The sequence below is a fragment of the Methylobacterium mesophilicum genome, assembly GCF_022179445.1.
Lineage (GTDB): Bacteria > Pseudomonadota > Alphaproteobacteria > Rhizobiales > Beijerinckiaceae > Methylobacterium > Methylobacterium mesophilicum.
The window spans coordinates 1-48,753 of record NZ_BPQU01000036.1 but is presented as its reverse complement, the minus strand read 5'-3'; the positions used below and the strand labels follow the sequence as shown (position 1 = coordinate 48,753).

Annotated in this window: 50 protein-coding genes and 2 pseudogenes; 26 read left to right on the top strand and 26 right to left on the bottom strand. The window is 70.3% G+C overall.

Annotated elements, in window-relative coordinates:
- Nucleotides 1-213: 213 nt before the first annotated feature.
- The 4 genes from MFF40_RS24445 to MFF40_RS24430 all read right to left on the bottom strand — a co-directional run bounded on the left by MFF40_RS24445 (nucleotide 214) and on the right by MFF40_RS24430 (nucleotide 3,482).
- The gene (locus MFF40_RS24445) at nucleotides 214-792 is read right to left on the bottom strand and encodes a GbsR/MarR family transcriptional regulator (protein ID WP_147899329.1); all 579 of its coding nucleotides are present in this window, start codon (nucleotides 790-792) and stop codon (nucleotides 214-216) included.
- Nucleotides 793-926: 134 nt separating this feature from the next.
- Nucleotides 927-1,049, bottom strand: coding sequence for a DUF2474 domain-containing protein (locus MFF40_RS24440; RefSeq protein WP_238262569.1), 123 nt, complete (start codon nucleotides 1,047-1,049; stop codon nucleotides 927-929).
- Nucleotides 1,049-2,056, bottom strand: coding sequence for a cytochrome d ubiquinol oxidase subunit II (gene cydB / locus MFF40_RS24435; protein ID WP_238262568.1), 1,008 nt, complete (start codon nucleotides 2,054-2,056; stop codon nucleotides 1,049-1,051). Before cydB ends, MFF40_RS24440 begins: the two co-directional genes overlap by 1 nt.
- Before the next feature lie 7 nt (nucleotides 2,057-2,063).
- Nucleotides 2,064-3,482 carry a cytochrome ubiquinol oxidase subunit I gene (locus MFF40_RS24430; RefSeq protein WP_238262567.1) on the bottom strand — a complete coding sequence of 473 codons (1,419 nt, stop codon included), beginning with the start codon at nucleotides 3,480-3,482 and terminating at the stop codon, nucleotides 2,064-2,066.
- A gap of 231 nt (nucleotides 3,483-3,713) precedes the next feature.
- Between MFF40_RS24430 and MFF40_RS24425 the strand changes: the two genes are divergently transcribed.
- Nucleotides 3,714-4,940, top strand: a complete 1,227-nt coding sequence (locus MFF40_RS24425; RefSeq protein ID WP_238262566.1) for a pyridoxal phosphate-dependent aminotransferase — start codon at nucleotides 3,714-3,716, stop codon at nucleotides 4,938-4,940.
- 262 nt (nucleotides 4,941-5,202) lie between these two features.
- Here MFF40_RS24425 and MFF40_RS24420 read toward each other — a convergent pair whose 3' ends face one another.
- On the bottom strand, nucleotides 5,203-6,129 hold the full coding sequence (locus MFF40_RS24420) for a dihydrodipicolinate synthase family protein (protein ID WP_147899587.1): 927 nt from the start codon (nucleotides 6,127-6,129) through the stop codon (nucleotides 5,203-5,205).
- A gap of 657 nt (nucleotides 6,130-6,786) precedes the next feature.
- On the opposite strand from MFF40_RS24420, the gene MFF40_RS24415 reads away from it, so the two are divergent.
- The 3 genes from MFF40_RS24415 to MFF40_RS24405 all read left to right on the top strand — a co-directional run bounded on the left by MFF40_RS24415 (nucleotide 6,787) and on the right by MFF40_RS24405 (nucleotide 9,367).
- Nucleotides 6,787-7,563 carry an amino acid ABC transporter substrate-binding protein gene (locus MFF40_RS24415; RefSeq protein WP_147899588.1) on the top strand — a complete coding sequence of 259 codons (777 nt, stop codon included), beginning with the start codon at nucleotides 6,787-6,789 and terminating at the stop codon, nucleotides 7,561-7,563.
- 371 nt (nucleotides 7,564-7,934) lie between these two features.
- Nucleotides 7,935-8,615, top strand: coding sequence for an amino acid ABC transporter permease (locus MFF40_RS24410; protein ID WP_147856460.1), 681 nt, complete (start codon nucleotides 7,935-7,937; stop codon nucleotides 8,613-8,615).
- Nucleotides 8,612-9,367 (top strand): amino acid ABC transporter ATP-binding protein, encoded by a 756-nt coding sequence (locus tag MFF40_RS24405; RefSeq protein ID WP_238262565.1) that lies wholly within the window; start codon nucleotides 8,612-8,614, stop codon nucleotides 9,365-9,367. Before MFF40_RS24410 ends, MFF40_RS24405 begins: the two co-directional genes overlap by 4 nt.
- 3 nt (nucleotides 9,368-9,370) lie before the next feature.
- On the opposite strand, the gene MFF40_RS24400 is transcribed toward MFF40_RS24405, so the two are convergent.
- From MFF40_RS24400 to MFF40_RS24385, 4 genes are all read right to left on the bottom strand, one after another.
- Complete coding sequence (locus MFF40_RS24400) at nucleotides 9,371-9,541, bottom strand: hypothetical protein (protein WP_238262572.1); 171 nt, start codon at nucleotides 9,539-9,541, stop codon at nucleotides 9,371-9,373.
- Entirely contained in the window at nucleotides 9,538-10,029 is a 492-nt protein-coding gene (locus tag MFF40_RS24395) for a DUF2243 domain-containing protein (protein WP_238262564.1), read from the bottom strand. The genes MFF40_RS24400 and MFF40_RS24395 overlap by 4 nt, the downstream gene beginning before the upstream one ends.
- Nucleotides 10,026-12,092: an OPT family oligopeptide transporter gene (locus tag MFF40_RS24390; protein WP_378996083.1), complete on the bottom strand. Its 2,067-nt coding sequence runs from the start codon at nucleotides 12,090-12,092 to the stop codon at nucleotides 10,026-10,028. The genes MFF40_RS24395 and MFF40_RS24390 overlap by 4 nt, the downstream gene beginning before the upstream one ends.
- A gap of 146 nt (nucleotides 12,093-12,238) precedes the next feature.
- A complete protein-coding gene (locus MFF40_RS24385) occupies nucleotides 12,239-13,204 on the bottom strand; it encodes a helix-turn-helix domain-containing protein (protein ID WP_238262562.1) in 966 nt (321 codons plus the stop codon).
- A gap of 360 nt (nucleotides 13,205-13,564) precedes the next feature.
- Between MFF40_RS24385 and MFF40_RS24380 the strand changes: the two genes are divergently transcribed.
- Nucleotides 13,565-14,542 (top strand): helix-turn-helix domain-containing protein, encoded by a 978-nt coding sequence (locus tag MFF40_RS24380; RefSeq protein ID WP_238262571.1) that lies wholly within the window; start codon nucleotides 13,565-13,567, stop codon nucleotides 14,540-14,542.
- 128 nt (nucleotides 14,543-14,670) lie between these two features.
- Nucleotides 14,671-14,904, top strand: a complete 234-nt coding sequence (locus MFF40_RS24375) for a hypothetical protein (RefSeq protein WP_238262561.1) — start codon at nucleotides 14,671-14,673, stop codon at nucleotides 14,902-14,904.
- Between the two features lie 540 nt (nucleotides 14,905-15,444).
- On the opposite strand, the gene egtD is transcribed toward MFF40_RS24375, so the two are convergent.
- Together egtD and MFF40_RS24365 are read right to left on the bottom strand one after the other, a co-directional pair.
- Nucleotides 15,445-16,404 (bottom strand): L-histidine N(alpha)-methyltransferase, encoded by a 960-nt coding sequence (gene egtD, locus MFF40_RS24370; protein WP_147855942.1) that lies wholly within the window; start codon nucleotides 16,402-16,404, stop codon nucleotides 15,445-15,447.
- Nucleotides 16,401-17,363 carry a methyltransferase gene (locus tag MFF40_RS24365; protein WP_238262560.1) on the bottom strand — a complete coding sequence of 321 codons (963 nt, stop codon included), beginning with the start codon at nucleotides 17,361-17,363 and terminating at the stop codon, nucleotides 16,401-16,403. The genes egtD and MFF40_RS24365 overlap by 4 nt, the downstream gene beginning before the upstream one ends.
- Before the next feature lie 180 nt (nucleotides 17,364-17,543).
- On the opposite strand from MFF40_RS24365, the gene MFF40_RS24360 reads away from it, so the two are divergent.
- The 3 genes from MFF40_RS24360 (at nucleotide 17,544) to MFF40_RS24350 (ending at nucleotide 19,321) form a co-directional block, all read left to right on the top strand.
- Nucleotides 17,544-17,852: a hypothetical protein gene (locus MFF40_RS24360; protein WP_147853812.1), complete on the top strand. Its 309-nt coding sequence runs from the start codon at nucleotides 17,544-17,546 to the stop codon at nucleotides 17,850-17,852.
- A 45-nt stretch (nucleotides 17,853-17,897) separates the two neighbouring features.
- Nucleotides 17,898-18,476 (top strand): YgjV family protein, encoded by a 579-nt coding sequence (locus MFF40_RS24355; protein WP_147853811.1) that lies wholly within the window; start codon nucleotides 17,898-17,900, stop codon nucleotides 18,474-18,476.
- 104 nt (nucleotides 18,477-18,580) lie between these two features.
- Entirely contained in the window at nucleotides 18,581-19,321 is a 741-nt protein-coding gene (locus MFF40_RS24350) for a DUF4336 domain-containing protein (protein ID WP_147853810.1), read from the top strand.
- A 30-nt stretch (nucleotides 19,322-19,351) separates the two neighbouring features.
- Here MFF40_RS24350 and MFF40_RS24345 read toward each other — a convergent pair whose 3' ends face one another.
- Together MFF40_RS24345 and MFF40_RS24340 are read right to left on the bottom strand one after the other, a co-directional pair.
- On the bottom strand, nucleotides 19,352-19,615 hold the full coding sequence (locus MFF40_RS24345) for a hypothetical protein (RefSeq protein WP_147853809.1): 264 nt from the start codon (nucleotides 19,613-19,615) through the stop codon (nucleotides 19,352-19,354).
- Nucleotides 19,616-19,979: 364 nt separating this feature from the next.
- Nucleotides 19,980-20,345 (bottom strand): hypothetical protein, encoded by a 366-nt coding sequence (locus tag MFF40_RS24340; protein ID WP_147853808.1) that lies wholly within the window; start codon nucleotides 20,343-20,345, stop codon nucleotides 19,980-19,982.
- 230 nt (nucleotides 20,346-20,575) lie between these two features.
- Between MFF40_RS24340 and MFF40_RS24335 the strand changes: the two genes are divergently transcribed.
- Nucleotides 20,576-20,839 carry a hypothetical protein gene (locus MFF40_RS24335; protein ID WP_147853807.1) on the top strand — a complete coding sequence of 88 codons (264 nt, stop codon included), beginning with the start codon at nucleotides 20,576-20,578 and terminating at the stop codon, nucleotides 20,837-20,839.
- Between the two features lie 74 nt (nucleotides 20,840-20,913).
- Here the strand turns inward: MFF40_RS24335 and MFF40_RS24330 are convergent, their stop codons facing one another.
- On the bottom strand, nucleotides 20,914-21,156 hold the full coding sequence (locus tag MFF40_RS24330; protein ID WP_187277653.1) for a hypothetical protein: 243 nt from the start codon (nucleotides 21,154-21,156) through the stop codon (nucleotides 20,914-20,916).
- 170 nt (nucleotides 21,157-21,326) lie between these two features.
- Here MFF40_RS24330 and MFF40_RS24325 point away from each other — a divergent pair, with 170 nt between their 5' ends.
- Nucleotides 21,327-21,560 carry a DUF2171 domain-containing protein gene (locus tag MFF40_RS24325; protein ID WP_092037671.1) on the top strand — a complete coding sequence of 78 codons (234 nt, stop codon included), beginning with the start codon at nucleotides 21,327-21,329 and terminating at the stop codon, nucleotides 21,558-21,560.
- 21 nt (nucleotides 21,561-21,581) lie between these two features.
- On the opposite strand, the gene MFF40_RS24320 is transcribed toward MFF40_RS24325, so the two are convergent.
- Nucleotides 21,582-21,911 (bottom strand): hypothetical protein, encoded by a 330-nt coding sequence (locus MFF40_RS24320; protein WP_147853806.1) that lies wholly within the window; start codon nucleotides 21,909-21,911, stop codon nucleotides 21,582-21,584.
- Nucleotides 21,912-22,130: 219 nt separating this feature from the next.
- Here MFF40_RS24320 and MFF40_RS24315 point away from each other — a divergent pair, with 219 nt between their 5' ends.
- The 5 genes from MFF40_RS24315 to MFF40_RS24295 all read left to right on the top strand — a co-directional run bounded on the left by MFF40_RS24315 (nucleotide 22,131) and on the right by MFF40_RS24295 (nucleotide 26,630).
- Nucleotides 22,131-22,514 (top strand): hypothetical protein, encoded by a 384-nt coding sequence (locus tag MFF40_RS24315; protein WP_238262559.1) that lies wholly within the window; start codon nucleotides 22,131-22,133, stop codon nucleotides 22,512-22,514.
- Between the two features lie 60 nt (nucleotides 22,515-22,574).
- Nucleotides 22,575-22,871 (top strand): hypothetical protein, encoded by a 297-nt coding sequence (locus tag MFF40_RS24310; protein ID WP_147853805.1) that lies wholly within the window; start codon nucleotides 22,575-22,577, stop codon nucleotides 22,869-22,871.
- 348 nt (nucleotides 22,872-23,219) lie between these two features.
- The gene (locus MFF40_RS24305; protein WP_147853804.1) at nucleotides 23,220-23,723 is read left to right on the top strand and encodes a Ros/MucR family transcriptional regulator; all 504 of its coding nucleotides are present in this window, start codon (nucleotides 23,220-23,222) and stop codon (nucleotides 23,721-23,723) included.
- Between the two features lie 376 nt (nucleotides 23,724-24,099).
- A complete protein-coding gene (locus MFF40_RS24300; protein WP_147897068.1) occupies nucleotides 24,100-25,413 on the top strand; it encodes an MFS transporter in 1,314 nt (437 codons plus the stop codon).
- 161 nt (nucleotides 25,414-25,574) lie between these two features.
- Nucleotides 25,575-26,630, top strand: a complete 1,056-nt coding sequence (locus tag MFF40_RS24295) for a zinc ribbon domain-containing protein (protein ID WP_147853802.1) — start codon at nucleotides 25,575-25,577, stop codon at nucleotides 26,628-26,630.
- Between the two features lie 10 nt (nucleotides 26,631-26,640).
- Here the strand turns inward: MFF40_RS24295 and MFF40_RS24290 are convergent, their stop codons facing one another.
- Complete coding sequence (locus MFF40_RS24290) at nucleotides 26,641-28,185, bottom strand: PAS domain-containing hybrid sensor histidine kinase/response regulator family protein (protein WP_438804102.1); 1,545 nt, start codon at nucleotides 28,183-28,185, stop codon at nucleotides 26,641-26,643.
- Between the two features lie 123 nt (nucleotides 28,186-28,308).
- Nucleotides 28,309-28,782 (bottom strand): annotated as a pseudogene (locus tag MFF40_RS29095) (PAS domain-containing protein); the annotation flags it as partial.
- Between the two features lie 469 nt (nucleotides 28,783-29,251).
- On the opposite strand from MFF40_RS29095, the gene MFF40_RS24285 reads away from it, so the two are divergent.
- On the top strand, nucleotides 29,252-30,727 hold the full coding sequence (locus MFF40_RS24285; protein ID WP_147853800.1) for a protein adenylyltransferase SelO: 1,476 nt from the start codon (nucleotides 29,252-29,254) through the stop codon (nucleotides 30,725-30,727).
- Between the two features lie 13 nt (nucleotides 30,728-30,740).
- Here the strand turns inward: MFF40_RS24285 and MFF40_RS24280 are convergent, their stop codons facing one another.
- Nucleotides 30,741-30,965: a hypothetical protein gene (locus tag MFF40_RS24280; protein ID WP_147853799.1), complete on the bottom strand. Its 225-nt coding sequence runs from the start codon at nucleotides 30,963-30,965 to the stop codon at nucleotides 30,741-30,743.
- Nucleotides 30,966-31,422: 457 nt separating this feature from the next.
- On the opposite strand from MFF40_RS24280, the gene MFF40_RS24275 reads away from it, so the two are divergent.
- The 3 genes from MFF40_RS24275 (at nucleotide 31,423) to MFF40_RS24265 (ending at nucleotide 33,300) form a co-directional block, all read left to right on the top strand.
- Nucleotides 31,423-31,608, top strand: a complete 186-nt coding sequence (locus MFF40_RS24275) for a hypothetical protein (protein WP_147853798.1) — start codon at nucleotides 31,423-31,425, stop codon at nucleotides 31,606-31,608.
- A gap of 157 nt (nucleotides 31,609-31,765) precedes the next feature.
- Nucleotides 31,766-32,866, top strand: a complete 1,101-nt coding sequence (locus MFF40_RS24270) for a hypothetical protein (protein WP_147897067.1) — start codon at nucleotides 31,766-31,768, stop codon at nucleotides 32,864-32,866.
- A gap of 29 nt (nucleotides 32,867-32,895) precedes the next feature.
- Nucleotides 32,896-33,300, top strand: coding sequence for a lysozyme inhibitor LprI family protein (locus tag MFF40_RS24265; RefSeq protein ID WP_147853796.1), 405 nt, complete (start codon nucleotides 32,896-32,898; stop codon nucleotides 33,298-33,300).
- Between the two features lie 18 nt (nucleotides 33,301-33,318).
- Here MFF40_RS24265 and MFF40_RS24260 read toward each other — a convergent pair whose 3' ends face one another.
- Nucleotides 33,319-33,639, bottom strand: a complete 321-nt coding sequence (locus MFF40_RS24260) for a hypothetical protein (RefSeq protein ID WP_147897066.1) — start codon at nucleotides 33,637-33,639, stop codon at nucleotides 33,319-33,321.
- Between the two features lie 582 nt (nucleotides 33,640-34,221).
- On the opposite strand from MFF40_RS24260, the gene MFF40_RS24255 reads away from it, so the two are divergent.
- From MFF40_RS24255 to MFF40_RS24245, 3 genes and pseudogenes are all read left to right on the top strand, one after another.
- On the top strand, nucleotides 34,222-35,244 hold the full coding sequence (locus MFF40_RS24255; protein ID WP_147897065.1) for a glycosyltransferase family 2 protein: 1,023 nt from the start codon (nucleotides 34,222-34,224) through the stop codon (nucleotides 35,242-35,244).
- 371 nt (nucleotides 35,245-35,615) lie between these two features.
- Nucleotides 35,616-36,920 (top strand): annotated as a pseudogene (locus MFF40_RS24250) (NAD(P)/FAD-dependent oxidoreductase); the annotation flags it as partial.
- 10 nt (nucleotides 36,921-36,930) lie between these two features.
- Entirely contained in the window at nucleotides 36,931-37,932 is a 1,002-nt protein-coding gene (locus tag MFF40_RS24245) for a 4-hydroxyproline epimerase (protein WP_147897063.1), read from the top strand.
- A 39-nt stretch (nucleotides 37,933-37,971) separates the two neighbouring features.
- Here MFF40_RS24245 and MFF40_RS24240 read toward each other — a convergent pair whose 3' ends face one another.
- The 7 genes from MFF40_RS24240 to MFF40_RS24210 all read right to left on the bottom strand — a co-directional run bounded on the left by MFF40_RS24240 (nucleotide 37,972) and on the right by MFF40_RS24210 (nucleotide 45,210).
- Nucleotides 37,972-38,472 carry a cytochrome P460 family protein gene (locus MFF40_RS24240; protein WP_147897062.1) on the bottom strand — a complete coding sequence of 167 codons (501 nt, stop codon included), beginning with the start codon at nucleotides 38,470-38,472 and terminating at the stop codon, nucleotides 37,972-37,974.
- Between the two features lie 45 nt (nucleotides 38,473-38,517).
- Nucleotides 38,518-39,567 (bottom strand): alpha/beta fold hydrolase, encoded by a 1,050-nt coding sequence (locus MFF40_RS24235; protein WP_147897061.1) that lies wholly within the window; start codon nucleotides 39,565-39,567, stop codon nucleotides 38,518-38,520.
- 224 nt (nucleotides 39,568-39,791) lie between these two features.
- Nucleotides 39,792-40,844 (bottom strand): SLAC1 anion channel family protein, encoded by a 1,053-nt coding sequence (locus MFF40_RS24230; RefSeq protein WP_238262558.1) that lies wholly within the window; start codon nucleotides 40,842-40,844, stop codon nucleotides 39,792-39,794.
- 72 nt (nucleotides 40,845-40,916) lie between these two features.
- Nucleotides 40,917-43,190, bottom strand: coding sequence for a xanthine dehydrogenase family protein molybdopterin-binding subunit (locus MFF40_RS24225; RefSeq protein WP_238262557.1), 2,274 nt, complete (start codon nucleotides 43,188-43,190; stop codon nucleotides 40,917-40,919).
- A 10-nt stretch (nucleotides 43,191-43,200) separates the two neighbouring features.
- Complete coding sequence (locus MFF40_RS24220; protein ID WP_147857322.1) at nucleotides 43,201-43,647, bottom strand: (2Fe-2S)-binding protein; 447 nt, start codon at nucleotides 43,645-43,647, stop codon at nucleotides 43,201-43,203.
- Nucleotides 43,648-43,748: 101 nt separating this feature from the next.
- Nucleotides 43,749-44,705 carry a GlxA family transcriptional regulator gene (locus tag MFF40_RS24215; RefSeq protein ID WP_147897060.1) on the bottom strand — a complete coding sequence of 319 codons (957 nt, stop codon included), beginning with the start codon at nucleotides 44,703-44,705 and terminating at the stop codon, nucleotides 43,749-43,751.
- Nucleotides 44,706-44,937: 232 nt separating this feature from the next.
- On the bottom strand, nucleotides 44,938-45,210 hold the full coding sequence (locus MFF40_RS24210; RefSeq protein ID WP_147857324.1) for an usg protein: 273 nt from the start codon (nucleotides 45,208-45,210) through the stop codon (nucleotides 44,938-44,940).
- A gap of 395 nt (nucleotides 45,211-45,605) precedes the next feature.
- Here MFF40_RS24210 and serA point away from each other — a divergent pair, with 395 nt between their 5' ends.
- The 3 genes from serA to MFF40_RS24195 all read left to right on the top strand — a co-directional run bounded on the left by serA (nucleotide 45,606) and on the right by MFF40_RS24195 (nucleotide 48,671).
- Nucleotides 45,606-46,829, top strand: a complete 1,224-nt coding sequence (gene serA, locus MFF40_RS24205) for a phosphoglycerate dehydrogenase (protein WP_147897075.1) — start codon at nucleotides 45,606-45,608, stop codon at nucleotides 46,827-46,829.
- A 229-nt stretch (nucleotides 46,830-47,058) separates the two neighbouring features.
- Complete coding sequence (locus MFF40_RS24200; RefSeq protein ID WP_147897059.1) at nucleotides 47,059-48,114, top strand: catalase family peroxidase; 1,056 nt, start codon at nucleotides 47,059-47,061, stop codon at nucleotides 48,112-48,114.
- Entirely contained in the window at nucleotides 48,111-48,671 is a 561-nt protein-coding gene (locus MFF40_RS24195; protein WP_147897058.1) for a cytochrome b, read from the top strand. Before MFF40_RS24200 ends, MFF40_RS24195 begins: the two co-directional genes overlap by 4 nt.
- The last annotated feature ends 82 nt before the right edge of the window (nucleotides 48,672-48,753 follow it).

Genomic DNA, 48,753 nt, shown 5'->3' with positions numbered 1-48,753 from the left:
CAGGACCACGCCGCAAAGGGCGCCTTCACGGTCAGGTTCTGAACAGCCCGGGGCGCGGCGGGGATCACGCGTGAGCACGGCAGCTCGATATGCGGCGGTACAGCCCAGTCTTGAGGGATCGCGAGGCCGCTCCCGTATCGACTGTCGTGCCCTCGCGGCGGCGGACCGTTCGCCGCGCGCGGGAATCCTCCGTCGCGGCTCGGCACGCTCCCCTCACTCCACACGGCCGCCCCGCCCGCCGAGGCGGCCGGGCAAGCCGGTCAGGCGGTCCTTCATGGCCAGCACCTTCTGCACCTTGGCGCCGAGGGTGAGGAGTTGCACCAGGCGCTCGGTGTCGAGGCGGCGGACGTCGGCGTACCAGCCGGCGAAGAGCTCGAAGAGGTCGTGCATCTCCCGGAGCCGGCCTTGCGCGTGGCGCTCGACCTCGGATTCGGCCTCCTGCATCAGAAGCTCGCGCAGCAGGGTCAGGGTGGGGTCGATCTCGCGCTTCTTGCGCTCCTCCACCAGGGTGCGGACGATCTGCCAGATGTCCTCCGGGGTGGCGAAATAGTCCCGCCGGTCGCCGGGCACGTGCTGCAGCCGCACCAGGTTCCAGGCCTGCAGCTCCTTGAGCCCCATGCTGACGTTGGAGCGGGAGACGCCCAGCCGCTCGACCATCTCGTCGGCGTTGAGCGGGCGCTCGGCCACGAACAGCAGGGCGTAGATCTGCCCCACGGTCCGGTTGATGCCCCAGCGAGACCCCATCTCGCCGAAATGCAGCACGAAGGTCTGGACCAGGGGAGGCAGGTGCACGGCGGCGATCCGTCGGACGGTGAGCCCCCAAAGCGGGCGGGGGTTCGAGGCGGGGGTTCGGAGCGCGCGCCGCCGACGTGGAGACCGGTTCGACGGAGGCGAGCGCGTTCGATCGAGGCGTGAGCGCCGGCTTATCAGCTCTTGAGCCAGAACCGCAGGAGCGTCGCCACGGCGCCGAGGCCGAGGATGCTCCCGGCCCAGAGGCCCACGAACCAGGCGAGGCGCTTCCACAGGGGCGGCGGGGGCGCGGGCGTCATCAGTGATACCCGTGCGCGTCGACCTTGCCGCGGAACACCCAGTAGGAATACGCGGTGTAGATCAGGATGATCGGGATCAGGACCGAGGCCCCGACCAGCATGAACATCTGGCTCGAGGCGGGGGCGGCGGCCTGCCAGATCGTGATCCGGCCCGGCACCACGTCGGGGAAGATGCTGATGCCCAGCCCCAGGAACGACAGGGCGAACAGGCCGAGCGCGATCAGGAACGGGGCCCGCTCGCCGCCGCCCCGCAGGGTCCGCCACAGGGCGACGGCGGCCAGCGCCACGAGCAGCGGCACCTGCGCGGTGACGAGCACGTTCGGCATCGCCAGCCAGCGCGCGAAGTAGCGCCCCTGCAGGAACGGCGTCGCGGCGCTGACCAGCGCGATCGCCGCCACGGTGGCGATGGTCAGGCGCAGGGCCAGGCGGCGGGCCTGGAGCTGGAGCAGCCCCTCCGTGCGCATCACCAGCCAGGTCGCCCCGAGGAGCGCGTACGCGATCACGAGGCTCGCGCCGACCAGCAGGCTGAACGGCGTCAGCCAGTCCCACCAGCCGCCGGCATAGGCCCGGCCCTCGACCGCGATGCCCTGCAGCAGCGCGCCGAGCGCGATCCCCTGGGCGAACGCCGCCACCAGCGAGCCGCCCGTGAAGGCGACGTCCCAGGCCGCCCGGTGGCCGGGATCGCGCCAGCGGAACTCGAAGGCGACGCCCCGGAAGATCAGCCCGAGCAGCATCGCGATGATCGGCGCGTAGAGCGCCGGCAGGATCACCGCGTAGGCCAACGGGAAGGCTGCGAACAGCCCGCCGCCGCCCAACACCAGCCAGGTCTCGTTGCCGTCCCAGACCGGGGCGACCGAGTTCATCGCGGTGTCGCGCTCCGGCCCCGGCCGCAGGGCCGGGAACAGGATGCCGATGCCGAGATCGAAGCCGTCCATGACGATGTAGGCGAAGACCGCGAAGGCGATCACGAACGCCCAGATCACGGTGAGATCGACGCTGTAGACCATGGCTGCCTCACTCGGCCGGCTGGAGGTGGCGGTCGGGATCGACCGACGGGGCGGGGGTGATGCCGGCGGTGCGGATCGGCGCGCCGGGCTCGATCCCGGACTCGCCGGCATGGGGCGCCTGGGCCATCAGGCGCAGGATGTACAGAACCCCCATGGCGAAGACGGAAAAATAGATCACCACGAAGACGGTGAGCGAGGCGGCCACCGCCGGGCCGTGGAGCGGCGAGGCGGATTGCGCGGTCCGCAGCAGGCCGTAGACCGTGTAGGGCTGGCGCCCGACCTCGGTGGTGATCCAGCCGGCCAGCACCGCCACGAAGCCGGCCGGGCCCATGGCGAGGGCGAAGCGGTGCAGCGGGCGCCACCGGTAGAGCGCCCCGCGCCAGCGCGCGAGCAGGCTCAGGGCCCCGAGCAGCAGCATCAGCATGCCGAGCCCGACCATGATGCGGAACGACCAGAACACGATCGGCACCGGCGGCCAGTCCGTCCGAGGCAGGCTGTCGAGGCCGGCGAGCGGCGCGTCCAGGCTGTGCTTGAGCACCAGCGAGGACAGCTTCGGGATCTCCACCGCGTAGCGGACCGTGCCCGCCTCCTGGTCGGGCAGGCCGAACAGCACCAGCGGCGCCCCGTCCGGATGGCTCTGGAAGTGGCCCTCCATGGCCATGACCTTGGCGGGCTGGTGCTCCAGGGTGTTGAGCCCGTGGGCGTCGCCGGCGAGGATCTGGGCCGGCGCCACCAGGGCGGCCATCCACATCGCCATCGAGAACATCGTCCGGGCCGCCGGGTTCGCCCGGTCGCGCAGCAGGTGCCAGGCGCCCACCGCGCCGACCACGAGCGCGGTCGTCAGGTAGGCCGCCAGCACCATGTGGACGAGCCGGTACGGGAAGGACGGGTTGAACACGATCGCCCACCAGTCCAGCGGCACGAACTGGCCCTCGGCGTTGGTGCCGTACCCCGCCGGCGTCTGCATCCACGAGTTCACCGACAGGATCCAGAACGCCGAGAAGAAGGTCCCGAACGCCACCATCAGGGTCGCGGCGAAGTGGAGCCGCGGCCCGACCTTGCGCATGCCGAACAGCATCACCCCGAGGAAGCCCGCCTCCAGGAAGAAGGCCGACAGCACCTCGTAGGCCATCATCGGGCCCAGCACCGGGCCGGTCTTGTCGGAGAAGACCGACCAGTTGGTGCCGAACTGGTAGGACATCACCAGGCCGGAGACGACGCCCATGGCGAACGCGATGGCGAAGATCTTCAGCCAGTACTTGAACAGGTCCATGAAGACCTGCCGGCCGGTGGCGAGCCACAGGCCCTCCAGCACGGCCAGGAAGCTCGCCAGCCCGATCGAGAAGGCCGGGAACACGATGTGGAACGCCACCGTGAAGCCGAACTGGATGCGGGCGAGGATCAGGGGATCGAGGGTGTCGAGCACGACGGGTCTCCCGGCTCGGGATCTGCGACTCGGCTTATAGCATTTTCAGAAATTTCTGAAATGTCGATAATGACAGGACAGCCATCGCGGCGACGCCGGCCCTGGACGCGCGCGGCCGGACGCGGCAGGCTCGGGGCGATTCCCCAAAACGGCCGGGCGCTTGCAAGTTGGGTACCCACCCGCGCGCCGCGCCCTGCGCCGCTCCCCGGACACCACGAGACCCGTCGCCCCATGCTCGAACCCGTTGCCGCCGCCGCCCTCGACACGCCCGTCGACCTGTCCGCCGCGCTCTCGGAGCGCATCCGCGGCATCGGCACGAGCCAGATCGGCCTGGTGGCGGATCGCGGCCGGGACGACCCGGACGTGGTCAAGCTCTGGATCGGCGAGGGCGACCTGCCGACGCCGCCCTTCATCGTCGAGGCGGCGCACCGGGCGATGCAGGCCGGGCACACCCGCTACACCACGTCGCTGGGCCTTCCGGCCCTGCGGGCGGCGCTCGGCGCCTACCACGCCCGGCACTGGGGCGTGAACGTCCCGGCCGACCGCTTCGCCGTCACGGCCGGCGGCATGAACGCGATCATGCAGGCCGCGCAGGCGCTGCTGGAGCCGGGCGACGAGATCATCATCCCGTCCCCCGCCTGGCCGAACCTCGCCGAGGCGGTCCGCATCACCGGCGGCGTGCCGGTGACGGTGCCCTACCGGATCCAGCCGGACGGGCGCTTCACGCTGCCGCTCGCCGACATCGTGGCGGCGCTGACGCCGCGCACCCGGGTGATCATGGTCAACTCGCCCTCGAACCCGACGGGCTGGACCATGCCGCTCTCGGAGATGACGGCCCTGCGCGACCTCGCCCGCGCGCGCGGCCTGTGGATCCTGTCGGACGAGGTCTACGCGCACTTCACCTACGGCAACCAGATCGCGCCGTCCTTCCTGCAGATCTGCACGGAGGACGACCGCCTGATCGTCACCAACACCTTCTCGAAGAACTGGGCGATGACCGGCTGGCGCGCCGGCTGGGTGATCTTCCCCCGGGGCCTGGCGCCGACCTTCGCCAAGCTCGGCCAGTACAGCACCACCTCGATCCCGACCTTCATCCAGCACGCCTGCGTCGCGGCGCTCGAGGAGGGCGACGGCTTCATCCGCACCATGGTCGACCGCTGCGCCGAGGCTCGGACGATCCTGGTGGAAGGCCTCGCGCGCCTGCCCGGCGTGACGGTGGCGCCGCCGGAGGGCGCCTTCTACCTCATGCCCCGGATCGCCGGCGACGAGCCGAGCCTCGACCTGGCGTTCCGCCTGCTGCGCGACGCCAAGGTCGGCGTCGCCCCGGGCACCGCCTTCGGCCCCGCGGGCGAGGGCCTGGTCCGCATCTGCTTCGCCATCAGCCCGGACCTGGCGCGGGAGGCGGTGCGGCGGTTGTCGGGGGTGTTGGGGCGGGGTTCGGCCGGTCGGGCGAACTGATCCGGAGGGCGGCGTTTCAGCTCCGGCGTAAGCGTGGGGATCCCCTCGCCTCGCTCGTCGGATGAAGCGCGGGTCCCCTCTCCCGTGCGGGAGAGGGACAGGGTGAGGGATGCGCCGTATCCGGACAGACCTGGCCCCTCACCCCAACCCTCTCCCGCACGGGAGAGGGAGTCCGTCGCGTCTTACTGACGCCGATGTGCGCCTCACAGCGAGGGAGGACCGAGCGTCCGTCGGACCGCCGCCCGCCCCCAGCAAATAACCCTCACCGCCCCCAGCGCAGCACCAGCGCATCGTTGCGCCGGGCCAATTCGATCAGCGCCGCGCGGGTATCCGGGTGGAGCGGCTGGAGCGGCAGGCGGGCGGTCTCGTGGGCGATGATGCCGCCCTCGGCCATCAGCGCCTTGCAGGCCAGGAGCCCGCATTGCCGGTTCTCGTGGTTGATCAGCGGCAGCCAGCGCGCGTAGGCGTCGAGCGCCTCGCTCCGGCGGCCGGCCGCGTAGGCGTCGGTGATCTGGCGGATGCCGTCCGGATAGGCGCCGCCGGTCATCGCCCCGGTGGCGCCGGCATCGAGGTCGGCCATCAGGGTGATCGCCTCCTCGCCGTCCCAGGGGCCGACCACCGCGTCGCCGCCCTGCGCGATCAGCTCGCGTAGCTTGCCGGCGGCTCCGGGGGTCTCGATCTTGAAGTAGGAGACGTGCTCGATCTCCCGGGCCATGCGGGCCAGGAACGCGGCCGAGAGCGGCGTGCCGGCCACCGGGGCGTCCTGGATCATGATCGGGATCGAGATCGCGTCCGAGACGCCGCGGAAGAAGTCGTAGACGCCGATGTCCGGCACCCGGATCGTGGCGCCGTGATAGGGCGGCATGACCATCACCATGGCGGCGCCGGCTTCTTGCGCCCGGCGGGAGCGCTCGGCGCAGACCTGGGTGGCGAAGTGCGTGGTCGTCACGATCACCGGCACCCGGCCGGCGACGTGGTCGAGCACCGCGTCCATCACGGTCTCGCGCTCGGCGTCGGTGAGGACGAACTGCTCGGAGAAGTTGGCCAGGATGCAGAGGCCGTGGCTGCCGGCGTCGATCATGAAGTCGATCGCCCGGCGCTGCCCGTCGAGATCGAGGGCGCCCGCGGCGTCGAACACCGTGGGGGCGACCGGGAAGACGCCCCGGTAGGGCTGGGCAGGCGAGCTCATGCGCGATCCTCCGCCGGGGCGCCCCCCGACTCACAACGATAGACCATTCCGCGCCGCCACCGGGACGAGAGGCCAGCCCCGGATCGGCACCACGCCGGCACTGTGCCGAAGGATCATCCGAGATCAACACCCGTCCCGGCGCCGGCTCGACAAAAGCCGCGCTGTGTTTGCGATCCGCCCGGGCCGGCCGCGCAAGCCTTGGGCGGCAGGGACAACCCGGTCCGGCCGCCGGAAATCTTATTCCCTATCCACAACAGAGGCGTTTGATCATCACCCGGTCATGCCGGAACCGCACAGCGGGGTCCGGGAACCGGAAACATCAGTCGATCAAGGTCTTGCGCCGTCGAGGCCCGGTGTTCCCGACGATCCGGCCGTCCGGGGCGGGGCGCGCCTCCGAAGACGCAAACACCTGGACCGGTGCGGCCAGCCGGAAGACTCTGCTTTCGGGCGACGGCGCCGCCCCGACACGGCGTAGGCGCCGTGCGCCCCGCTTGGTATAGGACACGCGGCCCGGCCCGGTCGGCGACGACGCGGCGACGAGCCACCCCGGACCTCCGATCCGCGCGTCGCGACAGAGTCGTCCTGGACGATCTTGCCGGACGGGCGAGCGGGATCGGGGTCCGTGATTTCAACGCTTTCGCCCTGGAGTTCGTCGTGATGCGTCTTGTCCCCGCCTCCGTCGCGGCCGTCTTCGCCGCGGCCGCCCTGCTCCTCGGCGTCTCCGCGCGGGCCGACGACCTCGACGCGATCCGGGCCGCCAAGACCCTGCGGATCGGCACCGAGGGGACCTACGCGCCGTTCTCCTTCCACGACGCCTCCGGGGCGCTGGTCGGCTTCGACGTGGAGATCGGCCGCAAGGTGGCGGAAAAACTCGGCGTCGCGCCGCAATTCCTCGAAGGCAAGTGGGACGGCCTGATCGCCGGGCTCGACGCCAAGCGCTACGACGTGGTGATCAACCAGGTCGGCATCACCAAGGAGCGCCAGGCGAAGTTCGACTTCTCCGAGCCCTATATCCGCTCCCGGGCGGTGCTGATCACCCGGGCCGACACCGGCACGATCAAGGGGTTCGCCGACCTCAAGGGCAAGAAGTCCGCCCAGAGCCTGAGCAGCAACTTCGCGCGGCTCGCCACCGAATCCGGGGCCGAGCTGGTCGGCACCGACGGGTTCGACCAGTCGATCCAGCTTGTCATCACCGGCCGCGCCGACGCGACCCTCAACGACAACCTGTCCTTCCTCGACTTCCACAAGCAGAAGCCGAACGCCCCCGTGAAGATCGTGGCCCAGAAGGACGACGCCGACGCGTCCGGCATCCTCCTGCGCAAGAACAACCCCGACCTGAAGGCCGCCCTCGACAAGGCGCTGACCGAGATCAAGGCCGACGGCAGCTACGCGGCGATCGCGCAGAAATATTTCGGGGCGGACGTTTCGCAGTAGATGCGCGCCCTCCTCTTCTGAGGGCGACGACGTGCCCATATCGGTCCGCGCAGATCGCGACATTCCCCCTCTCCCGAGCGGGAGAGGGTCGGGGTGAGGGACCAGGGTCTTCCGGAGAGGTCGCATCCCTCACCCTGTCCCTCTCCCGCACGGGAGAGGGGACCCACCCCACATCCGGATTCCCTTAACTTCTGCTGGTCGCAGCGGGGCGCGCGCGTGTCACGCCTGGACAGGGCGTCATTCCGAGGCGTGGATGGTCCGCAACGCGGTGCGTGAAGCAGCCCGACCCCGATAGAGCCGGCAAAATCCCGCGCGATCCGCGGCGCAAACCCGTATAGACCGTCGCCCGATCCCGTAGGAAACACCGTCCCGTGCCGCACTGGCTCGACCTCATGCTCCAGTCGCTCGGGCCGCTGCTCGAAGCCTGTCTCCGCTTCACCGTGCCGCTGACCCTCATCGCCTTCGGGCTCGGGCTGAGCCTCGGCCTGGCGGTGGCGCTCGCGCGCCTGTTCGGCCCGCGCCCGGTGGCGGCGCTCGCCTGGACCTATGTCTGGATCTTCCGGGGCACGCCGCTCCTCGTGCAGCTGTTCGTGATCTTCTACGGCCTGCCCAGCGCCGGCATCCTGATCGACGCGTTTCCGGCCGCGGTGATCGGCTTCACGCTCAACGTCGGCGCCTACGCGTCCGAGATCGTGCGCGCCGCCATCGCGTCGATCCCGAAGGGCCAGTGGGAGGCCGCCTACGCCACCGGCATGACCCCCGCCCAGGCCCTGCGCCGCACGATCCTGCCCCAGGCGGGGCGGGTGGCGGTGCCGTCCCTGTCCAACAGCTTCATCGCGCTCGTGAAGGACACCTCGCTCGCCGCCGCGATCACCGTGCCGGAGATGTTCCAGGCGGCCCAGCGCATCGTGGCGGTAACCTACGAGCCGCTGATCCTCTACGCCGAGGCGGCCTTGATCTACCTCGTGCTGTGCTCGGGCCTGTCCTGGCTGCAGGGCGGGCTGGAGCGGCGCCTCGGGCGCTACGGCGGCTACCTGGAGGCGCGCGCGTGATCGCCCTCCAGGCCATCGAGAAGCGGTTCGGCGACACCCCGATCCTGCGCGGCATCGACCTGACGGTGCCGGAGGGGAAGGTCACCGCGCTGATCGGCCCGTCGGGCTCGGGCAAGTCGACCCTGCTGCGCTGCGTGAACCTGCTCGAGATCCCGCAGGCCGGCACGCTGGTGCTCGGCGACCGGCGCCTCACCTTCCGGGCCGGCACGGCGCCGGCCCGGCGGGACCTGCTGGCGGTCCGGCGCCAGACCGGCATGGTGTTCCAGAACTTCCAGCTGTTTCCCCACCGCACGGTGATCGAGAACATTACCGAGGGGCTGATCACGGTCGGCAAATGGCCCCGGGCCGCGGCCCGGGTCCGGGCGCTGGAATTGCTGGCGCGGGTCGGCCTCGCCCACAAGGCCGAGGCGTGGCCGGCGAGCCTGTCGGGCGGCCAGCAGCAGCGGGTGGCGATCGCCCGGGCGCTCGCCCCCTCCCCGCGCCTGCTGCTGTGCGACGAGCCGACCTCCGCGCTCGATCCCGAACTCGCCGCCGAGGTGGTGGACGTGCTGGCCGGGCTGGCCCGCGAGGGCATGACCATGCTGATGGCGACCCACGACCTGCGCCTCGCCCGGCGGGTCGCCGACGCGGTGGCGTTCCTCGACGGCGGCACGCTGGTCGAGCAGGGACCGCCGGCCGAGCTGTTCGCCCGGCCCGCCGACCCGCGCACCCGCCGCTTCGTCCAGACCCTGCTCGGCGAGGCCGGCGCCTGAGGCTCAGCCGGACAGGCAGCGCAGGCTCAAGAGGTCGTCGAGGGTGAGCGCGGTGCCGAAGACCAGGGGCCGCCAGGCCGGCATCGTCGCCAGGACCAGGGCGGCCCCGAGGACGGCCCAGGGAACCAGGGTCGGCAGGGCCAGGGTCGTCAGAGCACTTCGCCGAAACCTCACGCCGCCCCCTCCCGGCGCCCCGCCCGCACCAGCAGCCCGCCGGCGACCAGCATGGCGACGCCCCAGAGCAGGAACCCGACATCCCAGAAGATCCACTGGTCCCGGGGCATCGTCTCGTTGACGTGGTGGACGCCGAGGATCTGGTGGTCGATCACGCCCTCGACCGTGTTGAACAGGCCCCAGCCGACAAGGAGCGATCCGGCCAGCAGCTTGTTCGACCAGGACAGGTGCCCGCGATGCGCGGCGCGCCACAGGATGAACAGCCCGAGCACCACGAACACGTAGGTGGCGCTGTGGAAGATCCCGTCCCAGCGGGTGTTGAGCTCGAGGTTGGGGATCGAATCGATCGGGTACCAGCTGCTCACCATGTGGTGCCATTGCAGGATCTGGTGCAGCACGATCCCGTCGAAGAACCCGCCGAGCCCCAGCCCGAACAGGATCCCGGCGCCGAGCGGGAAGGCGCGGGTTTCGGGTGCGGCCGCCGTCATGACGCGACCGACGAGCGGGAGGCGGTCCCGGGCGTGTCTTCATCCACCGCGGACACCAGCCGGAAATAGAGTCCCAGCCCCGCCAGAAACACCGCCAGCCCGAGCCAGGTCGCCGTGGACGCAAAACCCGGCCCGGCGATGGCGAGCGCTCCGCTGTGCCCGGCCATGAGGTCGGCGCCGGCCAGCAGCACGCCGACGACGCTCTCCCCGACCAAAAACCCCGAGGCCAGGAGCACGCCCCGGCGGCGGGCGGCGGCGAGCACCCCGTCCCGCCGGTCGCCCCGGACCCGGCGGCGCAGGCGGCGCTCGGCGAGCCAGCCCAGGATGCCGCCGACGGCGATCGTCACCTCGACGGAGAGCGGCAGGTACATGCCGATCCCCACGGTGAGCGCCGGGAAGGTGAGGCCGCGGCGCTTCAGCCACGCCTCGGCCGCCACCAGCACGATGCCGAGCCCGGCGCCGATCAGCACCATGGTCCAGGGCAGCGCGCCGTGCGTGATCCCCTTGGCGATCTGGGTCATCAGGGCGGCCTGGGGCGCCGCCAGGGCGCTCGCCGGGTCGAGCCCCTCGCGGGACGGCGCGCCGACGAAGCCGTAGGCCTGGTAGAGCAGCGACAGGAGCGGCGCGATCACCAGGGCGCCGACCCCGACGCCGATGATCAGCGCGACCTGCTGGTGCCAGGGGGTGGCGCCCACCACCTGCCCGGTCTTGAGGTCCTGCAGGTTGTCGTTGGCGATCGACGCGGTGGTGACGATGACGGCGGTGAGCAGCAGCGCCATGCCGGTGACGAACCGGTCGCCCTCGGGGCCGGCGGCGTGGCCCAGCAGCACCGGCAGCAGCAGCGCGGTCGCCATGGTGGTGAGGATCCCGATCCCGGAGATCGGGCTCGACGAGGAGCCGAGCAGGCCCGCGAGGTAGCCGCAGGCGGCGGCCATCAGGAAGCCGAACAGCACCATGAACAGCGTCGCCGCCACCGCGAAGACGATCAGCGTGCCGCCGAGCCTGGCCGGGCGGGCGAAGTCGGCAAACAGCAGCGCCAGCGGCACGCACAGGGCCAGCGCCCCGCCCGCGACCCAGGTGATCGGCAGGTCGCGCTCCGCGCGCGGGTGGTCCGCGCCGAGGCCGCCGCCGGCCGACGACAGGGCCGTGCGGATGCTGGCCGCGATCGGGCGGGCGAGCGAGGCCACCGTCCACAGGCCGCCCACCGCGATGATCCCGGCCCCCATCAGGCGCACCTGCTCGGACCAGACCGCCTCGGCGGCCTGCCCGGCGGTCTTGCCCGGATCGGGCGCGAGCGCGGTGAGGATCGGGACCGCGATGCCCCAGGCGATCAGCACGCCGGTCAGCAGCGCCAGGCACGCCCCGATGCCCACGAGGTAGCCGACGCCGACCAGCGCCAGGGAGAACCCGGTCCCGGTGCGGAAGGCGGCGCCCCCGAGGCTGATCGCGCCGGAGAGCCCCTCGCCCAGGAGCTTCAGCCCCGTGGTGGCGAGCCCGACGATTCCGGCCGCCCCGGCGGCGGCGAGCAGGTCGCGCAGGCCGTGGCCGCCCTCCTCCTCGTGGCCGGTCTTGAGGACCTCGGCGGCGGCGATGCCCTCCGGGTAGGGCAGGTCGCTGCCCGAGACCAGCGCCCGCCGCAACGGGATCGAGAACGCCACGCCGAGCAGGCCGCCCAGGGCGCAGACCGCCGTGGTCTGCCAGAACGGGAAGCCGTGCCAGTGCCCGATCAGCACCAGGCCCGGCAGGACCAGGATGACGTTGCACAGGGTGCCGGCCGCCGAGGCCTGGGTCTGGACGATGTTGTTCTCGAGGATGCCGGCGCCGCCCATCAGCCGGAACGCGCCCATCGACAGCATCGCGGCCGGGATCGAGGACGAGAACGTCATCCCGGTCTTCAACCCCATGTAGAGGTTAGCCGCCATGAAGACGACCGTGATGACGGTCCCGAGCGCGATGCCGCGCAGGGTCAGCTCCGCCGGATGCGCCTGCGGGGTCGAGGTTCTCGGCGCGGTCGGGCCTTTCGGCGCGGTCTCGGGCGCCATTCTAGGACTGGTGGCGTCCATCCTGCCCCCATGCTGTCGTCCCGCAAACCACCGCAGTCCCGAAAGCTATCCCGCCTGCGGCGTTGCGACGGGTCGGGGGCGGCAGCTGAGCCCGTCGCGCAGGCGCGAGGCCGCGCCACGGCCCGGGCCGGCGGGAGCACGTCAGATCACCGGCCCGGGGGCGGCTTCGCGGAAACGGCCCGGTACGCGCTGGGGCTCAGGCCGTAGCGCGCCTTGAAGCGGCGGGCGAAGTGGGCCTGGTTGGTGAAGCCGCTGCCATACGCGAGGTTGCCGATGGCGATGTGGGCGCAGCCCGGATCCGCAAGGCGGTCGGCCGCGGCGTCCAGCCGGCGCTGCCAGATCCAATCGGAGATGTGCTGGCCGCGCTCCTGGAACAGCTCCTGCAGCCGGCGCAGGGAAACCCCGACGGCGGCCGCGAGCCGGGGCGGATCGAGGGTCGTGTCGCCCAGGTTGGCCTCGACATGGGCCTTGGCGCGCTGGACCACGACGCTGCCGTGGAGCGGTCGCGGCACCGCCCTGGCCAGGCGCTCGGCGAGGCTCGCCACGATCAGGTCGATGCCGACGCCGGCCATGCGTTCGGCCGTGACGGCGTCGAGGTCCGCGTGGACCCGGACGAGATCGCTGAAGAACGCCTTCACCAGCACGCCGGTGCCGTCGTCGCCCCCGAACGTCAGGGCGGTGAAGTGCCGGGTCGGCCCCAGCATGTGCGTCAGGGGCGCGACCGGGATCTCGAGCACGAGGGACTGGTCGCCGGCCCCCGAGACGTGCACGTTCGGGCGGTCGGCCAGCAGCACGATCTCGCCGGCTCCCTGGATGGCCTCCCGGCCGTCCTGGACGTTGATCGAGCGGCCTTCGAGCTGGATCAGCGCGAAGACCGCCCCGGTCCGCTCCCGCCGACGCAGGGTCTGCGGCGTGATCTCCGACCGCACGTTGCTTTCGCGAATGCGGGTGATCCGCAAGCTACCGACATCGGCCGCCTGTATCAGTCCTTCGAAAGGTCGATCACAGGTTTGACTCAGCTCAATCGGCCCCATGCGGTCGAAGATGACTTCACGCCACAGCTTGAACCGCGCGCCCTCTTTGATTTCACGTGTTGAAAGGACTGTCTGCACGCACCCTCGGCCGAAATGCTCGAAACCTGAGATTTTCAGCCGTCATCGCAGGATCGCTCGATTTATAAACTATCGTATGTTTGTTTTTCTTCTTCCGATGGCCGTCCGTAACCGTCTTGCAAATCGGTCACAAGCGCTGGCACCCCGACGAGCAATCGGGTCACGGTTCCGTGTTCCGTCCCCACGCGTCGACGGCTTGCGCCCGCGACCATACCTGAACGATCGCAAGGCGCCCCGCCGCGACCCCCAGGACGAATACTTACATCCCTAGGTTAATTTCGCGTCGTGTTTGAAAACCCTGGTTGTGTACGGTACCGGACTTTTCGGTCGCGACACCGAAGAAGGGCCGCCGTGGATTCCATGCAGACACTGTTCTCGACGGAAGGATTGCATCCGCGCGACAGTTTCCGGCTCTGGCAAGACGCCTTGATCGGTTTCGGTGCGAAGGTCGATCATACCCGCCTCGACGATGGCCCCTTCGCGGCCAAGCTCGAGGTCGCCCGGGTCGGGTCCCTCGACCTGACGCGGGTGACCCAGGGTGCCGTCCGCAACGAGACGACCAGCGACCTGATGCGGCGTCAGGATCGCGACGCCGGGGTCGCCGTGATCTTCAACCTCGCGGGCACCTCGAGCACCCTTCAGGATGGCCGGGATGCCGTGGTGGGCGCCGGCGACCTGGTCCTCCTCGATCAACGGCCGGCCGTCCACACGTCGAGTGCGGGGAGCCGATCCCTGCTCCTGGAAGTCCCCCGGGAGCGCCTGGCCAGCGCCCTCGGATCGACGCAGCTCTACACGGCCCTGACGGTCGGGGCGGAGCTGGCGTCCACGTCGCTGGCGTTGACCTTCGTCCAGGAACTGATCCGCGTGGGGCCCCAGCTCACGCCCGATGCGGCGTCCCGCATGGGATCGGTCGCCGTGGACCTCGTGGTGGCGAGCATCGCGGAGCGCCTGGCGCGCGAGGTCCCGCGGCCGCTGCACGGCACCGTCGTGGTCCAGCGCGCCAAGGCCTATGTCGAAGCCCATCTCGGCGACACGACCCTCGACCCGCCGCAGCTCGCGGCCGCGGTCGGCGTCTCGCTGCGCCGGCTGCAGGAGCTGTTCCACGAGCGCGGCCAGCACATCTCGGACTGGATCTGGCAGCGCCGGCTGGAGGCCGCGACCAGACGGCTGGCCGATCCGGGCTGCGCGCATCTCCCGATCGGCACCCTGGCGTTCGGCTGCGGCTTCGCCAGCCAGGCCCATTTCTCCCGCCGCTTCAAGGAGCGCCACGGCATGGCGCCCAGCGCCTATCGCCACGGGGCCCTCCTGGGTGCCCCGGCGGGTTCCAACGAGGCGTGAAGCCCCCCGGATCGATGGCGGCCGGTCACGCGTTTGTATGAGGGCGTTGATTCGACGCGCTCGCTGACGCCGAACCGGTATCCACTTCGGCGGCGCGGTCAAACGGCTTACAGCCCGGGAGGATCGTCGTGGGACTCACTGCTTTCGTTTTCTTCGTCGTGCCCTGGATGCTGGTGGGGGCCTGGCTGTTCCGCTCGGCCAACGCCGTGCGGATGGGCGTGCCGGCCTCGCCCTGGCGCCCGCTGACGGATTTCCCGCCGCCGCCGCGCGACCAGCGCAGCATGGTCGAGACCGACACCGTGCCGAAGGGCGCGGCCACCGACACCGCCGACGACAAGCACCGGCCGTTCCAGACCGCGTGAGCGTGTGCGCCTGAGGGCGAGGGTCTTTTACGCGGCGGGCCTCCGGTCCGGGGCCGCTCCGATCCGCCCCGTGGCTGGGCTCGACGGGGCTTCGCCCGAGGGGCCGACGGATTCCCATGTCGCAACCCGATCGTCCGCGGCTGGACGACACGCCGGCTCGGCACAGACACGGGCCCTCTCCTCATTGGCGGGATGGACGCGACGGCCGGACCCAGGTGCGGCTCCCTCCCCCCCCGCGCGCTACCGGATTCACGGATCGGGCTGGGCAACGCGGTCGCAGGATCCGGCGCCGGTCCCCTCTCCCGTGCGGGAGAGGGAGAGGGTGAGGGGTGCGACCTGTCCGGAGAGACCTGCCCCCTCGCCCCAACCCTCTCCCGCACGGGAGAGGGGGCGCGTCGCGGCTTTCGCAAGCCGACGTGTGAATCCGGTAGCCCGCAGAGGGGGGCGAGACGCGCCCGGCCCCGGCCGTTGCGCGCCTCCGACAGCGCCGTGTGAGCACCATACCCCACGCCGGACGACGCGCCCGGCCTCGACGGGCGTTCACCCGCCGGCATGCTCCAGCAGGTGCAGGTTGAAGCGCCCGTCCTCCGCCTGCCACAGGCCGCGCGGCTGCCAGCCGCTCCGGCGGGCCAGCGCCTGGAACGCCGCCGACGTGTACTTGTGGGAGGTGTCGGTGCGGATGCGCTCGCCCGCGGCGAAGGCGATCGCCCGCCCGCCGAGGTGATAGGTCGCCGGACGGAGCGCCTCGAGATGCGCCTCGACCCGCAGCGGATCGGGGCACAGCGTGATCCCGTGCCGGAAGTTGTGCAGGTCGAAGTCGGCCCCGAGCTCGCGGTTGAGCCGGACCAGGATGTTCCGGTGGAACGCCGCCATCAGCCCGTCCGCGCCGGCATAGGCCCGCTGGAGGCGCTCGGGCTCGACCGTGGCGTCGGCGCCGACCAGGAACAGGCTGGGCCCCAGGGTCGTGCGCGCCCGCTCCAGGAACAGGCCGGCCTCCGGGGGCGCGAAGTTGCCGATGCTGGTGCCCGGGTAGAAGCCCAGGATGCCGCCCGGCCCCGCCGCCACGGGGAGCGGCACCGGCTTGGCGTAGTCGGCGCAGACCGGCACCATGGCGATGTCGGGGTAATCCGCGGCCAGGCGCCGGATCGCGCCCTCCAGGTACTCGCCGGAGATGTCGATCGCCACGTAGGCGGCCGGCCGGGTCAGGGCGTCGAGCAGGGTGCGGATCTTGCGGCTGGCGCCGCTGCCGAACTCCACCACGGTCACGCCCGGCGCGACCGTGCCCGCCAGCTCGGCCGCGACCCGGGGCAGCAACGCCATCTCCTGGCGGGTCGGGTAGTAATCGGGGCTGTGGCAGATCCGATCGAACAGGTCCGAGCCGGTCTCGTCCCAGAGATACTTGCCCGGCAGGGTCTTCGCATCGGCCGTGAGGCCGGCCAGGACATCGTTCAGGAACTCGTCGTTCAGGACCTCATCGCGCCCGCCGTCGGCCTCGCTCATGGCCGGGTCCCTGGCCGGTTCACCGTGAGCACCACCAAAGCGAGGCGCTCGACGGCGGCGTATTCCGGTTTGGCCAGCTCCTCGCCGTACGCGTCCGGATCGAACTCGCGGTAGGTCCAGTCCAGGCCGGCGCGGCCGCAGGCCTCGGCCACCGCGTCCCGGAACGGGTCCGCCCCCGCGACGATCGCCGCCCCGGTGAACAGCACCAGGCTGCCCCCGGGCGCCAACCGCGCGATCGCCTGCTCGACCACCGCCAGCGGCAGGCCGGCCCCGAGCGGACCGCCGCCGTGCCGGTAGGCCCGGGCCGCCGGATCGATCATGAAGGGCGGGTTCGAGACGATCAGGTCGAACGTCCCCTCGACGTCGCGCAGCATGTCGCCGTGCCGGACGTCGACGCCGTCGGTCCCGGCCAGCCGGGCGTTGACCCGGGCCGCCCGCAGCGCGGCGGGGTTGATGTCCACCAGCACCACCTCGGCCCCGGGCGACCGCTTGGCGATGCAGATCCCGGCAGCCCCGGAACCGCAGCCGAGATCGACCGCCCGGCGCACCGGACTCGGCCGCGCCTCCAGATGGGCCACCACCGCCGCGACGAAGCGCATCGTGTCCGGCCCGAAGAACACCGCATCGGTGGCGGTCGGCGGATAGGAAGAATGCGCGAGCAATTCGCCGTCGAGGCTGGAGAACCGGACGGTCGGGCGCAACAGCGCGCCGTCCTCGACCACGGCCCCGGCGTCCCGAAGCCGGCTCAAGACCTCTCCGGGCAGAATCTCGGCCCGGAACGGCCGGCTCCAGCCGATCACGTCGCGCAGGTTGCGCGCTTCGGCGTTGCACGACCGTGCGTTGACGATTGCATGGGTGGCGGGGGTCACCGTCGTAAAGGTGTAGCCGCTGTCGCGCAGGGTGCGGCCCAGGGCCAGCAGGGCGTCCTGGTTTTCGGGAAACGCCGCGGATCGCGTCATCGGCCGGACCCCGCCTGTCGACGACGCGAAGTCTGGCGGGACTCGGGCGGGCGGTGGCCCCAGACTTCGTCGGCCCTTCGCATCGTCCGGCGGTGCGCGCGGGCCGGGACCGCGAAGGGACCGGCCCCGCCGGGCGCGCGGTGCCGGGCCGGGACGGCGATCGGGCGACGGATATCCGGGATGGAAAGCTGCATCGGCACGTCGGGTCGGGTCGCCGCAGGACGGCAGGGGCGGACGCCCCGCGGCCTGGATCGGCACCGGTCGCATCCGGATGAATACCCCGGCAACCGGCGTCATCCGGCGTTGTTCCCGGATTTATCCCAGGACATCTCGGCAATAACCTATGTTATTCTTTGGTTATTGAGTCACCAATACTTGATGTCTCTGGTCGATCATGGCGAGCGGCCCCTGCGGCTGTTTCGCCACCCTCGCAGGGTCGTGATCATCGGGCGATTTCTCGTTAACCATCTGATTACCATGCGAATCTAGCGCATTCGGCGGAAACGGCGCATCCGCGCCGGCTGAGCGCGACCGATGATTGCCGCCGACACCGTATTCGCCTGGTATGACCTTGCCGGGACCCATCTCGACATCTTCGGATCCCTGGGCCTGACCCTGGGATTCCTTGCCGGCCTGATGCCGCGCCGTCCATGGATGCTTGCCGGATCGGCGGCCTGCGCCGCCTGCTTCGGCGCCCACTACCTGACGCTCGGCGCGCTCACCGGCGCCGCGATGTGCGCCATCGCGGTGGTGCAGAGCCTGGTCTCCCTGACCTGCCTCGGCGCACCGAGCCGGACCGGCTGGGTCCACCCCCTGTTCGCCGCCACCACCCTGCTGGCGGCCTGGCTGACGATCACCACCTGGAACGGGACGCCCTCCGCCTGCGCGGCGGTCGGCACCCTGCTGGCGACGGCCGCGCGCCTGCAAGCCGCGCCCCAGACGATGCGCCTGCTGTTCCTGGGCGCGTCCCTGTGCTGGGCCGGCCACAACCTCCTCGTCGGCTCCGTGTTCGGGCTGACCTGCGATCTCCTGACCCTCCTGGGCCTCGGCATCGCCCTGTGGCGCGCCCTCCCGGCCCGGCCCATCGCGGCGCCCACCTATCTCCAGGCCTGACCTGAGATATCGGGCTGCGGCGATCCATCCGGGAAACCCGATGCGCCGCGGCGGTTGCCTCCCTTTCCGGCCGCACAGCCGGAGGCAGCCGAGAGAACCGGGCCTTGCCTGAAGCAACCTATCCACCCCTCGACGTGCTCAAGCCGGTCGCCGAGGGCGTCTGGATCGTCGACAGCGGGCCCTTGCGGGTCCTGGGACTCCCGCTGCCGGTGCGGATGACGGTGGTCCGGCTCGGCGACGGCAGCCTGTGGCTGCACTCGCCGACCCGCTACGACGCGGCGCTGCATCGGGCGATCGAGGCAGTGGGGCCGATCCGCCACCTCGTCGCACCGAACATCGCGCACTGGACCTTCCTGAAGGACTGGCAGAACCAGTGTCCGGAGGCGCTGACCTGGGCGGCGCCCAACTTGCGCCAGCGCGGACAGGTCCGCCGCTCCGGCCTGCGGATCGACCGCGTGCTGGGGGACGCGGCGCCGCCCGAATGGCAGGCGGACCTGCGCCAGCAGGTGGTGCCGGGCGGCCTCGGCTTCCGCGAGGTCGCCTTTTTCCACGGGCGCAGCCGGACGCTGGTGCTCACCGACCTCGTTCTGAACCTGGAACCGGCGAAGATGCCGGCGGTCCTGCGCCCGCTGCTGCGGCTGGCCGGCATGACCGCACCGGAGGGGAAGCCGCCGCCCTATCTGCGCCTCGTGATCAAGTTGCGCCGGCGCGACGCGGCCCGGGCCGCGGCGGATCTCGTGGCCCTCAAGCCCGAAGCGGTCGTCTTCGCGCACGGGCTCTGGTTCGCTCAGGACGGCACCGCACGCCTGCGCCGCTCGCTGCTCTGGCTCGGTGATTTCGGCTGACCGCGGAGCGGTCGGCCTGCCGTCTCGGCCTCAGGGCTCCGCGGGCGTATCGGTATCCCCGGAGCTGTCCAGCGACTTGGCCAACTCCATCAGCACCTCCTCCACCATGGGCGGCCAGGGCACCCTCTCCTCATCGAGCAGCCGCGCCGCGCCGACCAGGGCGTTAACCTGCTCCTCGAAGATCGGCCGCTGAACCAGCTGGGCGTATCGCACCCGGGCAGCCAGGGCGGTCGCGAGGCGCTGGACCTCTGCGATCCGTGCATTCGACGCGCCGGCACCATCCCGGTTGCCCATCCCTCACCTCTTTCGGATCCTCGTAGGGCCCAGATAGGCCCCAGGATGGGGGTCTCGGCAATCCCGGCGATAGCTGCATCGGCGATCCGAACGACCATGAGCCGGGTCTTCACAAAGCTCACGCCCTGCCCCGGGCCGAGGTAGCTCGGCATGCCGGGACACCGTGTCCTCCGGCCCATGCGAAGATCGCCAGGGCGACCGCGGCAACCAGGATATCGCCATTGCGATCGATAGCCCATACGGGCGGCGACGCGACACGATGGTTGCGAGGAACCGGGTCAGGCTTTCCGGTAAAAGGCCGTGACCAGCGGGAACCCTGTCGCCGCTCCGCCTCGATCAAGCCGCGCCGATCCGCGTGGAAGCCTCAGGCCGAGCGGCTCGCATCCTCGATGCGGCGTGGTGCGGCGCTGGCGAGGACCTTCCGCTTGCCGGACCTGTGGCGCACGAAATCGTCGAGGGGCTTGCACGCCGGCAGGCCGGATGCCGGAGTCGCCACCGCGTCGAGGCATGGGGCAGCCGCTTCCGCGTCGGTCGGATCCGCCGGCAGGTCGATCCGCTGGCCGACCAGATAGGCTTCCAGGTCGATGAGGCGGTGACGCAACCGCCAGATATCGTTCTCTACGCCGTTCAACTGGACGAGGAGGTCGGAGACGGTCCCCTCACGGGCCGCGATGGCGGAGAGGACAGTCGCCCGCTCGTTCAGCAACACAGCCTTGACGGTCGGGTTCATGGTGAGCCCCTGGATCGTGACCGTGGCAGTGACGGGTAATCTTGTGAGGTCGGCAACCCTCAATAGGACTTACCCGATACGCCGGATGGCGAAGTCCTGAGGGGGGCCACGCACGACCTCGAGGCAGACGCTCCGAACGGTTGAAGTCGGGCGCCTGAGACGCGAAATGGCGGAACTTTCGCCCGACAAGTGCGTCAGTTCCACGCAGAAGAAAGCGCAGGGAGGTTGTCATGCGCGCGCCTTTGAAGATCGCGACCGTCGTCGTTCTTGCCCTCGGCATTCAGCCAGGCTGGGCACAATCCATCAGCCAGACGGGGACGGGTGGCGGCCCGGCCACCGCCGCCAAGGCCCCGCACACGGCGGCCACCGGGCAGACGGTTCCCAACCCAAGTGCGCTCGGTCCCAGCGAGACGGGCAGCATCGAGCGGAGGGGCCCGGGCGAACAGCGCAACGATGCGATCACCCGCGGCATCTGCATCGGCTGCACGCGCTGACAGCCTTCGGTCACGTGCTCTCGAAACGCATCGTCGCGTAGATCGGCCGCGGGCAGGTGGCCGATCTGGCGCGGCTAGCTTTCTGCGCGCAGGCTCTTGATGATGCGGCTGGCGATCTTGCGCACGGCCTCGTCGTCGCGCGCCTCACCTTCTGTGCGATCCCACAGGTGCGACAGGCTCGCGTCCAGCTCGTCCAGCAGTTCCGGGTGGCGCTGTGCGAGGAAGCGGATCGTGCCGAACAGAAGGTGCTCGGTGGCCATCTCGTGTCGCCGGGCGTCGGCAACTTGGTCCAGTGATGCGGCTGTCGGATCGGTCATGGCGGTCCAACGGTCCAGGCGAAGGCCGGTTCGGTCACGTCTGCACGGTGCGACCCTGCGGCACGCATCCCGAACGCGGCCTCCGCGAAAGCCCGGCCTGAGCCTGAATAGCGCAGTCAGGAACCGCTCTGAGCAGGGCATCGTTTCACGGCTTTACAGGGAGGACGACGATGGTCGACGCTGCGCAGATCCAGGAACACGCCGAGGTCGTCGGCTCGGACGGGGCCCATGTCGGCACCGTCGACCACATCGACAAAGGCGAGATCAAACTGACCAAGCGCGATGCGGCAGCGGGTGGCCTCCACCACTACATCCCGCTCGACTTCGTTCGGGCCGTCGAGGGCGGCAAGGTCCATCTCGATCGGCCGGCCGATGAGGTGAAGCGCGAGTGGTCGACCTCCTGACCGGCACGCATCGGCCCGGGCTCAACGCCGAAGACCGCCGATCCAGGCGGTGAGTGGTTCCACGAAGGCCGCCCAGGTCCGGGCCCAGACGGTCCCGGCCCGGCCATCCTGCGCAGGCCCTGCTGCCATGAGCGACGCCACGAACGCGTCCTCCTGCACCTTGCATTCGTCGAGGGCGTTGCGCTCGTCCCCGGCCCGGCTCTGACCGGGCGGCTGATGGGCGTAGGATTCCCGCAGGCAGCGATGCCACGCCCGTTCGAGCACACGCGGATCGGGCGCCCCCGCCATGGCGGCCGACCCCGCGTCGATCAGGACAAGCATCGCGAGGAGGCTGAGCACGGGCGGGCGCATGACGCCTCTATGCCTGATTCGATGGCTTGGCGCCTAGAACGAACAAGCAACACCACGCCATCAGATGCCACCCACTCGGATGAGGCGCCAAGCCTCCGACGCCGCGCGTACCGTCCGCTGGACTTGCAGTATCGGCTTTCCCGGTCGTGGCCGCCGAACTGCAACAGTTTCCGGCCCTGAGGCCCTGTAAGCCGGAGGCTCGGCAAAGGGTTACGGAATATGCGGCGCATGGTGGAGAAGCGGATCCTGGGCCTCGTGCGGGTCGCGGCCTGGATCCTGGTGGCGGCGATCGTTGCCATCACGCTAGTGCCGATCGGCCTCCGTCCGGTGGTGACGGCCAATCCCAGCTTCGAGCGGGCGGCCGCCTACGCGTTGGCCGGCCTTCTTCTGACCCTGGGCTACCCGCGGCGCTGGCCGTGGATCCTGCTCGGAGCCGTGCTGCTGGCCGGCGGGCTGGAAGCCGGGCAGGCCCTCACGGGTACGCGTCACGGCCGGTTTGACGACTTCCTCGTGAAGGCGGCAGCGGCGCTGGTGGGCGGCATTGTGGGCCTCGGGTTGGCATCCTGGGTGGACCGGCGCCTCCAGGCCCGCACCAGCGGGTGACAGGGAAACCGCCGAGTTTCGGGGGCGTTGTCGTTCCGGACTCTCATGCGAGGTGCTGCCATGTTCGGCGCAGGCAAGCTCACGGGGCGGTTCTGGTTTCGGAAAACGTGGACGGGCAAGCTGGTCCTGCTCGTCGAGGAAGAGAGGCCGCGCTGGCTCAGCCGCAAGAAGCTGACCAAGCAACGCTGGCGAGACGCACGGCTGCTTGATCTGGCCGAGGCGCCGATGCGTACGCTGATGACCCTGGAGCGGACCTACCGTGCCGAATACGGATCCGCCGCGACGTTCCCGGCCGCCGCGCCGTCGATCAAGCGCGGATCGAAACCAGCGCCGATTAGGCACGCGGCCAACGCCTGAGCGCTGCCGCGCAGAAGGGCGCGGGCCGAGCATGAAGGGCAGGGCTCGGCCCGCCTGTCGTTCGGCTTCGTACCCCTCGAAGCCGGAGCGACGCTTCGAAAGACCATAGGGTCGTTAAGACTTCCCGAACGGGCCGCCACGCGGCGGGCGCCCGTCGGCTCGATGCGCTAGCTGTTGGGCTGGGTCAGCGGAATGCCATCCCGCAGTTACAGCGTTGCAAATCTATGTTGGTATTCCGTCGATACAACAGTCGATAACCCGTGGCGTCATTTGTTTTGCGCGATTTAGCGCTTGACTACCGACAGATACAGCGATGTTCATCGCGCATTGCCCTCGCGAGAGCTGCCCATGGAAGACGACACCGCGTTACCGCAAGACGATCAGACCGATGTCATTGCTCTGACCGCCGACATCGTGTCGGCATACGTATCCAACAACTCCGTTCCGATGCCCGAACTGGCGACCCTTCTGTCGCGTGTCCATGAAGCCCTCACGGGGCTTGGTCAGGCCGGCGCGCCCGTCGAGCCGGACACCAGGAAGATCACGCCCGGCCAGATCCGGAAGTCGATCACCCCCGACGCGCTGATCAGTTTCATCGACGGCAAGCCATACAAGACCCTGAAGCGGCACCTGAGCGGCCATGGCCTTACCATCGAGGCTTATCGGGAGCGTTTCGGGCTGCCGCGCGACTACCCGGCCACCGCCGCCAACTACTCGGCCATGCGCGCCGAATTCGCCCGAACCGCGGGTCTCGGCCACAAGCGCCGCAAGCCGACCGAGCACGCCTCCGAGACCGCGCAGATGGTCGAGGCTCCGGCGGCAAAGCCCACCCGCGCACGCAAGCCGGCCTGAGGATGCACCCGATCCGGGGGGGGTCCCGGCGTCGGCCGCGATCCGGTAAACCGGCGACAAATCGGAGGTCTTCATCGGGCGACGACTTCCGATCATCGGGCTTTCGCGTTAGATCGGCTGACCAAGATCGGCGATCGAACCGACGGGCCGCGAGGAAACCCGAGATGATCCGCACGCGCTGCGTTGCGGCGGCCTGATGCCGTCCATCATCTGCTCCGGCCCGGACGACCGGGGCGCGCCGTTCGACTGGACACGCGCGGCCGCCCGCCTCTTCGATGTCGAAAACTCCGACGCCGGAGCGCCGAGCCGGTGCGCCCGGAGCCTGCGTCTGCACCCGTGAGCGGTTCGAAGACAGCCGCCGCCGAGGAGGATCATCATGGCCGAGTCTGAACTCGAACAGTCGGCGATGCGGCGCATCGGGTGGCGGCTGGTGCCGTTCCTGATCCTCGCCTACTTCGTGTCCTTCCTGGACCGCGTGAACGTCGGCTTCGCAGCCATCCAGATGAACCACGATGTCGGGTTGACCGCCACGCTGTTCGGCTGGGGCGCCGGCATTTTCTTCCTTGGCTACTTCCTGATGGAGGTACCCAGCAACCTGATGCTCGAGCGGTTCGGGGCGCGGCTCTGGATCGCCCGGATCATGGCGACCTGGGGCGTCATCTCAATGGCCATGGCGCTGGTTCAGGGGCCCTGGTCGTTCATTGCCCTGCGCTTCCTGCTGGGCGTGGCCGAGGCCGGGTTCTTCCCGGGCGTGATCCTGTACCTCACATACTGGTTCCCCTCGGCCTACCGGGCACGGATCGTCGGCATCTTCATGATCTCGATCCCGATCTCGTCGTTCCTGGGTTCGCCGATCTCCGGGGCGCTGCTCGGCCTGAACGGCTGGGGTCTGCGCGGCTGGCAGTGGCTGTTCATCCTGGAAGGCCTGCCCGCAATCCTGATGGCCGGGGCCGTGCTGTGGTTCCTGCCCGACGGGCCGCGCCACGCGAAATGGCTCCCGCCGGCCGAGCGGGACTGGCTGGAGGGACGCCTGAAGGAAGAATCCGCCCGGAACGCCGCGCGCAGCGGCGGTGCCGCCTCGCCGTCGCTCGGAACGATGCTGCGCGATCGGCGGCTGATTCTGTTCGCCGCCATCTATTTCGGCTCGACCGCCAGCAGCTACGGCCTGACCTTCTGGACCCCGCAGATCGTCAAGAGCTACGGCCTCGGCAATTTCGAGACCGGCCTGCTAAACAGCGTGCCCTACGGCGTCGCCTCAGTGGCGATGATCCTGTGGGGGCGGCACAGTGACCAAGTTGGCGAGCGGCGCTGGCACCTCGCCATCCCGTTCCTGGTCCTGGCCGCAGGGTTGGCGGGCGGGACCGTCCTGACTGGAATCCTTCCGCTGGTCGGGGCGCTGACCGTCGCGGCAGTCGGCGTCTACATGCTGAAGGGGCCGTTCTGGGCCCTGGCGACCGAGGAGCTGCCGCCGGCTGCGGCGGCTGCCAGCATCGCGGCGATCAACGCTGTGGGCAACCTCGGCGGATTCCTAGGCCCCTACCTGATCGGCGCGATCAAGGATGCAACCGGCAGCTTCACCCTGAGCCTGACGCCGCTGATCCTGTTCGCCCTGATATCGGCCGGCCTGTCGCTCGTTCCGGGCCGGGCACGCGCGGAGCTCGGCGCGTCGCGAACAGCGCCGGCCCGCTGACCGCCGGCTCCGTCACCCGACCGGGTTGGGCGGAGGCCGACCTATGCTAGAGCTTGCCGACACCGGAGCGATGCCAGGCCGAAAGGTGGTCGGGCATCGCTCCCGGTCGTCTGTCCGACGCGTGCTCGGCGGGCGGTAACGGGATCTGTGGAGTCGACGGCGTGCGTGCTGGTTCCCGATTGTCCGAGCGCTGGTTCAACTTCGCCCTCTGGCTCGTCGCGCTGCTGTTCGCCTGGTTTCTGATCGGGCTGGGCTCCCTGATCGTCGGTGACCTGCCGCAGGTGGAGCAGCACTACACCCTCGAGCAGTTCCTCGAATCCGACCAGGCCCGGGCATCGACCGACGCGCTGAAGCAGATCCGCCGGGAGATGGACGACAGCCGGCGCCGGACGGAGCGGGACCAACTCGCCCTCGATGCAGCTCAGGCAGCCTCGGAAGGCGCCCGCGAGACCTTCGCCAACTGGCTGAAGACCCGCGACGCGACGCAGCGCGTCGACCAGGATCCCGGACTCGTCGCGCGCACCCGGCAGCTCGACGCGCTCAAGGACGCCGAGCGGACGATCGAGGAGCGGCTGGCCGGGCTTGCCGAGACCCAACGCACGCTGTCCGAGCGGGAGCAGGACCAGAGCCGGGTGGACGGCGAACTGCGCGCGGCGGCCCAGCAGAAGCTCGAGGCGGCCGAGCGAGGCCAGGAACTCCGGGTGTTCGGCTACCGGCTCGCCCTGACCCTGCCGCTGCTGGTGCTCGCCGGATGGCTGCTGCTGAAACGGCGGAAAACGCGCAACTGGCCGTTCGTCTGGGGCTTCGCGTTCGCCGCCGCCTTCGCGTTCTTCGTCGAGTTGGTCCCGTACATGCCGAGCTATGGCGGCTACGTGCAGTACGGTGTCGGCGTGGCCGTGACGCTGGTCGGCGGACGGGCGGCGATCAACGCCCTTCATGCCTACCGCGCGCGTCAGGCGCTGGTCGAGGCACGGCCCAACGAAGAGCGCCGCACCGAGATCGCCACCGATCAGGCGCTGGCCCGGCTTGCCAAGAAAGTTTGCCCGGGCTGCGAGCGGCCGGTCGCGCTCGGCGATCCGAATACGAATTTCTGCCCCCATTGCGGGCTCGGCCTATTCGAGGATTGCCCGGCCTGCACACAGCGCAAGAGCACCTTCGAGCGGTTCTGCCACGCCTGCGGCACCGCGGGGACCGGCGCGGTTCTGCCGGCGGCGTAAGGCGCAGCCGTCACTCCGCCGAAGCCGGCGCCGGCCGTCCGAGCACCTGGCTCAGAACGCGCCCGAGCTGGTCGGCGGAATAAGGCTTGTGCAACAGCTCGAAGCCGTGGGTCCCCTCCTGGGCCAGGACGTGGCTGTAGCCAGAGGTCAGCAGAACCGGCAGCTCGGGTAGGCGGCGCGCCAACTCCTGGGCGAGCGCCAAGCCGCCCATCCCCGGCATGACCACGTCCGAGAACACCACCTCGAACCCGCCGCCGTCCCGGCCGAGCCGCTCCAGCGCCGCCTCGGCGTTGGCCGCCCAGACGGTCTCGTAGCCCAAATCCTGCAGGATCTGGGTGGCGAACTGGCCGACCTCGACATTGTCCTCGACCACCAGGACACGCTGCCCGGTGCCGAGCGGCGAGATCGTCGCCGGGACGCCCTCCGCCTCGTCGATCCGGCGATCGACCTCGACCTGCGGGAGATACAGGGTGAAGGTCGCCCCCTGCCCCGGCGCGCTGGTGACGTCGACGTTGCCGCCGGACTGCTTGGCGAAGCCGAACACCTGGCTGAGCCCGAGGCCGGTGCCCTTGCCGACCTCCTTGGTGGTGAAGAACGGCTCGAACAGACGGCCCAGGTCGGCCTCCGAGATACCCGCGCCGGTATCGGTCAGCGACACCGCCACGAAGGCGGTGTCGGCCCCGGCATGCCCGTGGATCGCCGGCATGGTGCGCCCGCCTGCGAGCCGCAGGGTCAACGTACCCTCCCCGTTCATGGCGTCCCGGGCGTTGACCGCCATGTTCACCAGCGCGGTCTCGAACTGGCTGACGTCGGCCCGGATATGGCAGGGCTCGTCCGGGACCTCGGCGATCACCCGGACCCGGGCGCCGATCACGGTGTCGAGCATGTCGGCGATCCCGCGGACCTTCTGTCCGACATGGAACACCTCGGGCTTCAGCGCCTGCCGGCGCGCGAAGGCGAGGAGCTGGCCGGTGAGCTTGGCGGCGCGGTCCACCGTGTCGGAGACGGCATCGAGGTAGCGGGCCTTGCGCGCCTCCGGCAGGTCGGGCCGGCGCAGGAAGTCCACGGACGAGCGGATGATCGTCAGCAGGTTGTTGAAATCGTGCGCGACGCCGCCGGTGAGCTGGCCGACCGCCTCCATCTTCTGCGACTGGCGCAGGGCGTCCTCGGTCCGCATCAGCTCGCTGGTCCGCTCGGCGACGCGCTGCTCCAGCGTGTCGGTGAGGGTGCGCAGCATCATGATGGCGCGGTCGCGCTCGGCCTCGACGGCCCGGCGGTCCTCGACGTTGATCAGCACCCCCGGAAAGCTGAGCGGCGTCCCGTCCGGCGCGCGGTCGACCCGGCCGTTCGCCTCGATCCAGTAGTACTTCCCGTCGGTGCGCCGCACCCGGTACTGGTGCGCGTAAGCGCCCCCGCGGGCGATAACCTCGTTGATCGCCGCGATCAGCCCCTGCCGGTCTTCGGGATGGACCGTGGCGATCACCTGCTCCAGGCTTAGCCCGACCCGGCCGAGGGCCGGATCGAGGCCGAAGCTGCGGGCGAAGGCCTCGTCCACGGTGAACGCATCGGCGGGCAGATCCCACACCCAGGTGCCGATGATCGCGCCGGCCGACAGGGCGAGCTGGATGCGGTCGGCATAGAGCTGAGCCAGCGCCTGGCTCGCCGTCAACCGCTGTTCCGCGAGCACGCGCTCGGTGGTCTCGACCACGACCGCGATCACCCCGGCCGGCTGCCCGGCCTCGTCGAGCACCGGCGAGTAGTCGAGATTCATCCAGACCTGCTCGGGCCGGCCGTAGCGATGCAGGGTGAGTTCCTGATCCTTGTAGGACAGCGTGCCGCCGGCGAGCCCCACCCGCATCACGTTGTCGTTGAAGTCGGCGACCTCGGGCCAACCCTCGCGTACCTTCGATCCGAGGAGTTGCGGGTGCCGCCCGCCCGCGAAGACCGAGTAGGCATCGTTGTAGATCATGATGCCGTCCGCGCCCCAAAGCAGCACGATCGGCACCGGCGACAGCAGCACGGTGCTGACCGCGGAGCGCAGGCTCTGGGACCAGCGGGCGATCGGGCCCAGCGGCGTAGTCGCCCAATCGTAGGCCCGGACGATCGCGCCCAGTTCGCCGCCTCCAGGCAGAAATGCGGCCGTGGCGCTCATGGCTTGCCCGAACCGAGCGGTCCTGCAGCAATCCCGCGCGCCGCCGGACCGAGCTCGCGATCGGTCGCGCAGGCCCGGTTGGCGGCCTGATGCACGTGCATCGCGGCCCGCGGTTCGGGCTTCGACGAGGTTGATACGGGTCCGCACACAGCCATGGCAGCCGCATCGCCCGTGGGGGGAAGGCTTACAAGCATCCGGTCGGCCGTCACCGCATGTTTTCGTCCAGAGGAGCCGCCCTGAGACCCGCCCGCCACACCCCGCTCGACGGCTCACGACGGGGCCGGGAAAGATCGGCGTCCGGAGCGAACGCGCATCCCGGCGGTTCGGTCGCAAACCGGCCGCATCTGCGGCGCCGCGACTGCGACGCGCGGAACCTGGCACGCGCGAACGGTCTTGGACCGACGGCGGCCCATGAGAACCGGCCTCGGCCGCGCTTGCTGGCCGCCGGGCGCATTCATAGATGGCGTCGATGACCCCGATCCCCTTCGACAACAGCTACGCCCGCCTACCGGAGCGCTTCTATGCGTCCCGCGCGCCGACGCCGGTAGCAGCACCGCGCCTGATCCGGCTGAACCGAGCGTTGGCCCAGGACCTCGGTCTCGACCCGGACTGGCTCGCGGGCCCTGAAGGCGTAGCGGCTCTGGCCGGGAACCGTGTCCCGGAGGGGGCGACACCGCTCGCGGCGGCCTATGCCGGTCATCAGTTCGGGCAGTTCGTGCCGCAGCTCGGCGACGGCCGGGCGATCCTGCTCGGCGAGGTGATCGACCGGGCGGGACAGCGCCGCGATATCCAGTTGAAGGGATCCGGCCCGACGCCGTTCTCCCGCCGGGGCGACGGCCGCGCGGCTTTGGGCCCCGTGCTGCGCGAGTACCTCGTCAGCGAAGCCATGGCGGCGCTCGGCATCCCGACCACCCGGGCGCTCGCCGCCGTCGCGACCGGCGAGGCGGTGGCGCGCGATACGGTCCTACCCGGCGCGATCCTGACCCGGGTGGCGGCGAGCCATATCCGGGTCGGCACGTTCCAGTTCTTCGCCACCCGGGGCGACGTCGAGGGCCTGCGGGCCCTCGCCGACCACGTGATCGCCCGGCACTATCCAGAGGCGACCGGGTCGGAGAAACCTTACCGGGCGCTGCTCGAAGGCGTGGTCGCCCGCCAGGCCGCGCTGGTGGCGCGCTGGCTCCTGGTCGGCTTCGTCCACGGGGTGATGAACACGGACAACATGTCGGTGGCGGGCGAGACCATCGATTACGGCCCCTGCGCCTTCCTGGACGCCTACGATCCCCGGACGGTGTTCAGCTCCATCGACCGGAACGGCCGCTATGCCTATGGCGAGCAGCCGCGCATCGCACTGTGGAACCTGACGCGCCTGGCCGAGACGCTGCTGCCGCTGCTGGCTCCGCACGAGACCGAGGCGGTCGCGGAGGCCGAGGCGGCGCTGGCCGGCTACGCCCCGTGCTTCGAGGCGGCCTATCACGGCGGCCTCAACGCCAAGCTGGGGTTGACCGGCATCCGGGACGGCGATCCGGCGCTGGCGGGCGACCTCATGAAACGGATGGCCGAGAATCAGGCGGACTTCACCCGCACATTCCGGTCCCTGTGCGCCGCTGCGGAACGGCCGGAGGCCGAGACCGCGCTGCGTGACCTGTTCGTCGATCCGACGGCGTACGATGCATGGGCGTCGCGCTGGCGCGCCCGGCTCGCCCAGGAGGACCGCGACCCCGCGGCAGCCGCGACGGCGATGCGGCAGGTCAACCCCGCCTTCATCCCACGCAACCACCGGGTCGAGGAGATGATCGAGGCCGCAGTGGAGCGTGACGATTTCGCACCCTTCGAAGCGTTCCTGGCAGTGCTCTCGCGCCCCTACGACGATCAGCCCGCGTCTGCCCCTTATGCCGAGCCACCCGAGGGCGGCGGCGTCGGATACCGCACGTTCTGCGGCACCTGAGCCGACGCGGCGCTCAGCGCTGCGGCCAGGCGTAGATCTCATGCAGGCTGCCGCCATGCCTGAACCAGTGCACGCCCGTCGCCGGATTGAAGCCGTGATCCTCATGAGACGCGGCGATCCCCGAGACGAGCGCCTGGGCCAGGTGTCGATCCGAAATCTCGTAGGCGAGCAGACGCGGATGATCCGCGCCGACCTGCGCCCGATCGCGAAGAAAGATGGAATATGATTTCATCTTCATCACACCTCAGACAATCTGTTGGACGAAAGCAGATGTCGAAGGCGGGGCGTTTGTTCAACACCACCGACCAGCAAGGTTAATGGTTTTTAACACAAATTCGAGCATTTTATCTGTCGAATGCTACCCTGCTTGCGCTGCCAAGCCATCCCCAGAGCGCATCGGCGGGCGGCGTTATCGGTCTGGATTCGCTTCCTAGAATTGGTTACCTGCCTGCGCAGGGCGGTACGTGCCGCCCTGGGGCGTGGAAACCCCTTGCTCGACGGTTTGGTGCCGGCCGCGACGGCACCCGAATCCTTGGCCGCGTGGGTCGGGGAGCCTGCGGCGCATGTCCAGGTGTTCCGGCACTAAAGGTCGTAGGGACCGTTCGAGCACGGTTTTCCAACTCCCCGACTATGGGTGGTTCAGGAGGCTTGTCTGCGGGGACGTACCGCGGACACGAGCCTATCGGGGGTGGCCCATGGGCTCCGATGGTCCCGAACTGCGCGCGCGCCAGCTTGCGGCTCTGCGGGCTGCCTACGAGGCCTGTGCCAGACAGGCCGACGATCGTGCCGGCACCAGCGCCGCGCTCCACGCCCGCGCGCTGCTGGGCCGGATCCTGGTCCTCCTGGGCGGGTTGGAGGAGCGGGCGGAGCCCCGACGATAGCGCCACTCTCGCTCGCGCCGCCATCAGACAGGACCAGCGCGGCAAGATTCACCGTGCCGGCCGATTCCGTCTCCTCTCCACATCGGCGGGAAAGGCTCCAGCGTGCCCGCGCCTCAACCCGCTGCTAGGCTCAGCCCTCCCATCGCCGGGTCCCACAATGCGTCACCCCACCACGCAACAGGTCGGATCGCGCTGGCTTGCCCGGGCGGCGCTGCTCGGAGCCGGGCTGATCGCGCTCGCTCCGGCCGCGAGGGCGGGTGCGCGCCCGAATTACGAGAGCGACCGGCGCGGTATCTTCCTGGGCTTCCTCAACGCTCCCGGGCCCGGCGATGCGATAGCCCGCTCACCCCGTCTCGGCCTGTCATTCGGAGGCGAGGCCAGCCCGGTGCTCGTCGACACCGGCTCCACCGGCATCGTCGTGTCGGCCGGGCGCATCCCGAATGTCGATGCCCTGCCAAGCCGGCCCGGTCGCCTGACCTACACGAGTTCCGGCCGGATCATGATCGGTCGCTGGGTGACCATCCCGGTGACCCTGTCGGGCCGCGACGGCGCCAGGGTCTCGACGCGGCCGATGCCCGTGCTGGCGGTTGACCGGATCGACTGCACCGAGAAGGCCCGCTCCTGCACCCGGGAGGAGGCCCCCGGGCACGTGGCCATGCTGGGGATCGGCTTCGGGCGGGAAGACGACAGCCAGACCCAGAGCACGCCGGACACCAATCCGCTGCTTAACGCAGAGCCGCCGGGTCCCGGCCCGGTGCATCGCGGCTACGTCGTGACCAGAACGGGAGTGCATGTCGGGCTGACGCGCGCCAACACCCGGGGGCGCTTCCGCTTCGTGAAGCTCGATCCGCATCCGCGGGTCTCGGGCGACTGGCTTGGCGTACCGGTCTGTATCGTGGTGAACGGTCGGGAGCCGGGCGCCTGCGGTCGCGCGCTGATCGACACCGGCGTGACCGGCATGTTCCTGACGCTCCCGCCCGAGCAAGTCACTGAGAGACTCCGCACCGATGGCGCCGGCCGCGACGCGCTCGTCCCCGGGACGCGGCTTAGCTTTAGCTTCGGCGACGCGGCCGGCTACGCGATCACGAGCGGCGATACCGCCTCGCCCCTGGCGCCGGAGCGCATCGTCCTCAACACCACGCGTCCGCTGCCCTTCGTCAATACCGGTCTGCGCCTGCTCAACGGCTTCGACGTCCTGTACGACGCCGACGGCGGCTTCTACGCCTTCCGCGCCCGGCGGACGGATGGCGAACCTTGATGCCCGTCGCCTCGGCCCTGGAACCTGCCATGCTGCGAACCGCCCTCATCGGATTCCTGATCGCCCTGCCTGCCGTCGGCTCCGCCGCGGAGGCGGATTGCACGCAGGCGCCCGATCAGACGGCGGCGAATCTCTGTGCAGCCCAGAACTTCGCGCAGGCCGACGCGGAGCTGAACCGGCGCTACGCCGCCCTGCGCGACAAGCTCGACAGCAACGGCCGGCACAACCTGGTGGCGGCGCAGCGGGCCTGGATCGCCTTCCGCGACCTCGAGTGCAACCTGCGCACCGGCTACGACGCCTCGGCGCCCGATGCCAACGGAACGATCGCGCCCCTGCTCGACGGCACCTGCAAGACCGAGCTGACCCGCCAGCGCATCCGGGACCTGACCGCGCAGATCAAGTGCCCGGGCGGCGACCTCGCCTGCGCACCCTGAACGGGATACTGACCCGCCTCAGATCACCTCGTAGGCGAACAGGAACGCGACGCCGGTGATGCCCATGAGGCCGAGCAGGAAGAAGTTGTCCGCCACCTGCTCGGCGAAACGGCTGATGCGCGGCCGGGCCTCGAGCCGCGTCGACAGGTAGGACAGGATCGCGCTCAGCAGGAACAGGACGGCGACGATGCCGCTGTAGACGTCGACCTGGCTGGGGCCCGAATAGTGCTCCAGCAGCTTCACCAGACCAATCAGCGTAGTGCTGATACCAATCATCGTGCTGGCGGTCGGGAGGATGTGACGGGATTTCTCCCCGTCCTTCACACCGGGCAGGCTCACCGATCATCCCCCTCGCGCCGCGTCCAATCCTGGCCGGTATGCGCGGGACCGATTGATAACCGGTATGCGCATCGGTGTAGTCCCGGCGAAGGCTCCGGGCGTCCGACAGCCCGATCGTCGGTCAGACCTCGCGTTAACACGGGCCGCGGCCGCGCGATCCCGCGCAGTCAATGCGAAGCGTACGACCCGCGGCCGCGGAACGTTCGCTTAACGCGAAGAACAGCGGACGCGGCAGGCGGGTCCGCGCCCCGGCCGCCTGACGCCCCCGATCCAGGTCGATGGGTCCGGATTCGGTGACCCAGGCGGGGCGCGGATCATGCCGGGCGAGGGCCCGACATCCGATCGTCTGCACTGCGCCGTCGCCCCCTCCCCGGTGGCCGACGTGCGGCGGAGTGATGATCGCGTCGGGAGGAGGAATTCCTGCGATCCGGGCGGTCGAACTCCGAGCGATGATTTTAATCCAGGCTTTATTTACGGATCAGGGGATTTACCGAAAGCCTAAATACGTGGATAATCACAACATCAAAATCTATTCAAGATGCATACAAGATAAATTGCGCGATCTCTACATGGGCAAAGCAGATGGAAGACAAAGAACTAAAGCTTGCGATCATAATAAATTGCTTTAATTACGAGGATTACGTTCGAAATTCGATCGCGAGTGTACTCTCCCAGGATACGACCCACTGCGATGTCATCGTCGTCGATGACGGATCGACTGATCGTTCGTGGGAGGTGATCGAGCAGTTCAATGTTCGCGCGTTCAGGAAAAAGAACGGCGGACAAGTCAGCGCCTGCCGATACGGCGTGTCGAAAACGGATGCCCCGTTCATCCTGTTCTTGGATGCCGACGACGAACTGGTTCCGGGCTCGATACAGACGATCATCCGGCATCTCGATGCGGACATCGCGAAACTACAGTTCCCTCTGCTTCGCATCGACAGCAACGGCACGCCGCTCGGTACGTCTTTTCCGAATCTGGCGAACGGCCGGGGGCGCGCCACGTTCGTCAAGGCCATCGAGAGGGCGGGGACCTACATCTCGCCACCGACCTCGGGCAACGTGTTTCGCAGGGACCTGTGCGCGCTCCTGGAGGACGCCCATTACGATTCGGCCGTCGACGGCGTGATGCTGCTGGCCGCACCGTTCTACGGTGACGTCGTGAGCCTGTCCGAACCGCTCGGCCGCTACAGATTGCACAGCAAGAACAAGTCCGGCACCAATCGGACGCCGACGGTGGGCCTGATCAGAAAGCACCAGAAACGGTTCGTCGATCGGCTGGAACATCTCAGAGTCGCCCTGACCGACAGGGATGGATCCTGCAAGATCGGCTCGCCGACCCGCATGTATATGCATGCTCGGTACAATAATTACTGTGATATACTGGAGATGCGCCGCATCAGCTGGGCGGGCGTCGTCGTCACGGTCGGATCGTTCCCGACCTGGTACAGCCCGCTCAAGCGCGTGTCCGTCGTGCTGTTCCTGCTGGCCTGCAGAGTCCTGCCGCTCCGGACGGTCCGATCGCTCCTGGAGACGCGTCTGACCGGGAGTTGGAGGCCTGTCGTGTCGAACATCCGCACGTTGGGCATGGCCCGGTCGAGCTGACGGGCCGCAACCGGCCTTTGCCCGCATCCGGCAGCGATCAAGGACCATCGGACCCGGCAGGGAGGGGCGGCACACGCGTCCCGGACTCGGGACGACCGGTGCCCGTGCCGGCGAGCACCGGAACGGGCGCGCAAGACGAAGCGACCGCGGCGACGGCAACAGCGAGATTTCCGAGGCATAAGGCTCGCCCGCGATAGTCCGTTCGGGCTATTTTTGCCCACCGGCCCGGAACGTGCTTGGATGCAGGCGCTGGAACGACGCGTCTCGACGGGGGCATCGGTTCCGGATGTCTGCGTGCGGCCCGATACCGGGCCCGCTCATCTTCGGAGGCCTGACCACCGGCATGAAAAACGCCACCTCTTGCTGTTCCAGGAGCGTCACGTCCGGGAGCGCGACGCGTCCGCACCGGGCGGCGGCGCGGTAGGATGACGGACGCGGAGCCGCCGGACGTGATCGTCGTCGGAGCGGGCGTCATCGGGCTGTCCGCCGCCCTGGCCCTGCGCGCGCGCGGCCTGTCGGTCACGGTGCTCGACCGGGAGGGCCCGGCGGCCGGGGCGAGCGCCGGCAATGCCGGCGCCTTCGCGTTCACCGACATCCTGCCGCTGGCCTCGCCCGGCATCCTCCGGAGGGCGCCGCGCTGGCTGCTCGATCCGCTCGGGCCGCTCTCGGTGCCGCCGGCCTACGCGCCCCGGATCCTGCCCTGGATGCTGCGCTTCTGGCGGGCCTGCGCGCCGGAGCGCGTCCGCCGGGCGACAGCCGCGCAGACCGCGCTCATGGATTTTTCGCGGGACACGCTGGAGCCGTTCCTCGAGGCCACCGGCACGGTGGCGATGCTGCGCAAGGACGGCAACCTCCAGGTCTACGAGGGGCAGGCGGAGTTCGAGGCCGCGCTGCCGGGCTGGCAGGTGCGGGCCGATCACGGCATCGCCTTCACGCATCTCGACGCCGCCGGCATGGCGGCGCTGCAGCCCGGCCTGGCGCCCCGGTTCACGCACGGGACCTTCACCCCCGGCTGGTACTCGATCGCCGACCCGAAAACCTACGTGCTCGCCCTGGCCGGGCGCCTGCGGGACGAAGGCGGCGCGATCGCGCGGGCCGAGGTCACGGCGCTGCGCCCCACGGCCGACGGCGTCGCCGTCGTGACATCCGCCGGCACCCGCAGGGCCGGACAGGTCGTGGTCGCGGCCGGGGCCTTCTCGCACCGCATCGCCCGCACCCTGGGCGAGCGGATCCCGCTGGAGACGGAGCGGGGCTACAACACGACGCTGCCCGCGGGCGCCCTCGACCTGCGCACGCAGGTCACCTTCGGGGGCCACGGCTTCGTGGTGACGCGGCTGTCGTCCGGCATCCGGGTCGGCGGCGCGGTGGAACTCGGCGGCCTCGACCGGCCGCCGGATTTCCGGCGCTCGGAGGCGATGCTGCGCAAGGCCAAGACCTTCCTGCCGGGCCTGAACACCGAGGGCGGGCGGCCCTGGATGGGCTTGCGCCCGTCGCTGCCCGATTCCCTGCCGGCGATCGGCCATGCCGCGGCCACGCGACGGGTCGTCTACGCCTTCGGGCACGGCCATCTCGGGCTGACCCAGTCGGCGGGCACCGCCCGCCTCGTCGCCGACCTCGTCACCGGCGCGGCGCCGGCGATCGACCTCGCGCCGTTCTCGCCCCAGCGCTTCCGATAGGGCTTCGCCTATGGCCAACCACACCTTCTCGTGCCTCGACGGCCATACCTGCGGCAACCCGGTCCGCCTCGTCTCGGGCGGGGGCCCGATCCTCGAAGGCGGCACCATGCTGGAGAAGCGCGCTCATTTCCTGCGCACCTACGACTGGATCCGCACCGGGCTGATGTTCGAGCCGCGGGGCCACGACATGATGTCGGGGGCGATCCTGTATCCGCCGACGCGGCCCGATTGCGACGTGGCGGTGCTGTTCATCGAGACCAGCGGCTGCCTGCCGATGTGCGGCCACGGCACCATCGGCACGGTCACCATGGCGATCGAGAACGGCCTGGTCACCCCGCGCGCGCCGGGGCGGCTCTCGATCGACGCGCCGGCCGGCAAGGTGGACATCACCTACCGGCAGGAGGGCCGCTTCGTGGAGGAGGTACGGTTGCGCAACGTGCCGGGCTATCTCCACGCCGAAGGGCTGACCGCGCATCTCGATGGGGTCGGCGAGATCGTGGTGGACGTCGCCTACGGGGGCAACTTCTACGCCATCGTCGAGCCCCAAAAAAACTTCCGGGACATGGCCGATCACACCGCCGGGGACCTCATCGCCCGGTCGCCGAAGCTGCGCGCGGCGCTCAACGCCAAGTACGCGTTCGTCCATCCGGAGCATCCGGAGATCCGGGGCCTGTCCCACATCCTGTGGACCGGCGCGCCGCGCCACCCCGAGGCCCAGGCCCGCAACGCCGTGTTCTACGGCGACAAGGCGATCGACCGCTCGCCCTGCGGCACCGGCACCTCGGCCCGCATGGCGCAGCTCGCCGCCAAGGGCCGGCTGAAGGTCGGCGACGATTTCGTGCACGAATCGATCATCGGCTCGCTGTTCCGCGGCCGGGTCGAGGCCGCGACCACGGTGGCCGGCAAACCCGCGATCGTGCCCTCGGTGGCCGGCTGGGCGCGCCAGACCGGGATCAACACGATCTTCATCGACGACCGCGATCCGTTCGCGCACGGCTTCGTGGTGGCGTAGCCGCCGGCGAGGCAGGGCAGCGCCATACGCGCAGCCCCCTCAGGGCGCGAGCCGGGTGAACACGAAGTCGTGGTTCCGGACGTTGGCCTGATGGCAGGCGAAGCAGGTCTCGTGCTGGGCCGCGTCCGTGGGCGTGCCGTCGATGAAGCGGCCGAACCCCCAGCCGCCGGTTTCCGGGTAGCGCTTCGAATCCTTGACCATGACCTGGATCGTGGTCGCCGCCCCGGGGACGAAGGCGGGCTCGAATTCCCGGGAGGGGGTGCGTTTCCAGGCGCGCTTCACCAGGACCGTCCCGTCCGGGAAGGGCAGCGTACCCGCCCGGTAGGCCTGCAGCGCCGGGGCGTTGCCCACCACCGCTCGCAGCTCGTCGAGGGCGCCGGTCTCCTGCGCGACCCCGATGAGCGGCCAGTCGCGAAAACCGTCCGGAACGGTCACGCCGTAAAGCGGCGACGCTTCGGGCGCGGTCCCGGCACGGAGGGCGGCGGCGCCCAGCAGGGCGGCCGCCAGCAGGCTGGACGCAGCAACGGTGATGGCACGCATCGCAGGCTCCTATGCCGTCTCAGGCCGATCCGGACGCGGGGGACCTCAGGCCGAGGCCGCATCGATGACGGCCTGCGCGAAGGCGTGCGGCGCCTCCTGGGGCAGGTTGTGGCCGATCCCGCCGGTGATCGGCCGGTGCGCGTAGCGGCCGGTGAATTTCCCGGCATAGGTCGCGGGCTCCGGATGCGGGGCGCCGTTGGCGTCGCCTTCGAGCGTGATCGTCGGCACGGCGATCTCCGGCGCCCGCGCCAGCCTTTCCTCGAGGGCCTCGTAGCGCGGCTCGCCCTCGGCGAGCCCGAGCCGCCAGCGGTAATTGTGGATGACGATGGCGACATGGTCGGGGTTGTCGAAGGACCGGGCGCTGCGGGCGAAGGTCGCGTCGTCGAACGCCCAGCGCGGCGAGGCGCTCTGCCAGATCAGCCGGGCGAAGGCGTCGCGATACGCTTCGTAGCCGGCCCGGCCCCGGCTGGTGGCGAAGTAGAACTGGTACCACCAGGACAGCTCGGCCTTCGGCGGCAGCGGCGCCTTGCCGGCCTCCTGGCTGCCGATCAGGTAGCCGCTCACCGAGACGAGGGCGTCGCACCTGTCCGGCCAGAGCGCCGCGACGATGCAGGCCGTCCGGGCGCCCCAGTCGAAGCCGCCGAGCACGGCGCGGGGGATGCCGAGGGCGTCCATGAGGGCGATGACGTCCACCGCCAGAGCCGCCTGCTCGCCGTTGCGGATCGCGTCCTTCGCGAGGAAGCGGGTCGTCCCGTAGCCGCGCAGATGCGGCACGATCACCCGATGGCCGGCCGCGGTGAGGATCGGGACGACCTCCGCGAAGGCGTGGATGTCGTAGGGCCAGCCGTGCAGCAGGATGACCGCCGGACCGTCGGCGGGGCCGGCCTCGACATAGCCGACATCGAGCATTCCGGCCTCGACCTGCTTCAGCGTGCCGGGCATGGTTCCGGCCGCGGAGGCTCCCGTCTCGGCCCGCGCGACGCCGATGCGGCCCAGCTCGGCGACCGCCACGGTCGCGGCCGTGGCGCCGAGGAGCCGGCGGCGGCTCCGGTCGATGGTCTCGGGAGGGGGTTCGGGGCGCGTGTCGGCGGGCATGGAGGCCTCCGCTTTGACGGATCTTCGAGTGCGCGAAGACTGCATCACGGGCCGGCATCGCGCTCGAACACAGATTCGAGATAGCTCTCGGAAGCGCTTGTGTCTTACAGGGCGGTGCCTGTGGCCGTCCATCGTCCCGAACGGTGGCCGAAGACTTTCGGGACGCCGGTGTTACTCACGGCGTCGGCGACACGATCTCCGCTCGCATCCCCGCCACGATCGCATCACTGGGACAGGGTGCGCAGCTCGCCGCGGGCGAGGCCGACCAGGGTCCGGCCGAGCAGCCACAGGATCACCAGCATCGCCAGGGCCAGGAGCGCCAGGGCGGTGCCGTCGGCGAGCGCGCCCGGCATCGCGGTCGCGACGCGCAGGGACGCCACCGCGGCGGCGGCGAGGGGAAAGCTCACCGCCCACCAGGCGACCCGGAACGGGCAGGCCTGGACGAGGCGGGCGAGCTTGGGCAGCAGCACCGCCAGCAGGAACAGCGCGACGGCGTAGAGCGCCTGCGCGAACAGGTCGATCGTCCCGGTGGTCGCCACGTAGGTCGAGAACCCGACCGCGAACGGGGCGATCAGGATCAGCAGCGCCGGCTGCAGCGCCACCGGAAGCGGCGCCTCGAACAGCAGGCGCGACAGGATCAGGGTGAACAGCGGCACCGCGAAGAACAGGCCGACCGCCAGCCCGAACATCATGACCGCGTGCATCGGCGGCAGGCCCAGCCCCGGCAGGGCGAGCGGCACGTCGAGGAGGCCCACCACCGGGACGATCCAGGCCGGCGTCGCGTGCGCCGCCTGCTGGCGCTCGCTCAGCCACCGGGTCACGATCAGCCACGCGAACAGGGTCATGCCGACGGCGCCCAGCACCCACAGGACCTGCGCGACGAGGAGGTTCGCCCGCGCCAGCGGGATCGGCAGCAGGAGAAGGCTGATCAGGGGCGTCCCGAACAGGTTGCCGGCGATCGGATGGACAAACTCGGCGCGCACCGCCTGCGGGGCGATGGCGGCCTTCACGGCGTAGCCCGCCGCGATCGCCACGAAGGCGGCGAGCGCCGCGTAGCCCAGGACGTCGGCGATCCAGGCCGGCGCGGCGTAGCGGGCCTGGGCCAGGCTCCAGGCGACGCTGAGGCCGGTCAGGCCCATCACCGCGGCGAACAGGCCGACCGGCAGCGCCTCGACCTGCCGCCAGCCCGCCGGGGTGGCTTTCGGCGTGTCGGGGGCCTTGCGCGCGGTCAGCGCGGCCTCGGACGGATCCGCGACCCGGTCCACCACATCCAGCATCGGTTGCCTCCAAGATGGACCCGATACGCCCGTTCCCCGTCGTCCGCCTGCCGGACGCGTCCCCGACAGGCGTCAGGCCGCGGAGAGCTTGGTGTTGGCGATCGGGAGGGCGCGGATGCGCTGCCCGGTGAGGGCCGCGACCGCGTTCAGCACGGCGGGCGGCACCCCCGGAAGCCCCGGCTCGCCGACGCCGCCCATCGGCGCGCCGCTCTCGACGATGCGCACGTGGACCGCCGGCATGTGCTCCCGGCGCAGGATCGGGTAGGTGTCGTAATTCTGCGCCTGGCGCACGCCGTCGCGGTAGACGACCTGCTCGAACAGCACCGACGAGAGGCCCAGCGCCGCGGCGGACTCGACCTGCGCCCGCACGATCGCCGGGTTGACGACGCTGCCCGGGTCGAACGCGATCCACAGGGTGTGGACCCGGGCCTCGCCGCCCGTGACCGACACCTCGGCGATCGTGGCCGTCTCCGACCCGAACGGCGAGGCCATGGCGAGGCCGCGGGCGCGCGTGCCGCCCTCGGCCGCGTAGGGCCCGCGCCGCCAGCCGCCGGACATCTCGGCCACCGCGGCGAGCAGCGCCAGGTGGCGCGGGCTGTCCTTCAGGAGCGCCTGGCGCAGCGCGAACGGGTCCTGCCCGCCGCCCTGCGCGATCTCGTCGAGGAAGCTCTCGTAGAACGCGTCGTTCATCGAGTGGCCGACGGAGCGCCAGAACGCGATGGTCACCGGGTGGGCGAGCTTGGTGAAGGTCATCCGCCGGTTCGGGATGGCGTAGGGCTTCTCGACGATCCCCTCCACGGCGGAGGAATCGATCGGGTTCTTGAACAGCGCCCCGAAATAGCGCCCGATCGGCCCCTCGCCGACGGTGCGGACCTCGATGGCGCTCGGCCGGCCCTCTGCGTCCAGGGCGGCCCGGAAGCGGCTGTAGCTGAGCGGGCGCAGGGCGTCGGAGCGGAACTCCTCCTCGCGCGACCACAGCACCTTCACAGGACGCTTGGTCGCCTGCGCGAGGCGGATCGCCTGCGGGAACGGGTTGGCGGGTCCGTAGGCGAAGTGGCGGCCGAAGAAGCCGCCGAGCATCGGCGAGTGGATCCGCACCTGCGCCGGCTGCAGGCCCGCGACCTGGGCGGAGATCGCCTGGAACAGTTCTGGCATCTGGTTGGGCAGCCAGAGGTCGAGCGTCCCGTCCTCGGCAAAGCGCGCCAGCGCCGAGGGCGGCTCGAGCTGGGCGTGGGCCAGATAGGGCGCCTCGTACTCCGCCTCGACGACCTTGGCGGCCTTGGCGAAGGCGTCGGCGGTGTCGCCCACCGCCTCGGCGGCGAGGCCCGGATCGGCCGAGGCCTTGAGCGCCGCCACCATCCCGTCGGACGAGAAGTCGGCGGCCACCGTGTCGAGGCCGCTCGGCTTGGGCGCCGACCAGCGCACGGTGAGCGCCTCGACCGCCTTGCGGGCCCGCCACCAGCTGTCGGCCGCGACCGCGACGGCGCCCGGCAGGCGATGCACCGAATGGACGCCCGGCATGGCGCGGATGTCCGCCTCGTTGGTGAGCGCCTCCGGCTCGGTGCCGAGATGCGGCGCGTGCTGCACGGCGGCGTACAGCATGCCGTCGAGTTTCTGGTCGATCGCGTAGACCGCCTGCCCGGTCGCCTTGTCGTGCACGTCGAGCCGCGGGACCGGCTGGCGGATGTACCGGAAGGTCGCCGGGTCGCGCAGCTGGACGGCCTCGTTCGGCTTCAGCAGCAGGGCGTCGGCCGCCAGGTCGCCGTAGGGCAGCGAGCGGTCGGTCGCCGCGTGCAGCACGACCCCGTCGCGGGTGGTGAGTTCTGATTCCTGGACCTTGAGCCGGGCCGCGGCGGCGCGGATCAGCATGTCGCGGGCGGTCGCGCCGAGCCGGCGCATCACCGCGTAGCTCGACCGGGTCGAGAAGCTGCCGCCGGTCATGCGCAGGCCGTTCACCACGGCGTAGTCGGGACCGGGCGGCGCGCATTCCACGACGAACCGCGCGGGCGGCACGTCGAGCTCCTCGCCGACGATCTGCGCCATGCCGGTGGCGATGCCCTGGCCACCCTCGACGAAGGGGCTGAGCAGCTTGACGGTGCCGTCCGGGTGGATCTCCAGGAAGGCCGCGACCCGCGTGCCGGGCTTGGGCGCGATCGCGCCCGCTCCCTCCGCGGGCCCCTGCGCCTGGGCGTGGGCGCTGCGGCCGGGCAGCGCCACGCTGAGCACCAGCGCACTGCCGGCGGCCGTGAGGAAGCCGCGCCGCGATGCGGCGCGCGGCAGCTTTTCGACCACGGTCACGGCGTCCGCCGGGGCCGGAGCGAGGAACCGTTCCAGAAACTGTTCCATGCCGCCCTCCTCAGGCCGCGGCCTGCCGCACGGCGGCGGCGATGGCGTTGTAGGTTCCGCAGCGGCACAGGTTGGTCATCGCGTCGGCGATGTCGGCATCGGTGGGGCGCGGCGTCTGCTTGAGCAGGGCGGTCGCGGCCATGACCTGACCCGACTGGCAATAGCCGCATTGCGGCACCTGCAGCGACACCCAGGCCGCCACGACCTTCCGGCCGACCGCGTCCTGCTCCACCGCCTCGATCGTGGCGACGGGCTGCGTGCCGACGCTCTCGATCGGGATCTGGCAGGAGCGCGTAGCCTGCCCGTCGAGCAGCACCGTGCAGGCCCCGCATTGGCCGATGCCGCACCCGTACTTGGTGCCGGTCAGGCCGAGCGTATCACGCAGGACGAACAGTAATGGCGTATCGGGCTCGGCATCGACTGCATGTTGGCGACCATTGATCGACAGGTTCACCATGATCGTGTCCGTCCGAATATCAGCAGGGCCTGCACCATGCTTAAGCGTGGCCCTGCCCGCCGCCTACGCCATAAAGGCCTCGTTTTCGGACATGGTCCGCGTCACATCACGGCAAGCGGCCCGGCGGCCTGGCGGATCCGCCGGGGAACCTCGCCGTAGACCCGGAGGAACGACCGGCGCATCCGCTCGCGGTTGGCGAACCCGACCGCCTGGGCGATCGCCTCCAGCGGCAGCCGGCTCTCCTCCAGCATCAGCTTGGCCGCCTCGACCCGGATCGTCTCGACCGCCTTGGCCGGCGAGGTTCCGGTCTCGGCGCGGAACAGGCGCGTCAGCTGGCGCGGGCTCAGGCAGGCCACCGCCGCCAGGTCCTCGGCGGTCAGGGACTTGGGGAGGTTGCGGCGGGCGTAGGCCAGGACGCTCTGGATCCGATCGGTCGGCGGATCGACATCGAGCAGGGCCGAGCGCTGCGCCTGGCCGCCGGACCGGCGCCGCTCCATCACCAGCCCCCGGGCGACCGAGGTGGCGAGGTCCCGGCCGTGGTCGCGCTCGACCATGCCGACCGCGAGGTCGATGGCCGCCGACATGCCGGCCGAGGTCCAGATGTTGTCGTCGGCGATGTAGATCTTGTCGACGTCGAGCTTGCAGGCGGGGTAGCGCGCGCGGAAATGGGCCGCGAAGTACCAATGCGTGGTCGCGCGCCGCCCGTCGAGGATACCCGCATCGGCCAGGATGAAGGCCCCCAGGCACAGGCCGGCGAGCCGGCGGGTCGATTGCGCGGCGGCGCGGATATAGGCGGCGAGCCCCGGCGCGGTCGTCGGGATGCCGACGCCGGCCGCGACCAGGATCGTGTCGAAGGCGTCCGGCTCGGCCAGCGGCTCGGTGGCGACGTCGGCGCCCAGGCCGGCCCGGAGCCGACCGCCCAACTCGGAATGCAGGCGGACGTCGTAGAGCTTCTCGCCCGCATACCAGTTCGCCATCTCGAACGGCGAGGTCACGGCCAATCCCATGAAGTCGAAATCGGGGCAGAGGACGAGGCCGATGCGACGCGCCGCTGCCATGATGAACCGTCCCGTTCCGCCCCGGTATCGGATTTTGTATTAGCATTCCTTTCGGCATAGGGCGAACGGTAGAAGCACATCCCGACGGGCGCGACGCGGTTTCCGCACCGGATACGGATCAACCGCCGCGCCGACGGAGCGCATGACCGAGACCCGCGCCGCGGATCCTTCGCGCGGGCCGCGAGATCTCGAAGCCCGCCGGGCCCATCGGAAACACCGATCGGTCGATCCCTCAGTGAAGCAGGACGTCCCCGGAGATCGTACGGAGTTCGGCGGGCGTCACGAGCTGGCAGTGCATGACCTTCACCGAATGCACCGGGCCATCCAGCTTCTCCTGCCAGAAGGCCAGGAACTTCTTCAATTCGGGCAGTTGAGGAAACAGATCGAGCTGCTGCCAGATGAATGTCTGGAGAAGATGCGGATAATCGGGAAGGTGGTAAAAGATTTCCGCCGTCGTCAGGCTGTATCCGTCGATCCAAGAGGGTCGCTTTATCGAGGTCGCCATCACCCAACTCACGCAAGCCGGTTGACCGAGACGCCAGGCTAACCCAGGCGGTTTGCCACCTCAAGGAATCGATTGGCGATGACCCCGCGGTTTGACGGAAGCTGGTGCCACCCCGCGCCCGCGTGAACACGAAGCTTGCGGGGCGAGGGCCGGCGGATGGCGCCGGGCGCGTCGTGCCACAGGACGGCCGTCGGCAGACTCGGCCCTGCGCGCCGAGCTGCCGCCGAAGCCGGAGGCGGCGACCGGCCTCGCCGGACACATTCCTCCCATCGTATTGGGCAACAACACGAAAATTCTTTCGTCTTGTCCTGTTCGCCGATCGAAGACGATTGACGACGAACCGCACCACGCCGATCGTGAAGATCTGCATCATCCCGTCCGCAGAGGTGCCGGTTTTGCCTACGGAACGCATCGTCCTGAGCGAGAACATCGCCGCCACGGCCCACGCGATCTTCGCGCAGGCGGGATTCGGCGCGGTCCAACCGCTGTCCCACGCCTTCGGCCTCGCCGAGGCGGCGCGCCTCGCCGACACCAACGTGCTCGGGATCCGCTCGCGGACCACGGTCACGGCGGAGCTGCTCGACGCGCTGCCCGACCTGACCGTGATCGGCTGCTTCAGCGTCGGGACCAACCAGGTCGATCTCGAGAGCGCCCGGGCGCGCGGCGTGCCCGTCTTCAACGCGCCGTTCTCGAACACCCGCAGCGTCGCCGAACTCACGATCGGCGAGATCGTGATGCTGCTCCGGCGCATCCTGCCGCGCTCGGCCTCCGCGCATGCGGGCGGATGGGACAAATCCGCGACGGGCGCCTTCGAGGTCCGCGGCAAGATTCTGGGGATCGTCGGCTACGGCAATATCGGCTCGCAGCTGTCCAATCTCGCCGAGGCGATGGGCATGCGCGTCGTATTCCACGACCTGACCGACAAGCTGCGCCACGGCAACACCGAGCCGGTGGACAGCCTGGAGACCCTGCTCGCCGTGAGCGACGTGGTCAGCCTGCACGTCCCCGAGACCCCGGCGACGCACGGGCTCATGAATGCGGCGCGGATCCGCGCCATGAAGCCCGGCGCCTACCTGATCAACAACAGCCGCGGGACGGTGGTGGACCTGGAGGCCCTGGCCGGGGCGCTGCGGGAGGGCCGTCTCGGCGGCGCGGCGATCGACGTCTTCCCGGTCGAGCCGACCTCCAACGCGGAGCGCTTCGTCTCGCCGCTCCAGGGCCTCGCGAACGTGATCCTGACCCCGCATATCGGCGGATCGACGGAAGAGGCGCAGGACCGCATCGGCGCGGAGGTCGCCCGCAAGCTGGTGGAGTACGCCCAGACCGGCTCGACGCTGAGCGCCGTCAACTTCCCGCAGGTGCAATTGCCGCCGCGCCTGTCCGGCGCACGCTTCCTCCACGTGCACCGGAACGTGCCCGGCGTCCTGGGCAAGATCAATACGGTCTTCTCGGGCCGCGCGCTCAACATCGACGCGCAGTATCTGCAGACCGACGGCGATTTCGGCTACGTGGTCGTGGATGCGTCGGTGGAGCGGACGGAGGCGGATGCGGTGCTCCAGGCGCTGCGGAGCATCGACGGCACCGTGCGCGCCCGGCGCCTGATTCCCCGGGCCGCGTGAGCAGCGCCGGCGTGGAGCAGTACGTCCCGGGCCGAAACCCGTCATTCCACGAACGCAGCCCGTATTCGCCGCCGCCCTGAAGCTTTGCTTTCCTGAATTCAAAATCTCTGGCAGCTTGTGAGGCCTCGAACGCGGGCGGAGCCGGTCTCCGCCGGCGTCCGGGATCGTTCGTCGCCGCGCCGGGGCCGTCCGCGGCCGGCGCCGCGCGATGGCCAAGGGAGACCCTCGCATGCCGCTTCCACCATCGGGGCCGCGCTCGACCCTGACCTCGCTCGCCGTCATCGCGGCCGTCTGCGTCGGCGCGACCGGGGCGCTCGCCTACACGGCGGGCTGGCTCTCCCCCGACCGCCTGACGCCCACGAAGCTCGTCGACGCGCTCGCGCCGCCGACCGGCCCGGTTCCCGGGTATCGCCGCAACCACGCCAAGGGCATCTGCTTCACCGGTACGTTCGAGGCCAACGGCCAGGGCAGCGCGCTCTCGCGGGCACGCGTCTTCGCGACCGGGCACCATCCGGCCCTGGGGCGGTTCAACCTCGGCACCCCCAATCCGGGCGCGCCGGATGCCACCGTCCGGGTGCGGGGCCTGGGGCTGCAGATCACGGCGGACGACGGCGCGGTGTGGCGCACCGCCATGATCAACGCGCCGGTCTTCCCGGTTTCCACCCCGGAGGCGTTCTACGCCCTGCTGCGGGTCCCGGCGAGCAAGGAGCCGAACGCGATGGCGGCCTTCGTCGCCGCGCATCCGGGGTTCGCCCCGTTCGGCGCCTGGGCCAAGAGCCCCGACTGGACTGCGAGCTATGCGCAGGAGCCCTACAACAGCCTCAACGCCTTCCGGGTCACCGACGCGTCCGGCGCCGAGCGGGCGGTGCGCTGGTCGTTCCGTCCCGAGGCGCAGGCGGAGCGGATCACGCCCGAGGACCTGGCCAAGCGCGGCCCCGCCTACCTGGAGCAGGAGATCACGGACCGGGTCGCGGCCGGGCCGCAACGCTGGACGCTTGTCCTCACGGTCGCCGAGCCCGGCGACCCGACCGCCGATCCGAGCCGGGCCTGGCCGGAGGGACGGCGCAGCGTGGAGGCGGGCACCCTGGTGGTTCAGCGCATCGAGCCCGAGGCGGACGGCCCCTGCCGCGACATCAACTTCGATCCGACGATCCTGCCGGACGGCATCCGGGTCTCCGACGACCCGTTCCCGGCGGCGCGCTCGGCGGCCTACGCGCGATCCTACGACCTCCGCACCGCGGAGGAGAAGGACTATCCCGGGCGCACGGCGGAGGCGCGGCGATGACGACAGACGGCAAGCGCTTCACGGGCGGCCAGCGGCTGCTGCACTGGTCGATGGCCGCGTGCATCGTCGCGATGTTCTTCATCGGGGTCGGCATGGTCTCGACGATCATGCCCACATACGTGCCGCTGCTCGCGACCCATAAGACGCTGGGCGTGGCGATCTTCGTCCTCGCCCTGATCCGGCTGGCGGTGCGGGCGCGAAGCGGGAGCCCGCCCCTGCCGGCCGACCTGCCGGCGCCGATGAAGCTCGCCGCGCACCTGTCCCATTACGGGCTCTACGCGCTCATGTTCGCCATGCCGCTTCTGGGTTGGGCGATGCTGTCGGCCGGGGCCTACCCGGTCGTGCTCTACGGCGGCCTACGCCTGCCCGCGATCCTACCGCAGAACGCCGCGCTCCATACGCTGCTGTGGAACGCGCATTTCTACCTCGCCTTCGCGTTCTTCGCCCTGGTGCTGACCCATGTGGCGGCGGCGCTGTTCCACGCGCTGGTGCGCCGGGACGGCGTGTTCGAGGCGATGGCCCCGGTCGGATCGCGGAGCGGCGCGGCGCCCCGATGAGCCGGCGCCCAGCGCTCGGGCACCGCTCTAGGGTGTGAACCGCACCAAGCTCTTGCGAGCTCTGTGATTTTGTGATTCAGGG

Excerpts from the sequence above, each read along its gene's own strand:
- MFF40_RS24440 (WP_238262569.1), bottom strand. The coding sequence starts at position 1,049 with ATGACGCCCGCGCCCCCGCCGCCCCTGTGGAAGCGCCTCGCCTGGTTC.
- cydB (WP_238262568.1), bottom strand. The coding sequence starts at position 2,056 with ATGGTCTACAGCGTCGATCTCACCGTGATCTGGGCGTTCGTGATCGCC.
- MFF40_RS24425 (WP_238262566.1), top strand. The coding sequence starts at position 3,714 with ATGCTCGAACCCGTTGCCGCCGCCGCCCTCGACACGCCCGTCGACCTG.
- MFF40_RS24420 (WP_147899587.1), bottom strand. The coding sequence starts at position 6,129 with ATGAGCTCGCCTGCCCAGCCCTACCGGGGCGTCTTCCCGGTCGCCCCC.
- MFF40_RS24415 (WP_147899588.1), top strand. The coding sequence starts at position 6,787 with ATGCGTCTTGTCCCCGCCTCCGTCGCGGCCGTCTTCGCCGCGGCCGCC.
- MFF40_RS24395 (WP_238262564.1), bottom strand. The coding sequence starts at position 10,029 with ATGACGGCGGCCGCACCCGAAACCCGCGCCTTCCCGCTCGGCGCCGGG.
- MFF40_RS24390 (WP_378996083.1), bottom strand. The coding sequence starts at position 12,092 with ATGGACGCCACCAGTCCTAGAATGGCGCCCGAGACCGCGCCGAAAGGC.
- MFF40_RS24380 (WP_238262571.1), top strand. The coding sequence starts at position 13,565 with ATGCAGACACTGTTCTCGACGGAAGGATTGCATCCGCGCGACAGTTTC.
- egtD (WP_147855942.1), bottom strand. The coding sequence starts at position 16,404 with ATGAGCGAGGCCGACGGCGGGCGCGATGAGGTCCTGAACGACGAGTTC.
- MFF40_RS24365 (WP_238262560.1), bottom strand. The coding sequence starts at position 17,363 with ATGACGCGATCCGCGGCGTTTCCCGAAAACCAGGACGCCCTGCTGGCC.
- MFF40_RS24360 (WP_147853812.1), top strand. The coding sequence starts at position 17,544 with ATGGAAAGCTGCATCGGCACGTCGGGTCGGGTCGCCGCAGGACGGCAG.
- MFF40_RS24355 (WP_147853811.1), top strand. The coding sequence starts at position 17,898 with ATGATTGCCGCCGACACCGTATTCGCCTGGTATGACCTTGCCGGGACC.
- MFF40_RS24345 (WP_147853809.1), bottom strand. The coding sequence starts at position 19,615 with ATGGGCAACCGGGATGGTGCCGGCGCGTCGAATGCACGGATCGCAGAG.
- MFF40_RS24340 (WP_147853808.1), bottom strand. The coding sequence starts at position 20,345 with ATGAACCCGACCGTCAAGGCTGTGTTGCTGAACGAGCGGGCGACTGTC.
- MFF40_RS24335 (WP_147853807.1), top strand. The coding sequence starts at position 20,576 with ATGCGCGCGCCTTTGAAGATCGCGACCGTCGTCGTTCTTGCCCTCGGC.
- MFF40_RS24330 (WP_187277653.1), bottom strand. The coding sequence starts at position 21,156 with ATGACCGATCCGACAGCCGCATCACTGGACCAAGTTGCCGACGCCCGG.
- MFF40_RS24325 (WP_092037671.1), top strand. The coding sequence starts at position 21,327 with ATGGTCGACGCTGCGCAGATCCAGGAACACGCCGAGGTCGTCGGCTCG.
- MFF40_RS24320 (WP_147853806.1), bottom strand. The coding sequence starts at position 21,911 with ATGCGCCCGCCCGTGCTCAGCCTCCTCGCGATGCTTGTCCTGATCGAC.
- MFF40_RS24315 (WP_238262559.1), top strand. The coding sequence starts at position 22,131 with ATGCGGCGCATGGTGGAGAAGCGGATCCTGGGCCTCGTGCGGGTCGCG.
- MFF40_RS24310 (WP_147853805.1), top strand. The coding sequence starts at position 22,575 with ATGTTCGGCGCAGGCAAGCTCACGGGGCGGTTCTGGTTTCGGAAAACG.
- MFF40_RS24305 (WP_147853804.1), top strand. The coding sequence starts at position 23,220 with ATGGAAGACGACACCGCGTTACCGCAAGACGATCAGACCGATGTCATT.
- MFF40_RS24300 (WP_147897068.1), top strand. The coding sequence starts at position 24,100 with ATGGCCGAGTCTGAACTCGAACAGTCGGCGATGCGGCGCATCGGGTGG.
- MFF40_RS24285 (WP_147853800.1), top strand. The coding sequence starts at position 29,252 with ATGACCCCGATCCCCTTCGACAACAGCTACGCCCGCCTACCGGAGCGC.
- MFF40_RS24280 (WP_147853799.1), bottom strand. The coding sequence starts at position 30,965 with ATGAAGATGAAATCATATTCCATCTTTCTTCGCGATCGGGCGCAGGTC.
- MFF40_RS24275 (WP_147853798.1), top strand. The coding sequence starts at position 31,423 with ATGGGCTCCGATGGTCCCGAACTGCGCGCGCGCCAGCTTGCGGCTCTG.
- MFF40_RS24270 (WP_147897067.1), top strand. The coding sequence starts at position 31,766 with ATGCGTCACCCCACCACGCAACAGGTCGGATCGCGCTGGCTTGCCCGG.
- MFF40_RS24265 (WP_147853796.1), top strand. The coding sequence starts at position 32,896 with ATGCTGCGAACCGCCCTCATCGGATTCCTGATCGCCCTGCCTGCCGTC.
- MFF40_RS24255 (WP_147897065.1), top strand. The coding sequence starts at position 34,222 with ATGGAAGACAAAGAACTAAAGCTTGCGATCATAATAAATTGCTTTAAT.
- MFF40_RS24245 (WP_147897063.1), top strand. The coding sequence starts at position 36,931 with ATGGCCAACCACACCTTCTCGTGCCTCGACGGCCATACCTGCGGCAAC.
- MFF40_RS24240 (WP_147897062.1), bottom strand. The coding sequence starts at position 38,472 with ATGCGTGCCATCACCGTTGCTGCGTCCAGCCTGCTGGCGGCCGCCCTG.
- MFF40_RS24235 (WP_147897061.1), bottom strand. The coding sequence starts at position 39,567 with ATGCCCGCCGACACGCGCCCCGAACCCCCTCCCGAGACCATCGACCGG.
- MFF40_RS24230 (WP_238262558.1), bottom strand. The coding sequence starts at position 40,844 with ATGCTGGATGTGGTGGACCGGGTCGCGGATCCGTCCGAGGCCGCGCTG.
- MFF40_RS24225 (WP_238262557.1), bottom strand. The coding sequence starts at position 43,190 with ATGGAACAGTTTCTGGAACGGTTCCTCGCTCCGGCCCCGGCGGACGCC.
- MFF40_RS24220 (WP_147857322.1), bottom strand. The coding sequence starts at position 43,647 with ATGGTGAACCTGTCGATCAATGGTCGCCAACATGCAGTCGATGCCGAG.
- MFF40_RS24215 (WP_147897060.1), bottom strand. The coding sequence starts at position 44,705 with ATGGCAGCGGCGCGTCGCATCGGCCTCGTCCTCTGCCCCGATTTCGAC.
- MFF40_RS24210 (WP_147857324.1), bottom strand. The coding sequence starts at position 45,210 with ATGGCGACCTCGATAAAGCGACCCTCTTGGATCGACGGATACAGCCTG.
- MFF40_RS24200 (WP_147897059.1), top strand. The coding sequence starts at position 47,059 with ATGCCGCTTCCACCATCGGGGCCGCGCTCGACCCTGACCTCGCTCGCC.
- MFF40_RS24195 (WP_147897058.1), top strand. The coding sequence starts at position 48,111 with ATGACGACAGACGGCAAGCGCTTCACGGGCGGCCAGCGGCTGCTGCAC.